The sequence below is a fragment of the Leucobacter edaphi genome, assembly GCF_016522535.1.
GTDB lineage: Bacteria > Actinomycetota > Actinomycetes > Actinomycetales > Microbacteriaceae > Leucobacter > Leucobacter edaphi.
This window is the reverse complement of the sequence record NZ_JAEHOI010000002.1, coordinates 626,204-682,781: the sequence shown is the minus strand read 5'-3', so window position 1 is coordinate 682,781 and position 56,578 is coordinate 626,204. Positions and strand designations below refer to the sequence as shown.

Sequence of the window (56,578 nt, the reverse complement as noted above, 5' to 3'; positions counted from 1 at the left end):
GCTACGGCTACTACTGCCTGCCGCTGCTCGTGGGCGGCCGCCTCGTCGGCCGCATCGACCTCAAGGCCGATCGAGCCGGGAAGCGACTCCTCGTGCCCGCCGCCTGGCAGGAGCCGGGCGCCAGCGCGCGCACGAGCGACGCCGCCCAGCGGCTCCTCGCCCGCGCGGCCGCCTGGCAGGGCCTTTCAGAGGTCACCGTCGAACCGACGGGGAATCTCCCGCTCCCGGCCCGATTCGACGCTTCGGAGTGAACGGATCGGGCCCGCCGAATCAACAATTCGACGGGCCCGTGAGCGTTCACGCGGACGGCGGAGAGCCGATCACTCCGCGGACTGCTGCGCGATCCAGGCCTCGCGGCCGCGGTCGATGCTTGCGCCCTTCACCATGCAGTACACCCACAGCGCGGAGAAGAGCGCGCCGACGATGATCGCCATCGGCAGCAGGATCCCGGTGAGCAGCATGAGCGCGTGCACCGCCCAGCCGATGATGATCCCGACCCGGCCGACCCGCATGAGCCCGAGCCCGGCGATGATGACCACCGCGAGCCCGCCCCCGATGTAGAGGCCGAGCTCGCGCGGTTCGAGCGTACCGAGCCCGAACAGGGTGAGACCGATCAGCACGACGATGATGAGCTCGAAACCGAGCACGATCGATGCGAGCGCCTTCTGGGTGGACTGGCCGCCCCGCCGCGCGCCCGAGATGCGCATCGCGGAGTTGTGCGCCATCGTCTCAGACGGCGAAAGGACGAGCTCCTCGTCTCCTCCGCTTCCGCCGGGCTGCGGCGTCGCGCCGCCAGGGTTCCGGTCTGCAGCTTCGCTCACTTCGTGCCCCATCCCTCAGCGCGCGCGAACTCGATGGCCTCGCCCGCGAGCACCACGGAACCTGCGACGAGCACGGCTCGCCCCTCGGCGCGCGCGGCCCACGCGCGGGCCTCGTCGAGGGCCTCCGGGAGCGAATCGGCGATCTCGATCGGGGTGTCGGGGATCGACTCTGCGGCAACGCTCAGGAGATCGGACGGATCCGCGCTCCTCGGCGAATCGACCCGCGTGAGCGTGACGCGATGCGCGATCGGCGCCAGCGCGGCGAGCACGCCCGCGGCGTCCTTCTCCCCCAGGATCCCGACGACGAGCGCGAGCTCCTCGAACTGGAACGACTCCTCGACGGCGCGCACGAGCGCCGCGGCTCCGTGCGGATTGTGTGCCGCGTCGACGTAGACGATCGGGTCCGTGCCGATGAGCTGCAGGCGGCCGGGCGAGGTGAGCTGCCCGAGCCCCTCGTCGAGGACCTCGCCGGGAAGCGGGCGGTCGGCGCCGAAGAACGCCTCGACCGCGGCGATCGCGAGCGCGGCGTTCTGCGCCTGATGGCTGCCGAACAGCGGCACATAGGCCGGCGGATACGCGCGGCCGCTGAGGCCGACGACGTCGATCTGCCGGCCGCCGACCGCGAGGCGGTCCTCGACGAGGCGGAAATCGCGCCCCTGCACGACGAGCGTCGCCCCGTGCTCGGCGGCGGCGGCCTCGATCTCGGCGAGGGCGTCGGGATCCTGATCGGCGGTCACGACGGTCGCGCCGTCCTTCACGATGCCCGCCTTCGTGCGGGCGATCGACGCGATGTCCGGCCCGAGGAACTCGGTGTGATCGAGCCCGATCGGGGTGAACACGGCGACCTGGGCGTCGACGATGTTCGTCGCGTCCCACTCGCCGCCCATGCCGACCTCGATGACACCGACCTCGACCGGCGCGTCGGCGAACGCGGAGAACGCGAGCACGGCGAGCGCCTCGAAGAAGGTGATGGGGCCCTGACCGGACTCGGCCAGCTCGGCGTCGGCGACCGCGAGCGGCGCCCGGAGCTCGTCCCAGGCTGAGGCGAGTGCCTCGCCCGAGATGGGTTCACCATCGATCTGGAATCGCTCGGAGAAGTCGACGAGGTGCGGGCTCGTGAACAGGCCCGTGCGCAGTCCATATGCCCGGAGCAGGGATTCGATCGCGCGGCTCGTCGAGGTCTTGCCGTTCGTTCCGGCGACCTGGATCACCGGGAACGAGAGCTGCGGGCTGCCGGCGAGTTCGGCGAGGCGGCGGACCGGCTCGATGCGCGGGCGGGGGTTCGCCTCGCCGACGCGCTCGAGGAGCTCCTGGTAGACGGACTCAGCGGCAGCGTCCGAGCGCTCGGCGCCCGCGCCGGCACCGGGGAGGGGCAGGGGGCTCATCGCGCACCCGCCCGTGTCGCGTCGATCGTGATGACGAGCGGGGCCTTGTCCGCGCCGAGCGCGGAGGGCGCCGCCGAGACGTGCACGCCCTCGCCCGGGTTCGGCAGATCGGCGAGGACCTCGTCGATGTTCTCGGTCGCCTGCACCGCGATCCCCTCGGCGAGCGTCTCGCCGGCGATCAGATCCCGGTGCGTCTCGAGGGCCTGAGCGAGCAGCGGATCGGCGTTGAGCGCGAGGACGATGCGGTCGCTCACATCGAGCCCGGCGTTCTTGCGCGCCTCCTGGACCGCGCGGATCGCGTCGCGCGCGACGCCCTCCGCCTCGAGCTCGGGCGTGGTGGCCGTCTCGAGGAGGACGAAGCCGCCGCCCGGGATCAGCGTGAGCGCGGGGCCGGAGTCCGCCGAGTCGCCCGAACCGGCGCTGAGCGTGAGCTCGTACTCGTGCGGCTCGAGAGCGATCCCGCCCGCGGTGACCACGCCATTCTCCTCCGACCAGTCCCCGGACTTCGCAGCGCGGATGGCCTGCTGCACCTGCTTGCCGAGGCGCGGGCCCGCGGCGCGCGCGTTCACGGAGAGGGTCTGGACGATCCCGTGATCTGAGGCGCTCGTCTCGGTCTGCTGGACGAGCTGCACCGACTTGACGTTGAGCTCCTCGCGCAGAATATCGACGAACGGGGCGATCGCCTCAGGGCGGGAAGTGACGACCGTGAGCTCGGCGAGCGGGAGACGGACCCGCAACCGGCGTGCCTTCCGCAGCGCGAGGGCCTGCGAGGTGATCTGGCGCACCTCGTCCATCGCGGCGACGAGCTCGGTCTCATCAGGGAAGAGTCCGGCGTCCGGCCACTCCTCGAGGTGCACGGAACGGCCCCCGGTGAGTCCGCGCCACAGCTCCTCGGTCACGAGGGGCGCCATCGGCGCGGCAACGCGTGCGACCGTCTCGAGCACCGTGTAGAGCGTGTCGAAGGCCTGACGGTTCTCGGCGCGGCCCTGCTCCCCGGTGGTTCCCTCCCAGAAGCGGTCGCGCGAGCGTCGCACGTACCAGTTCGTGAGCACCTCGGCGAAGGCGCGGAGCGACTCGGCCGCGGAGGTCGTGTCGAGTCCCTCGAGATGGGCGCCGACCTCGCGGACCAGCTGGCCCGTCTTCGTGAGAATGTAGCGATCGAGCGGGTCGCTCGAGTCGGTGCGCCACTCCCCCATGGTCCCGTCCGCGTTGGCGTACAGGCTGAAGAAGTACCAGCTGTTCCACAGCGGAAGGATGAACTGGCGGACGCCCTCGCGGATGCCCTCCTCCGTGACGATCAGGTTGCCGCCGCGAACCACGGGCGACGCCATCAAGAACCAGCGCATCGCATCGGATCCGTCGCGGTCGAAGACCTCGTTGACGTCCGGGTAGTTGCGCAGCGACTTCGACATCTTGTTGCCGTCGGAGCCGAGCACGATGCCGTGGCTGATCACGTTGGTGAACGCCGGGCGGTCGAAGAGCGCGGTCGCGAGCACGTGCTGCAGGTAGAACCAGCCGCGGGTCTGCCCGATGTACTCGACGATGAAGTCGGCTGGCTGGTGCGTGTCGAACCACTCACGGTTCTCGAACGGGTAGTGCGCCTGCGCGAACGGCATCGATCCGGAGTCGAACCAGACGTCGAACACGTCCTCGATGCGACGCATCGTCGAGCGGCCGGTGGGGTCGTCGGGGTTCGGGCGGGTGAGTTCGTCGATGAACGGGCGGTGCAGGTCGACCTCGCCGTCCGCGTTGCGCGGCAGCTCGCCGAAATCGGCCTCGAGCTCGGCGATCGACCCGTAGACGTCGACGCGCGGGTGCTCCGGATCGTCGCTCTTCCACACGGGGATCGGGCTGCCCCAGTAGCGATTGCGGCTGATGGACCAGTCGCGGGCGCCCTCGAGCCACTTGCCGAACTGACCGTGCTTGACGTTCGCCGGCACCCAGTTGATCTGCTCGTTGACCTCGAGCAGGCGATCCTTGAACTCGGTCACGCGGACGAACCAGCTCGACACGGCCTTGTAGATGAGCGGATTGCGGCAGCGCCAGCAGTGCGGGTAGGAGTGCTCGTAGCTCTGCTCGCGCAGGAGACGACCGCGCTCGCGGATCAGGCGGATCAGCGGACGGTTCGCGTCCATCCAGAGCTCGCCGGCGACGTCGGAGACGGCGTTGACGAAGCGGCCGCCCTCGTCGACGCTCACGATCGTCGGGATGCCGGCTGCCGTGGCCAGGCGGTGGTCGTCCTCGCCGTAGGCCGGCGACTGGTGGACGATGCCCGTGCCATCGGTCGTGGACACGTAGTCGTCGACGAGGATCTGCCAGGCGTTCTCCGTGCCCCACACCTCGGCGTCCGCGAAGTAGTCGAAGAGGCGCTCATAGCGCACGCCGGAGAGTGAGGAGCCGATCACGGTGCGCTCGACGGCGTCCCGCGCCGCCGCAGCGTTCTCGTAGCCGAGCTCCTTCGCGTGGTTGCCGACGAGTTCGAGGGCGAGGACATAGCGCGCCTCGCCCGCGGCGGCGCCGTCGGCGGCACCGGCGGGGCCTGCGGGAACGACCGCGTACTCGATCTCCGGGCCGACCGCGAGCGCGGCGTTCGTCGGAAGCGTCCACGGGGTCGTGGTCCAGGCGAGCGCGCGTGCGCCCTCGAGGTCCAGCTCGGCCGCGAGCGAACCCGTGAGGGGGAAGGTGACCGTGACCGAGGGATCCTGGCGCATCTGATACACGTCGTCGTCCATGCGGAGCTCGTGATTCGACAGCGGGGTCTCGTCACGCCAGCAGTACGGGAGGATCCGCGATCCCTCGTAGGCGAGGCCCTTTTCGTAGAGCTGCTTGAAGGCCCACAGCACGCTCTCCATGTACGACAGGTCGAGCGTCTTGTAGCCGTTCTCGAAGTCGACCCAGCGGGCCTGCCGGGTCACGTAGTCGCGCCACTCGCGCGTGTACTGCAGCACCGACTCGCGCGCCTTCTCGTTGAAGGCCGCGACGCCCATCTCCTCGATCTCGGACTTCTCCGTGATCCCGAGCTGCTTCATGGCCTCGAGCTCTGCGGGAAGGCCGTGCGTGTCCCAGCCGAAGCGGCGCTCCACCTTCTTGCCGCGCATGGTCTGGAAGCGCGGGAACACGTCCTTGGCGTAGCCCGTGAGGAGGTGCCCGTAGTGGGGAAGCCCGTTCGCGAAGGGAGGGCCGTCGTTGAAGACCCACTCGGGGGCGCCCTCGCGGCAGCGGATCGATTCCTGGAAGGTGTCGTCGCGCTGCCAGAAGGCGAGCACGCGCTCCTCGATCTCCGGGAACCGGGGCGACGGGCTGACGCCGTCGGTGAGCTCTTCGCCGGTGGGCTGCTGGGGGTAGGGCATGTGGGTCCTTCGGGTCCGATTGCTGACGACGGGCGACTCGTGCATCGCCACATTCTCGGAGCCGGGACGAGTTGCTGATCCGTGGGTTCCGGATCCGCTCCCCGCGGTACCACCCTGCTTGCCGCTCGCCCCTGCGGGCGCGTGACCTCTTGATTCGGCTGTGACGGGCCACCCGTTCGGATCTACTCGCCAGCACCTCTCGGTGCGGGCTTTCTGCCGAAGACTCCCCGGTGATTGCCGGATCGATGTCGCTCCGTTCAGTCTAACCCACACGCCCCCTTCTGTGCCGTGCGGAGGCCGCTCGAACGGGCCGCGACACTCCCGGGCGACGCGGAAACGGGCGCGAGCGAGAAAATTCAGGACACCTGTTGCGCAAATTTATCGGTGCGAACGTCTCGCGGGTGGGGTGAACGGTGGTTCTTCTTGCCCGCTCGCATTCGAGTCCGGCTCGACGCGGTTTCTCCTGGTGGCCGCCGAGGAACGCAATTGGGTCATCGGCCTTTCCTGTCTGGGAAGCGAAACGTAACGCAACTCATTCACTGGTTGAAAATGAGTCGAACACTCCAAACTCACAGTGCGGCTGCGGCGTTTGGCCTTGCAAGGCAAATCGGAATCCGTTCCAATTATCTCAATGGGGCGACCGAGCGGACCGCAATTCGTGCGGAACCCGGACCGCCCATTCGACTCGCCATTGGGACGTGCGAGGCGTATTCGAGGGGAATGGAGTAGCCATGATCAGATTGCTTATCGTCGACGCGGAGCGCTACGCGCGGAGCGGGCTCAGGGCGATGCTCGAAGGTCAGGCGGAGCTCGCGGTTGTGGGCGAAGCGGCATCGGGCAGCGAGGCGCTGTCTCTTGCGCGGACGGAGCGGCCAGATGTGGTGCTCCTGGAGATCGCGCTTCCCGGCAGGGACGCCTTCGCGGTCACCCGCGCGCTCGCTGCTGCCGAGCGGCCGATCCCCGTCGTTGTCATCACCGCGACGGACTCCGACGAGCGTCTCTTCGGCGCGATCGACGCCGGTGCCGTCGGCCTGCTCAGGAAGAACGCGGCGCCGGCAGAGATCGCGCGTGCGATCCGCGCGGCCGCGGCCGGGCACGCGGCCGTCGCGTCCGAGCTGACGCCCCGGCTCCTGCACGAGTTCGCGCGCCGCCGGCCGATCTCTCGCCCCGCCACCCCGCACACGCTGTCGGACCGCGAGGTCGACGTGGTGCGAGCGCTCGTCACGGGCGAGGGGACCAACACGGACATCGCGGAGCGGCTCGGCCTCACCTCCGGTTCCGTCAAGGGCCACCTGGGCCGGATCCTGCCGAAGCTCGGGTTGCGCACGCGCACCCAGCTCGGCGTGTGGGCGGTGCGCGGCGGAATCGAGGCGTGACGCCCCGGGGCGTGGCGCCTCAGACGTGAAATCGATGCGGGCGGTAAGCTGGAGGGGTTGACCATCAGGCACCAGCGCCCCCGGATACGGGGCGTGCCCACGCGGTGCCGCCCACATCGAACCCGACCCTGCGTCGAGACACGGAGCCCCGCATGACCGAGATCCCTGACAAGCCGGCACTCGAAGGCCTCGAAGCCAAGTGGGGCAGCGTCTGGGAGGAGCAGGGCACGTACGCCTTCGCTCGGGAGGGCGCAGAGCGCGGAGACGTCTACAGCATCGACACTCCCCCGCCCACCGCGTCCGGTTCGCTGCATGTCGGCCACGTGTTCTCCTACACGCACACCGACACGGTCGCGCGCTTCCAGCGGATGCGCGGCAAGCGCGTCTTCTACCCGATGGGGTGGGACGACAACGGCCTCCCGACCGAGCGCCGCGTGCAGAACTACTACGGCGTGCGCTGCGATCCGTCGCTTCCCTACGTCGAGGGCTTCGTGCCCCCGCACGAGGGCGGCGACGGCAAGAGCATCAAGGCCGCCGATCAGCAGCCGATCTCGCGCCGCAACTTCATCGAGCTCTGTGAGCGGCTGACGCTCGAGGACGAGAAGCAGTTCGAGGACCTGTGGCGCACGCTCGGCCTGTCCGTCGACTGGAAGCAGAGCTACCGCACCATCGGCGCCGACTCCCTGCGCGCCTCGCAGCTCGCCTTCCTCCGCAACGTCGAGCGCGGTGAGGCCTACCAGGCGCAGGCGCCAACCCTCTGGGACGTGACGTTCCGCACCGCCGTCGCGCAGGCCGAGCTCGAGGACCGCGAGCAGCCGAGCGCCTACCACACGCTGTCCTTCCACCGGACGGACGGCGAGGGCGACATCCTGATCGACACGACGCGGCCGGAGCTGCTCGCCGCGTGCGTCGCCCTCGTCGCGCACCCGGACGATGAGCGCTACCAGAACCTGTTCGGCACGACCGTGCGCACGCCGCTGTTCGACGTCGAGGTGCCGATCCTCTCCCACCACCTCGCGCAGCAGGACAAGGGCACCGGCATCGCCATGATCTGCACCTTCGGCGACGTCACGGACGTCGTGTGGTGGCGCGAGCTCGACCTGCCGAACCGCGCGATCCTCGGCTTCGACGGCCGCGTGATCTCCGAAGCGCCCGAGGCGATCACCTCGGAGCGTGGCCGGGAGCTGTTCGCGCAGCTCGCCGGCAAGACCGTGTTCAGTGCCAAGCAGCTCGTCGTGGAGGCGCTGCAGGCCTCGGGCGAGCTCACGGGCGAGATCCGCAAGATCACTCACCCCGTGAAGTTCTTCGAGAAGGGCGACAAGCCGCTCGAGATCGTGTCGACGCGCCAGTGGTACATCGTCAACGGTGCCAGGGACGAGGAACTCCGGGAGCGCCTCCTCGCGCACGGCCGCGAGCTCGACTGGCACCCGGACTTCATGCGCGTGCGCTACGAGAACTGGGTGGAGGGGCTCTCGGGCGACTGGCTCATCTCGCGCCAGCGCTTCTTCGGGGTGCCGATCCCGGTGTGGTACCCGCTCGACGACGATGGCAACCCCGTCTACGACGCGCCGATCCTGCCGAGCGAGGCGCAGCTCCCCGTCGACCCCTCCTCCGATCTTCCGGCCGGCTTCTCCGAGGAGCAGCGCGGCGTGCCCGGCGGCTTCGTCGGCGAGGTCGACGTGATGGACACCTGGGCGACCTCCTCGCTCACCCCGCAGCTCGCGGGTGGCTGGGAGCGCGATCCCGAGCTGTACGACCTGGTGTTCCCGTTCAGTATGCGCCCGCAGGGCCAGGACATCATCCGCACCTGGCTGTTCTCCACGCTCCTCCGCTCGGAGCTCGAGTCGGGCCAGCTGCCGTGGCAGAACGCTGGCATCTCGGGCTGGATCCTCGATCCGGATCGCAAGAAGATGTCGAAGTCGAAGGGCAACGTCGTCACGCCCGCCGGAATGCTCGAGCAGCACGGCTCCGACGCGGTGCGCTACTGGGCCGCCTCGGCGAAGCTCGGCACGGACGCCGCGTTCGATCCGCAGAACCCGACCCAGATCAAGATCGGCCGTCGCCTCGCGATCAAGCTGCTCAACGCCGCGAAGTTCACGCTCGGCTTTGACGCCTCGGGTGCCGGAACGGTCACGGAGCCGATCGACCGCTCGATGCTCGCCGGTCTCGCGAGGGTGATCGAGGACGCCACTCGCGCCTTCGAGAACTACGACCACGCGCGGGCGCTCGAGCTCACCGAGTCGTACTTCTGGACCTTCTGCGACGACTACCTCGAGCTCGTCAAGGAGCGCGCCCACAACGGAACGGGCCAGGATCAGGCCTCCGCCGTGACCGCGCTGCGCGCCGCGCTGTCGGTGTTCGTGCGTCTGCTCGCCCCGTTCATCCCGTTCGCGACCGAGGAGGTGTGGTCGTGGTTCGGCGAGGGCTCCGTGCACGTCGCAGCCTGGCCCGAGTCGTCCGAACTCACCGCGCTCGCGGGCGAGGACGCCGACCCCGGCCTCCTCGACCTCGTGGGCGGCGCGCTCATCGGGATCCGCGGCGCGAAGACCGCCGCGAAGGCGTCGCAGCGCACCCCCGTCACGCTCGCCGTCGTCCAGGCTCCCGAGCAGGATCGCGGTCGTCTCGCCTCCGCCGCCGCAGATCTCGCGGCCGTTGGCCGGATCGCCGAGCTGCGGATCGAGTCGGCCGACGTCGACGGCGTGACCGTCGCGACGATCGAGCTCGAACAGCCCGAGGCCTGAGCATGCAGCTCGGAGCACGCTGGGCGGCGGGGTCTCCCCCGCACCCCAGCGTGCCCTCGAGCCTCCACGAGGCGATCGCCGCGCAGGAGGCCGCGCACCCTGACGCCGATTCGTGGACGCTCACCTGGCTCGAGGGCCGGCCGAGGTGTCAGCTCTCCGTCGGCGTGATCGTGACGATCGACGCCGCGGGAGCGGTTCAGGTAATCGATGCGCCCGGCGGGGCCGGTGCCTTCGACCCGAATGGCGGCCCAGCGCACGATGACGATGATGACGATGACGACGCTTGGCTGAGCTGAGGAGCTGCAGTGACCCCGTACGATTCCCCCGACCATGAACCGCGGCGCTCGCGCCTTCCGGCCCGGCTCATCGCCGGTGCCGGAGCACTCGTGCTCGCCGCCGGACTGGCGGCCTGCGCCCCTGAGCCGGGCACGGGCGGCGGCGACAGCGGTAAAGGTAAAGGAGGCGCGGGACAGACCTCCGAGGAGCAGAAGGGCAACTCCGAGGGGACGGGAAGCTGGCCCGAGCAGAACAAGCCCGAGGTGACGGAAAAGCAGCTCGAGCTTCCCGCGAGCTTCCCGAAGGATCAGTTCGTGATCCCCGACGGGGCGAAAATCGACGACACCGGTGAGCGCTCCGAGGGTCAGTGGTACCTCGTCCTGCGCGCGGCGGACCGCTCCGCAGCGGACACGCTCTGGGATCAGGTGGTCGCCAAGGGCGGATTTACGGCGTCGAACGAGGCGAAAACTGCGGACGGCGGCCGGTCGGCGGCGCTTTCCTCCCCGGCGCTTTCGGTCGACGCGCTCACGCTGCCGCAGTCCGACGGCAGCGTGCTCCTCAGCTTCGATATCTCCCGCGCCGGGTAGCGCTGTGCGAGTTTCCCTGATCCGGCACGGTCTCACTGACTGGAATGTGGCGCGTCGCATGCAGGGCCGCACCGACATTCCGCTCAACGATTTCGGTCGTGAGCAGGCCCGCGACGCCGCCGAGCGGCTCGCCGACGGGCCGGCGTTCGATGCGATCGTGACGAGCCCGCTCCTGCGTGCACGGGAGACGGCGGAGATCATCGCTGATCGGCTCGGGATCGGCTCCGTCACTGAGGCTCCGGGCCTGATCGAGCGATCGTTTGGCGAAGCCGAGGGGATGGACGTCGAGGTTGCTCACGAGCGCTGGCCGGACTTCCTCGCGGCGGGCATGGAGCCGGATTCCGCGGTGGCGGAGCGTGGCTTGGGAGCGCTCGACGGGCTCGCCGACGCGCACGCGCGCGGCAACGTGCTGGCCGTGTCGCACGGGGCCTTCATCCGACACCTGCTCGCGGAGATTTCCGGGGTGCCGCGCGGGTTCATTCCGCGGATCGAGAATGTGGCGGTGTCACGGGTGCGGCTGGACCGAACCTCAGCGCTGGGTGCGTGGCGCGTCGACGATGTCGGCGGGATTCCCATCGAGCGCGTGCGGCGGGCGTACGAGCTGATCGAGGACGATTAGCGGCCCCGAGCGGAAGCTCACCTGGGTGTCAGGTCTTTCGCCCGCGGCGGAACGCTCCAGGGACACTCGTTCGAGCTGAGCGCCCGGCTGAACGGCAGGCCGTGTCCCCCTCGGGCGACGCACCCCCCTGCGGTCAAGGGCGACGCCCCTGGCTGCGACGGCGAACGGGCGCGCTACGCGCTCTCGCGCGCCGAGCGGGCCTCGAGCACGCGCGGTGGCGCCTCGCCGAGGACGGCCTCTCGGGTGACGACGACCTTCGCGACGTCGGTGCTCGACGGCACGTCGAACATCACGGGGCCGAGCACCGTTTCGAGGATCGCGCGGAGCCCGCGAGCGCCCGTTTTGCGTTCAACGGCCTGCTCCGCGATCGCCTCGAGCGCCGCGTCCTCGAACTCGAGGCCGACGCCGTCGAGCTCGAACATGCGCTGGTACTGCTTCACGAGCGCGTTGCGCGGCTCGGTGAGGATGCGGGTGAGGGCCTCGACGTCGAGCGGATCCACCGTGGCGACGACCGGGAGACGGCCGATGAACTCGGGGATGAGGCCGAACTTGTGCAGGTCTTCGGGCTGCACCTCGGAGAACAGCTCCTCGTCGTTGCGCTTGCTCGCGACGGGCGAGCCGAAGCCGATGCCGCCCTTGCCGAGGCGGGTGCCCACGATGTCTTCGAGGCCGGCGAATGCGCCCGCGACGATGAACAGCACGTTCGTGGTGTCGAGCTGGATGAATTCCTGATTGGGATGCTTGCGTCCGCCCTGCGGCGGAATCGAGGCGACCGTGCCCTCGAGGATCTTGAGCAGCGCCTGCTGCACGCCCTCCCCCGAAACGTCCCGGGTGATGGAGGGGTTCTCGGCCTTGCGCGAGATCTTGTCGATCTCGTCGATGTAGATGATGCCGGTCTCGGCCCGCTGGACATCGAAGTCCGCGGCCTGGAGGAGCTTGAGGAGGATGTTCTCGACGTCCTCGCCGACGTAACCGGCCTCGGTGAGCGCCGTCGCGTCCGCGACGGCGAACGGGACGCCCAGCTGGCGGGCGAGCGACTGCGCGAGATAGGTCTTGCCGCAGCCGGTCGGACCGATCAGGAGGATGTTCGACTTCGCGATCTCCACCTGCTCAGAGGCCGCTTCAGCGCTCGTGATCGCCTGCGCGGCGCGCACGCGCTTGTAGTGGTTGTAGACCGCGACCGCGAGCGACTGCTTCGCGCGATCCTGCCCGATCACGTACTGATCGAGGAAGTCCGCGATCTCGCGCGGCTTGTGCAGCGTGAAGTCGGAGGACTCGCTGGTCTGGTGCTCGGCGAGGCGCTCTTCGATGATCTCGTTGCACAGTGCGACGCACTCGTCGCAGATATAGATCTGCGGACCCGCGATGAGCTGCTGGACCTGCTTCTGCGATTTCCCGCAGAAGGAGCACTTCAGCAATTCACTGCTCTCGCCGATCTTGGCCATGCGGTGGCTCCTTCATCTCCGGACGGTTACCGTGTTCGAGACTACCTGGCACCGCTGACATTCATGAGCGGCACGCCGCGGGCCCCGGGTCGCCCCGGGGCCCGACACACTACTGCGGGAGAACCGCCTGCGGGTTCTTTCGGCTGGTCAGCACCTGATCGACGAGCCCGTAGTCGAGGGCCTCCGCCGCGCTCAGAATCTTGTCGCGGTCGATGTCGCGGTGCACCTCTTCGACGCTGCGCTTCGAGTGCTTCGAGAGCGTCTCCTCGAGCCACTCGCGCATGCGCATGATCTCGCGCGCCTGGATCTCGATATCCGAGGCCTGTCCCTGACCCGCCTGGCCGGTCGAGGGCTGATGGATCAGCACTCGCGCATTCGGCAGCGCGAGGCGCTTACCGGGCGTTCCACCGGCGAGGAGGACGGCGGCCGCGGATGCCGCCTGGCCGAGGCAGACGGTCTGCACGTGCGGACGGATGTACTGCATCGTGTCGTAGATCGCCGTCATCGCGGTGAACGAGCCACCGGGCGAGTTGATGTACATCGTGATGTCGCGCTCGGGATCCTGGCTCTCGAGCACGAGGAGCTGCGCCATCACGTCGTCGGCCGACGCGTCATCGACCTGCACGCCGAGGAAGATGATGCGATCCTCGAACAGCTTCGCGTAGGGATCCTGGCGCTTGAAGCCGTAGGCCGTGCGCTCCTCGAAGGACGGGAGCACGTAGCGCGAACTGGGCATCTGCAGGCTCTGCCCGCCTGCCATGGGCATCTGTGGGGTCGTCATCTCGTTCGTTTCCTGTCCCATCGCCTACTTGTTCGTTCCGCCGCCGCCGACGACCTCGCTCGCGGAGTCGCGGATGTAGTCCACGAAGCCGTACTCGAGGGCCTCCTCGGCCGAGAACCAGCGATCGCGGTCGCCGTCCTCGTTGATCTGCTCGACCGTCTTGCCGGTCTGCGCCGCCGTGATCTCGGCGAGGCGGTTCTTCATCGAGACGATGAGGGCCGCCTGCGTCTGGATGTCGCTCGCGGTGCCGCCGAAGCCGCCGTGCGGCTGGTGCAGGAGCACGCGGGCGTTCGGCGTGATGTAGCGCTTGCCCTTGGTGCCCGCCGTGAGCAGGAACTGGCCCATCGAGGCGGCCATACCGATGCCCACGGTGACGATGTCGTTCGGCACGAAGGACATGGTGTCGTAGATCGCCATGCCGGCCGTGATGGAGCCGCCGGGCGAGTTGATGTAGAGGTAGATGTCGGCCTTCGGATCCTCTGCGGCGAGCAGGAGGATCTTGGCGCAGATCTCGTTCGCGTTTTCATCTCGGACCTCGGATCCGAGCCAGATGATGCGATCCTTCAGCAGGCGCTCGAACACACTGTTCGGCTGCTGCATCTGTTCTGCCATGCGGCGCTCCATTCGTAGTAGCTTGCTTCGAGAGTATCGACTCGCGCGCATCGAGGCGTGCCTGTTCGCCCTGGGCGCATGCGCGCGAGCGGCGCACCGGCACTCGCGCGCGTACGCTCCCCGAAACGCGAGGATCCCCCGCCCGAGTGGGGCGAGGGATCCTCGTCGCGGTGCGCGGTGCGCGATGCGCGGTGCGTGACTACTCGCCGGCCTTCTCGGCCGCAGCCTTCTTCGCGGCGCGCGTTGCGGCGGCCTTCTTCGCAGCGGCCGAGCGAGCGGCCTTCTTGGCCTCCTCGTCGTCCTCGGCGGGCTTCTCCGCCTTGGCGGCAGCCTTCTTCGCGGGGGCCTTCTTCTCCGCTGCCGGCTTCTCCTCGGCCTTCTTCGCCGGGGCCTTCTTGGCGGCGGCCTTCTTTGCCGGAGCCTTCTTAGCCGGTGCCTTCTTGGCGGGAGCCTCAGCGGCCTCCTCGGTCTCCTCGGAGGCCTCGGTCGGCTCCTCGTCGACGGCGGTGAACTCGCTCAGGTCGACGGCGTTGCCGGCCTTGTCGACCACCTTCGCCTTGGCGAGGGCGATCGCGAGGGCCTTGTTGCGGGTGACCTCGCCGATGATGACGCCCATCTGGTTCCCCTGGCTGATCGCCTGGAGGAACTGGGTGGGCTCCATGCCGTACTGCTGCGCCGACTGGAAGATGTACTGCGACAGCTCGTTCTGGGTCGGGGTGACCTGCTCCTCGTCGACGATCGCGTCGAGCAGGAGCTGGAGCTGGATCTGCTCCTCGGCCTGCTTGCGCACCTCGGCGCGGTGCTCGTCGTCCTCGAGGCGACCCTCCGACTCGAGGTGGCGGTGCACCTCCTCCTCGACGAGCTCCTCCGAGACGGGGATCCCGGCCTTCTCGATGAGGGTCGAGGTGAACAGGTCGCGCGCCTGCTGGCCCTGCGCGAACACGGCGCCGCGGGAAACCTGGTCCTTCAGGCTGTCACGGAGCTCCGCGATCGTGTCGAACTCGCTCGCGAGCTGCGCGAACTCGTCGTCGGCCTCGGGGAGCTCGCGCTCCTTGACCGCGGTGAGCGTGAGCTCGACCTCGGCGTCGCGGCCCTCGTGCTCGCCGCCGAGCAGCTGCGAGGTGAAGTTGGTGGTCTCACCGGCGGTGAGGGTCTCAACGGCCTCGTCGGTGCCGGCGAGCAGGTTGCCAGCGCCGACCTCGTAGGAGACGCCGCTCGCCTGGTCGACCTCTTCGCCGTCGATCTTGGCAGTGAGGTCGAGCTCGACGAAGTCGCCCTTCTTCGCGGGGCGGTCGACGGTCACGAGGGTGCCGAAGCGCTCGCGGAGCTTGGTGAGCTCGGCCTCGACGGCTTCCTCGTCGATCTCCGCGTTGTCGACGGTGAGCTTGATGCCGTCGTACTTGGGGAGCTTGAACTCGGGGCGGACCTCCACCTCGAAGACGAGGGTGAGCTTGCTCTTCGGATCCTTCGCCTCGGGCCACTCGGCGACATCGGCGGTCGGGCGGCCCATGGGGCGCTCCTCGGACTCGGCGAGTGCTGCCTGGTAGAAGTCGTCGAGCGAGGCGTTCACGGCCTCCTGGATGACGGCTTCGCGGCCAACGCGCTGATCGATGATCGGCGCGGGCACCTTGCCCTTGCGGAAGCCGGGGATCGAAACCTGCTCGGAGATGGTCTGGTAGGCCTTCTTGAGGTAGGGCTCGAGTTCATCGAGGGTGACCTCAACGCTCAGCTTGGCGCGGGTCGGAGTGAGCTTCTCAGCGGTCGTCTTCGGCAATTTGGCCTCTCATCGTTGTCAATCGCGTGTGCCTGTGGGCCGAATGGCCCTGGTCGGGGCGACAGGATTCGAACCTGCGACCTCCCGCTCCCAAAGCGGGCGCTCTAGCCAAGCTGAGCTACGCCCCGAAACCCGCAGGTTCCACCTTCGATACGCGCGAAAGCGCGCAACCCGAGCAAGTCTAGCCGAAAACTGCGGCGAGGGCGCGCAGGCCTGGCTAGTCGTTTTCGCGGGTTTCCGTGCCCTCCCTCGGCCGATAGATCCGTGTCAGGATCAGGCGCTCCCCCAGGGTCCACGCGGTGGTGGTCGCGAGATAGAGCGCGGCAGCGAGCGGCACGAAGGCCGCGAAAACCGCCGTCATGAACGGGAGGAAACTCATGCCCTTGATGAGGCCGGGCGGAATCTGAACGTTCGGAACACCGTCACGGGACGAGCTCCGATTCTGCGCGGGAGGCGGTGTCGCCTGCTCGGGAGCAGGGGTCGCAAGCAGCTTGCGGGAGGCCTGGGCGACGAGCGCGATGAAGATCATGATCCCGAGGAACACGGCGATCGTGATGGGATCGGCGACGCCAGCGCCGATCATCCCGACGAAGCTCTTCCCCAGCGGAACTCCGAACCAGTCGTGCGTGAGCAGCGCGTTGGGCGCGCCGTCGATCGTCGGGCGGATGAACACCCCGTATACGGCCATGAGCACGGGTGTCTGCGCGAGCATCGGGAGGCAGCCGGCGAACGGCGAGGCGTTCTCCTCGCGATACAGCTCCATCGTCTTGCGCTGGAGCACCTCCGGGTTCTTGCCGTACCTGGCCTGCAGCTCCTGGAGCTTCGGCGCGAGCCGCATGCGCGCGAAGTTGGCTCGGACCTGAGATCTGCCCACCGGGATCAGCAGCATGCGGACCACGATGGTGAGCGCGATCACGGCGAGGGCGGCGCTCGCGCTCCCCGCGAGCGGATCGAGCAGCTCTGAGAGCCGGGTGACGAGCCAGTAGACGCCGCTGATCAGGGCGCGGATCGGGGGAAAGTCGTAGATGTTCACGGGTGTCGGTCTCCTCGGATGCGTGCGTGGGAGCGCGCGGGCAGCGCGCCGGCCGTGCGTGCGTGCCTGGGACCGGGGCCGCGAAGAAACCGGGGTCGCTCGGGGCTGGAGTCTCGTCTCGTGACGAGCCGGGGTCAGCTGATCAGGCGTGCACGCCGAGCACGCCCGAGGGAGCGCGGGGCTGAGGGCTACCCGCGCGACCGGGATCGGTGGGCAGCGAGATCCGGGGGCTTCGCCCGGTCTGCCCGCTGCGCCTGCGAGGCAGCGGGACGGGAATCCGCGCCGAACCGAGGATCCGGCCGAGCAGCCGGGGCGCCGCGGTGGCGAGGATCGCCGTGCCGACGAGCGCGCCGAGAACGGGCAGAATGCTCGATTCGGGAAGGAAGGGGATCGCACCGACCGCGAGCATGAGCGTCGCGAACTGCGCGAGGAAGACGGCCTGCGCGATCATGGCGGCTCCCTCCGGTCTCGGTTTCGCTCCTGAGGGAATCATAGCGCTGCGCGCGTCGGGAGCACAGCGCCACTCGGGAGCACAGCGCCGCTCGGGAGCACAGCGCCGCTCGGGAGCACAGCGCTGCTTGGGACCACAGCGCCGCATCGAAGGGCGCTCGACCTCACATCAGTGGAGGGGCTGACGGGAATCGAACCCGCGTAACCAGTTTGGAAGACTGGGGCTCTACCATTGAGCTACAGCCCCGAAGTCGGTGACGACTCTGGGAGTGCCGAAGCACCTCACCGATCATAGTGCATGTCGAGGGCCTCACGCAGAATCGGGCGCGCCGAGTCCGCGCGTCGCGTCGCGATGCCGTTCCGTGTACCCCGCGTAGAGCTCGGCATTCCGGCGCACGGCCGCGCGATCGTCCTCGCGCAATTCGCGGACGACGCGGCCGGGAATCCCCGCGACCAGCGAGCGGGGCGGGATCACGGCGCCCTGGGGAACGAGCGCGCCAGCGGCGACGAGGCTCCCCTCCCCGATGACGGCGCCGCTCAGGATCGTGGAGCCCATACCGATCAGGCAGCCGCGCTCGATCGTCGCCCCGTGCACGACGGCGTTGTGGCCCACGGAGACGTCGTCGCCGATCACGGCTGCGTCGCCGCGCTGCGTGTGCACGACGACGCCGTCCTGCAGATTGGTGCGCTCACCGATGCGAACCGAATCCGAGTCGCCGCGGACGACGGCGTTGTACCAGACGCTGCTGCCCGCCCCGATCGCGACGTCGCCGACGACGATCGCTCCGGGACCGATCCACGCGCTGGGATCGACGCGCGGCGTTCCGCGCAGGTCGAGCGCGATGACGAGGCCGCCGTGCGGGGTCCGTTCGGTCCAACTCTCCGACGTCATGCGCGCTCCTCCTTCGGATAGCGAAAAGCCCCCACCTTGCGGTGAGGGCTTGAGCGCTCCCCCGGCTGGGCTCGAACCAGCGACATCCTGATTAACAGTCAAGCGCTCTGCCAACTGAGCTACAGGGGATCATTGCCGAAGCAACCTCTCCAGCGTAACAAGTCGTGCGCACCGCATGCAAATTCGCTGGGTGGGGTTCGCGCGTGTCGCGATCAGGCGTCGGCGATCTCGTCGTAGGCGGTCGCGCGCAGCGCCTGCGCGAGCTTCTGCACGTAGCCGTGATCCGCCTGCCGGAAGATGTCGTTGATGTCGCCGTGGCCGACGAGGCGGCCGTGCTGCATCACGAGCACGTCCTCCACCAGCGCCTCGAGCATCCCGATGTCATGGCTGATCAGCAGCATCGATGCCGTCGTGCGCTCGCGGTACCACTTGAGGAGTTCGACGATCTTGGGCCGGTTGATCGCGTCGACGCCGAGCGTCGGCTCGTCGACGACGAGCAGGGCGGGATCGAGCATGAGCGTGCGCATCACGGCGACCCGCTGGCGCTGGCCCTTCGAGAGCTCGTAGGGGTACTCCTGGAGCTTCGCGAGGGGCAGCGCGACGATGTCCATCATCTCCGCGATTTTCTCGCCGAGAACGTCGCGATCGAAATTCTTGTTGCGTTCGGCGATCGGCTCGAAAAGGATGTCCCCGACGTTGAGCTCGGGGGTCAGCGTCGCCCCGGCATCCTGCGCGAGATGGCCCGCGTACGCGGTCAGGCGGCTGCGGGTGCGGCGCGACATGCGGTGCATCGGCACGTTCATGACGGTGGCTGCGCCGCCCGTCAGCTTGATCCTGGCGGCCTTCTCCCCCGCGTCGGGCCCGCGGCCGGCGAGGAATCGCGCGAGGGTGGACTTCCCGGAGCCGCTCTCGCCGAGGAGCGCGACGACCTCTCCGCGGCCGACACCGAACGTGACGCCCTCAACCGCCTGGAACTCGCGGCCGCCGGCGTGGGCCGGGTACGACAGCGACAGGTCGGAGACGTTGATCGTCGGGTCGGAATCGACGACGGGATGTGCCATGGGTGATACTCCTCGGATCTCGCGGATTGCGGCCCGCGACGTGTCGAGCCTAGAACACGGGGACGTTCAGATGCCTGGAATTTGCGGAGGTTCGCTCATTCCATGCTCATAGAGTGCGCAGAGAATTCCCGGCGGGAGGCTATTCTTCCCGGAGACCGCGGCGCGCAGATTCGAGCGCGACGAGCTGCTCCTGAATGCGGCGCGAGGCGGGATCCGTGGAATCACCGACGCGCTGCAGGCGCGCGAGGAGCTCGCGCTTCAGCGAGACGAGATCCCGGTCCAGGAGGGAAATGACCACGTCACGCGAGTAGGCGTCGAGCTGCTCGGCGCGACGCTCGGGCATCGGAGCGACGGCGAGCCCCCGCACCAGGTCGCTGTGTGTTTCCGGGGCGGCGTCCAGGATCGCCTGCAGCCAGGCGTCGGTCCCAAGCGCCGGCAGCGCCGCGCCAACCGCGTCCCGCACGACGATCAGATTCGGCTCGGACATCTGCGCCGTGACCGCCTGCTGCATGAGGAAGTCGCCGATCCTGGCCCCCTGCTGGATCATCGCCATGAGTGCGTCCCGCTCGAGAAGCGTCGTGGCGTTGAGCCTGATTGACGACATCGTGATCCGAGGGGCCTGCGGTGCGGCGTCGCCTTCGTGAAGGAAGTCCTGTTCGGCGCGCGGATCAGCGCCGGGGGCGCCAAAGGGGGCTGCCGTCCCGCCGGAGCCCGAGCGCCCGGGGACGCCGCCAGCGAAACGGGTGTTCCCCTGGGGACCGCCCCGGGAGGGAGCGCCGCGTCGCCCGCCACGCGGATCCCCCGACGGAGCCTGCTGGCGCGATCCGGCCGCCCGCACCGCCTGCTGGACCTCTCCGAGCTCCGAGCCGAGCATGCGCGCGAGCTCCCGCGTGTAGCCGGGACGCAGCGAGGGATCCTTAATCTCCGCGATGATCGGGGCCGCCTCCCGCAGCGCCGACACGCGGCCTGCGACGCTGTTGAGGTCGAAGCGGGAGATCGCCTGGCGGAGGGCGAATTCGAAGAGCGGAACCTTGCGCGTGAACAGCTCCCTCACGGCCTCGTCGCCGCGGTGCAGCCGGAGGTCGCTCGGGTCGAAGTCGTCGGGAGCGACGGCGACGTACGTCTGAGCGGTGAAGCGCTTCTCCTCGCTGAACGCGCGGAGGGCCGCCTTCTGGCCCGCCTCATCGGGGTCGAAGGTGAAGATGACCTCTGCGGCCGAGTCGTCGCCCATGATGCGACGCAGGATCGAGATGTGGTCCTTGCCGAATGCGGTGCCGCAGGTGGCGACCGCGGTGTCGATGCCCGCGAGGTGGCAGGCCATGACGTCCGTGTAGCCCTCGACGACGACGGCGCGGCGTCCGCGGGAGATCGCGCGCTTCGCGAGGTCGAGGCCGTAGAGCACCTGCGCCTTGTGATACACCGGTGACTCCGGGGTGTTCAGGTATTTCGGGCCCTGATCGTCGTCGTACAGCTTGCGCGCGCCGAAGCCGAGCGTCTGACCGCTCGTGTCGCGGATCGGCCACACGACTCGGCCGCGGAAGCGGTCGTAGACGCCGCGCTGCCCCTCGGAGACGAGCCCGGCCTGGGCGAGCTCGGCGGGGGCGTAGCCCTGCTGCCGGAGGTGGCCGGTGAGGCCGTCCCAGCCGCGCGGCGCGTAGCCGACGCCGAAGCGCTCGCAGGCGGCGGCGTCGAAGCCGCGCTGGGTGAGGAAGTCGCGCGCGAACGCGCCCTCCTCGCTCGCGAGCTGGGAGACGAAGTAGGCGGCGGCGGCCTGGTTCGCGGCGAGGAGCCTGGCGCGGTTCGGGCCCTCCTCGCGTTGGAAGCCGCCCTCCTCGTAGCTGAGGACGTAGTGGATGCGGGCCGCGAGACGCTCGACCGACTCCGCGAAGGTGAGGTGGTCCATGCGCTGCAGGAAGGTGAACGCATCACCGGATTCCCCGCAGCCGAAGCAGTGGTAGTAGCCGAGCGCTGGCCGCACGTGGAAGCTGGGGCTGCGCTCGTCGTGGAAGGGACAGAGGCCCTTCATCGAGTCGACACCGGCGCTCTTGAGGGTGACGTAGTCGCCGACGAGATCGGCGAGATTGGTACGGCGCTTGACCTCCTCGATATCACTCGCCTTGATCCGACCCGCCATAGCTCTCGATCCTACCCGGCTCGCCGCTCAGACGAGCGGGACGTCGCAGTGCTCCTTGTACCAGGCGATCGCGGACTGGTCGGTGAGCGAGGCGACCTGGTCGACGACGGCGCGCTTCGCCCCCGCCTCGGAGTCTGCCGCGCGGTAGTCGGCAGCGAACGCGGGCTCGAGTGCGGTGGGTCCAGCGGCCCAGAGCGCGTCGAGGAGCTCGATGAGCAGTTCTCGCTGCCGGCGATAGGTCGGCTGGCGGCGGCCGCTCGACATGACGAACGCGGCAACGATGCCCTTGAGGACGGCGATCTCCGCGCGGATCTCGGCGGGAACGACGATGTCGGCCCCGTAGCGTGCGAGCGGGGCGCCGTCGGCGGACTCGAGGGTCGCGGCGATCGACGCGCGCGCGAAGCGGCCGATCATGTCGCTCGTGAAGTTCTTGAGCTGGGCCTGGTGACCGCGGGATCCGTCCCAGCGGACGAGCCAGGTGGGGGTGAGCGCGATGCGGTCGTAGGCTGCGGCCAGCTCATCGCTCGAGACGTCGCCGTCCGCCCAGTCCGCGACAGCCCTGATCAGGGAGTCGTGACCGGTGCGCGAGGTGAGGATCTCCGGGTCGATGTACTCGCTCACGATCGCGTCCTCGAAGTCGTGCACGGAGTAGGCGATGTCGTCGGAGAGGTCCATGACCTGGGCTTCCGAGCACTTGCGCCGCTCGGGGGCGCCCTGCCGGAGCCACTCGAACACGGGCGCATCGTCGGCGAAGTAGCCGAACTTCGCGCTCCCGGCGGGGGCTTCCGCGCGGCTCCACGGGTACTTGCAGCTCGCGTCGAGCGTGGCGCGCGTGAGATTGAGGCCGACGCTCGCGCCGTCGGGTGCGAAGTGCTTGGGTTCGAGCCGGGCGAGGATGCGCAGGGTCTGCGCGTTGCCCTCGAAGCCGCCGGCGTCCGCCGCCCACTCGTTGAGCGCCTTCTCGCCGTTGTGGCCGAAGGGCGGGTGCCCGAGGTCGTGGGCGAGGCACGCGGTGTCGACGACGTCCTGGGCCAGGTCGAGGGACGAGGCGAGCTCGCGGCCGATCTGGGCGACCTCGAGCGAGTGCGTGAGGCGGTTGCGCGCGAAGTCGATGCCCGCGGTCGGGCTCAGGACCTGGGTTTTCGCGGCGAGTCGCCGCCAGCCGCTCGAGTGGATCACGCGCGCGCGGTCGCGCGCGAAGTCGCTCCGGGACCCGCGATGCTGTTCGGGGACGAAGCGTTCGGCGTCCGCGGGCCCGTAGCCAGGGGGCAGCGCGGGCTCAGCCACCGGAATCGTCTCGCTCGGCCTCCGCCAGTTCGGCGTAGTCGATGCTGGCGCTCTCGCGGCTCGTCAGCCAGCCGTCGGGGAGGTGTACGCGCTTGGGGCTGCCGGCGCGGCCGCGCTGGCCCTCTGCGCCCTCGCCGGGGTACGGCATCGTGCCGTCCATCGTGGCGAAGATCTCGTCCATCTGCTCGAGCGATTCGACGGCGGCGAGGGCACGCCGAGTGTCGCCGCCGACGCCGTACCCCTTGTAGTACCAGGCGACGTGCTTGCGAATGTCGCGGCAGGCGCGGTCCTCCTCGCCGTCGAAGAACTCGACGAGCAGCTCGGTGTGGCGCCGCATCGCCTGCATCACAAAGCCCAGATCGGGGCGCGCGATTGCGCGCTCGGCGTCCGCCCGGGAGAGCTCGCCGGCCTCGGCGCGGAACGCCGCAGCGAGATCGCCGAAGAGCCAGGGACGGCCGAGGCAGCCGCGGCCGACGACCACGCCGTCGCAGCCCGTCTCCCGCACCATCCGGATCGCGTCCTCCGCGGACCAGATATCTCCGTTGCCGAGGATGGGCACGCTCGTGATCGTCTCCTTGAGCGTGGCGATCGAACTCCAGTCGGCTTGCCCGGAATAGAACTCGTTGGCCGTTCGCCCGTGCAGCGCGATCGCGGCGACGCCCGCGCCCTCAGCGGCCTTCGCCGCGTCGATAAAGGTGAGGTGATCGGCGTCGATGCCCTTGCGCATCTTGATGGTGAGAGGAATCTCCCCCGCCGCCTGCACGGCGCCCTCCACGATTGCGCGGAACAGATCGCTCTTCCACGGCAGCGCCGATCCGCCGCCCTTGCGCGTGACCTTCGGAACCGGGCAGCCGAAGTTGAGGTCGATGTGGTCGGCGAGATCCTCGTCGACGAGGAAGCGCACGGCCTCCGAGACGGTCTTCGGGTCGACGCCGTAGAGCTGGATCGAGCGCGGGGTTTCGCTCTCGTGGTGCTTGATCAGGCGCAGCGACGCGGGGGTGCGCTCGACGAGCGCGCGGCTCGTGATCATCTCGCTCACGTAGAGGCCTGCGCCGTATTCGCGGCAGAGCCGCCGGAACGCGGTATTCGTGATGCCCGCCATGGGCGCGAGGACCACCGGCACGTCGAGTGTCAGTGGGCCGATGCGCAGGCGCGGATCGGTGAGAGTCTGGGAAGTCATCCCTGACATTCTCTCAGATCAGACCGAGGTCCCCGGCAGCGCGGCCGCACTGTGGAGAAGTGGGGCGCTACTTCGCCTTGGGGGCGTCGGTCGCCCCGCCGAAGCGCCGATCCCGATCCTCGTAGATCTGGATCGCCCGCCAGAGCTCCTGCCTGCTGAAATCCGGCCAGAGCGTGTCGAGGAAGACCATCTCGGCGTACGCGGACTGCCACAGCATGAAGTTGCTCGTGCGCTGCTCCCCCGAGCTGCGGAGAAAGAGGTCGACGTCGGGGAGCTCCGGAACGTAGAGGTAGCGGCCGATCGTGCGCTCGCTGATGCCGTTCGGCGAGAGCCTGCCGGCCTCGACCTCCCCGGCGATCGCCCGGACCGCGTCGGTCAGCTCGTTCCGGCCGCCGTAGTTGACGCACATCGTGAGCGTGAGGCCCGTGTTGCGCGCGGTCGCGTGCTCGGAGGCCTTGAGCTCGGAGATCACGCTCCCCCACAGCTTCGGGCGGCGGCCGGCCCAGCGCATGCGCACGTTCCACGCGTCGAGCTGGGCGCGGCGGCGACGGAGCACGTCGCGGTTGAAGCCCATGAGGAAGCGGACCTCGTCGGGCGAGCGCCGCCAGTTCTCGGTCGAGAACGCGTAGACGCTCAGGTGCTTCACGCCGGCCTGGATCGCACCCGCGACAACGTCGAGCAGCGCCTGCTCGCCCATCCGGTGGCCCTCGACGCGGGAGAGCCCGCGCTGATTGGCCCACCGTCCGTTGCCGTCCATCACGATCGCGACGTGCTGCGGTGCTGGGCCCCGAAAAGCCGGGGGGTGCTCGCCGGTCCAGTCGACGGGCACCAGGGCATCGGGGGCGAAACGCATGGGTTTCAGTGTATCGGGCCGGGGTGTGCCGAACGCCTTAGTCGCGGCGCGCACCGAAGGAGCGCAGGCCGCGCTCGAGGTGCCACTGGGCATAGGCCGCGGCGATCCCGGCCGCCTGGCCCCGTTCGCGCTCGGTCGAGGCGAGGGCCCCATCCCAGTCCCCGGCGAGCAAGCTCCTGAGCAGGGCGATGCTGCCCGGATCGAGCCGTGGCGAACCGGGGGTGCGGCAGTCCTCGCAGACCACGCCGCCGAGCTGGACGACGACCACGGTGTGCGGACCAGCCGCTCCGCACCGCACGCACTCGTCGAAGCCGGGGGTCCAGCCGGCGAGCGAGAACGCGCGGAGGAGATAGCCGTCGCGCACCAGATCCGGCGGGATCTTCCCCACCGCGAGCGTCCGCAGCGCACCGACGAGCAGGGCGTAGAGCTCGCTTGAGGGGTCGCCCTCTGCGAGGCGCTCCGCGGTCTCGACGATGACGTTGCCCGCGCGATACCGGTCGTAGTCGGAACTGATCGCCGGTCCGTATGCCCCAAGGGTTTCGGCCTGCGTGATGGTATCGAGCGTGCGGCCCTCGTAGCACTGCAGATCCGCGACCATGAACGGCTCGAGCCGCGCGCCGAACTTGGACGAGGTGCGGCGGACGCCCTTCGCGACGGCGCGCAGCAGCCCGCGGCCACGGGTCAGCAGGGTGACGATCCGATCGGCCTCGCCGAGCTTGTGCGTGCGAATCACCACGCCGACTTCGCGGTAGAGGGGCATGCTCGCATTATCCCGCAGACCGGGGACATTCCCTCGATCCGGATCACGCCGTCCGCGAACCCCGAGCGCGCGGTGCGGGACAATGGAGGGATGCTCGACGAGACCTTCCAGACCCCCCTCGCCATCGACCTCGTGGCCGTTGGCGTCGGCAGTCTGCAGGGCGCCCTGTTCGCGGCGGGGTTCAAGAGGATCGATCTGCTCGGCGTCGCGATCATCGGCGTCGCCTCCGGTATCGGCGGCGGCTTCCTCCGCGACATCCTGCTCGGGGTCACCCCGGCCGCCTTCTCGCACAACTGGTACCTGCTGGTCGCGACGGCCGCCGCGTTCATCGGCATGGCGATCCCGCGCGTCTTCGAGCGCGTGGACCCGGTGATGACCGTGCTCGACGCGCTCTCCATCGGCATGTTCGGCGCGATCGGCACGACCAAGGCGCTCGCGCACGGCCTCCCGGTGATTCCTGCGCTCTTCATCGGCACGGTCTCCGCCGTCGGCGGCGGCGTGCTCCGAGACGTGATGCTCAACATCCCGATCGCGCTCATGCACGTCGGCTCGCTCTACGCGGTCGCCGCACTCGTGGGAACCGGGGTGCTGGCGGCGCTGCTCGCCTTCGGAGTCCCGGTGATGATCGCCGGCGTGATCTGCGTCGTCGTCACCGCCGCGGTCCGGCTGCTCGCCGTTCGCTTCGGCTGGAGCCTCCCCGAACAGCGAGCCCTCAGCCGGATCCGGCTGCGCCGTCAGCGCCAGGTCGAGCTGGCCGTGGATGAGGCGCTCCAGACCGGGGCGATCACGCTGTCGCTCGATCTCGCTGACCTCGCCGACCTGGAGGACGACGACGCAGCGGACGAGGAACCCCGGACGCCGCCCGCGACGAAGGACCCTGGCCCGGACGCAGGGGATTCGGCTCGGGGTCGTGACCGCGACCGCGATCACGGGCCGTGGCGCTCCTGGGGCCCTGAAGGCCCGCCGAGCGCGCTCTGATCGGGGATTCTCGCGCTTCACTGCCCCACCCGTCACGGGGTTCGGCGGCGAAACGCGAGACGTCCCGCTCGCCTCAGCGGGTCGCGGCGACCTGGCCCCGCGAGGCCTGCTCGGCGCGCTCAGCCTCGAGTGCCGCGCGCCCCGAGAACGGTCCGCCGAAGAGCAGCGCCAGCGGGCACACGTTGAGCGCGCCGACCGTCGCGAACAGCAGGCCGATCGCTAGGGCGACGATGCCCCATGCGAGGTGCCCGGCTGGGAACAGGACGAACGCCGCGACGAGGATCAGCGCCGCACCGACGACGATCCTGATCCCGCGGCCGAACGGGTGAGCCATGAACTGTGCGAACTTCACGATGAACCTCCTACTCGGATCGCTCCGGCGGCTGCCGGAGCGAGGTCGCTGCGAGGGGCGCGTCGCCCTCTCGGCAGGCTGCGCAGCGGCCGCGGACCACGAGTCCGGCCTCGGCGAGATGGGCGCCGAGCTGCTGCTGGATCGCCGCGAGCGTTGCCGCGGGAAGCTCGATGTCGACGATGCCGCCGCAGCTCACGCACGCGAAGTGATCGTGCGGCTCCGGCCTGGCGTCGAGCACGATCGTGCGGCCGTCGCTGGGCACCGTGCCGATTTTCCCCGCCTCGCTGAGGCGGGCCGTGATCCGGTGCAGTGAGGTCAGCGAGAGCTCCGGAAGCTCGGTCGCGAGTTCCTCGTGGAGCGCCAGGTTGCTGGCGTGGCCGAGACGGTGGAGCGCTGAAATGACGGCCCGAGTCTGGATCGTGGACATGCCCTGATCTTAGGGTGAATTATTCACGAAAGTCAATAATTTACCGAACGGGTGGGTGCCTCCGGGAGCCGCGATCCCCGCTCTTCCCGTCGGGGCCCGTTCACGGCGCAGCGGCGGCCGGCCCGAGCAATTCGAGCCGGCCGCCGCACTCCCGCGCGCCGCAGCGCGCAGTCACCGCGAAACTACGGGTGGACGATGATCTTCACCGCGGTCTCGTTGCGGTTGATGAGCGTGTCGAATCCCTCATCGATGAGATTCTCGAGCGCGATCCGACCGGTGATGAACGGCTCCAGATCCACCTTGCCGTCCTGCACGAGCTTGATCGTCGCGGCGTGGTCGCGCACGTAGGCGATCGTGCCGCGCAGGTCGATCTCCTTGAGCACCAACTTCTGCATGTCGAGCTGAGCGGGCTTTCCCCAGATCGAGACGTTGACGATGACGCCGGTCGGCTTCACCGCGTCGAACAGCTGGTTGAGCACCACGTTGACGCTCGTGCACTCGAAGGCGACATCGGCTCCCACGCCCTGGGTGATCTCGAGCACCCGCGCGATCAGGTCTTCCCGCGAGGGATCCACGACGTAATCGGCGACGCCCGTGTCGAGCGCCCTCTGCTTCCTCGCCTCGCTGAGCTCGCTCATGATCACCGTGATGCCCTCGGCCTTCAGCACCGCGGCCACGAGCAGGCCGATCGGTCCGGCGCCACCGATGAGTGCGACGTCGCCCGCGACCGCATCCGAGCGGCGCACGGCGTGGTGCGCGACCGACAGCGGCTCGATGAGCGCCGCCTGGTCGAACGGGATATCGCCGACCGGGTGCACCCAGCGGCGATCCACGACGATCTTCTCGCTCAGGCCTCCACCGCCGCCGGCGAGGCCGATGAAGCCCATCTTCACGCACAGGTGGTAGTTGCCCGCCTTGCAGGGGCCGCATTCGTCGCACACAAAGTACGGTTCGACGACCACGCGATCGCCGACCGCGAGATCGTCCACGCCCTCGCCGAGCTCCGACACCGTGCCGGAGAACTCGTGCCCCAGTGTGACCGGGGACTCCTCGTGCGAGAGCGGGTGGGGATGCCCGGGCGCCGGGCAGAAGATCGGGCCGTCGAGGTACTCGTGCAGGTCCGTGCCGCAGATGCCGCACCAGGCCACGTCGATCTTCACCGCGCCGGGTCGGAGCTCGGGCTCCGGAATCTCTTCGATGCGGATGTCCTTCGGGCCGTGGAAGCGTGCCGCCTTCATCGTTCTCTCCTTCTCGAAAGTGCGCGGAGCCACGCAATGCTCCGGGATCGCCTTCGAGCGGGGCCCGCATGTCGGGGCGATCCGGTCGGAACGCCCTCCCTTGACTCTATCCCTCGGAACGAAATGGTGCGGCAAAAAAGCCCGGGTCAGGGGCATTTTCCGCGAATTCTGAGGGGCGAAAGGAAAGCGAGAGGCGGGACCGTCGGAATGTTCGGCTGGGCCGGAGCGGGCGCGGCCGCGGACGCGTAGCCGCGGTGCAGCGCAGGTGCCCTCGGACGGTCAGGAGCGAGGGCCGCGCCGGCGGCCGGCCTTGGCCTCGGCCTCGCGCCAGGCGCGCTGCGCTGGCGTCTCGCCCGAGGGGGCCGCGCTCGTGCTGCGATCGGCCGATCCGCCGCGGCCCAGGTGCCACGCGTGCGTGATGGCGAGCGCGAGCGCGTCGGCGGCGTCGGCCGGTTTGGGCGGCTGCGCGAGGCGAAGGAGGCGGGTCACCATCGTGGTGACCTGCGCTTTGTCTGCCGCGCCGTAGCCGGTGACCTGCGCTTTCACCTCATTGGGGGTGTAGAGGGCGACGGGGATGCCGCGCTGCTCCGCGAGATACATGATGACGCCGCTGATCTGGGCGACCCCCATGACGCTCGGGAGGTTCTGCTGCGCGAAGACGCGTTCGAGCGCGATCCCTGCGGGTTTCTCCCCGTCGAGGAGTCGCTGGATTCCCGATCCGAGCTGGAGCAGCCGTTCGGGGGTGCTCGCGGTGGCCGGGCTGCGCATGACCTCGACGTGTTCGAAGTCGATGCGCCGCCCGGCGCCCGCGGTGACGATCCCGATTCCGAGTCGGGTGAGCCCGGGGTCGATACCGATGATCCGGGTCACCTGGAGTCCTTCTTCGGAGGGTGGGGTCGCGTGTCGGTTTGGGTGTGCGGGATTACTCGTCGTTCGCGAGCTCGGCCTGCACGTCCGCGGTGAGGTCGAAGTTCGAGAACACGTTCTGCACGTCGTCGGAGTCCTCGAGGGCGTCGATCAGGCGGAACACCTTGCGGGCGGTGTCGGCGTCGATCTCGACCTTGAGGTTCGGGACGAATTCGGCATCGGCGGAGTCGTAGTCGATTCCCGCGTCGACGAGCGCGGTGCGCGCTGCGACGAGGTCGCTCGCCTCGGTGAGGACCTCGAAGGACTCGCCGTTCGGGGTCGGCGTGACCTCTTCCGCCCCCGCCTCGAGGACGGCCATCAGGACATCGTCCTCGGTGGTGCCCTCCGCGGGGACGGTGATGACGCCCTTGCGTGCGAAGTTGTAGGCGACGCTGCCGGGATCGGCGAGCGTGCCGCCGTTGCGGCTGAGGGCGGTGCGCACCTCGGCCGCTGCGCGGTTCTTGTTGTCGGTGAGGCACTCGATCATGAGGGCGACGCCGTTGGGGCCGTAGCCCTCGTACATGATCGTGGTGTACTCGACGGCGTCACCGGTGAGGCCGGCGCCCCGCTTGATGGCGCGATCGATGTTGTCACCGGGGACCGAGTTCTTCTTGGCCTTGTGGACGGCGTCGGCGAGTGCCGGGTTGCCGGCCAGGTCCGCGCCGCCGATGCGCGCGGCGACCTCGATCACCTTGATGTACTTGGCGAAGGCCTTCGCGCGGCGCGAGTCGATGATGGCCTTCTTGTGCTTGGTCGTGGCCCATTTGGAGTGTCCGGACACGGGAGCTCCTTCTTCTGTGTGTAGCGGCGGAAAGTGTGGGGTTCGGCGCGGTGGCGGCCGAGTGGTGGCGGGTGCGAGGCGATGCGGCGCGGTGACGCTGCGGTCAGTTCGTCGCTTCGGCTCCCCCGTCGTCGTCGGGTGGGTCGGCCCACGCGGTCGCGAGGAGTTCGCGGACCTCTCCGAGGAGCTGGGGCATCGCTTTGGTTTTCGCGATGATCGGGAAGAAATTCGCGTCGGACTGCCACCGCGGCACGATGTGCTGGTGGAGGTGCGCCGCGACGCCCGCTCCGGCGACGGCGCCCTGGTTCATGCCGATGTTGAAGCCATCGCATCCCATCGCGCCGCGCACGACGCGCATGGCGCGCTGGGTCAGTTCCCCTATCTCGGCCACTTCCTCCGGCGTCGCCTCGTCGTAGCCGCCGATGTGGCGGTAGGGGCAGACGAGGAGGTGCCCGTTGTTGTAGGGGAAGAGGTTGAGCAGCACGTAGGCGGTGCGGCCCCGGTGCACGATGAGCGCGTCCTCATCGCTGCGCCGCGGCGCCTCGCAGAACGGGCAGTCGTGGCGCTCCGGCTGGGTGTGGTCCGAGACGTAGACCATCCGGTGGGGCACCCAGAGTCGCTGCAGGCCGTCGGGGTCGCCGACGGCTCCGCTCTCCGCGATGCTTTCCACGCGTTCCATGGCTGTGCCCGCTACTCCCCTGCTGCCGCGTCGGCCCAGGCAGTGTTGACCTGCTCGTGCGACGCGATTGCGTCGACGATGCGCTCGATCGCTTCGTCGACGGGAACGCCGTTGAGCTGCGTGCCGTCGCGGAAGCGGAAGCTGACGGCGCCGGCCGCGCGATCGTCCTCACCGGCGATGAGCTGGAACGGGATCTTCGCCTTGGTGTGCGTGCGGATCTTCTTCGGCATGCGGTCATCGGCGTGATCGACCTCGGCGCGGACACCGCGCTCGCGGAGCTTGGCGATGACGCCGTCGAGGTAGGGGCCGTACTCGTCTGCGACGGGGATGCCCACGACCTGGACGGGCGACAGCCACACGGGGAACGCGCCGGCGTAGTGCTCGAGCAGGATCGCGAAGAAGCGTTCCACCGAGCCGAGGAGCGCGCGGTGGATCATGACGGGCTGCTTGCGCGTGCCGTCGGCCGCGGCGTACTCGAGCTCGAACAGCGCCGGCTGGTTGAAGTCGAGCTGCACGGTCGAGAGCTGCCAGGTGCGGCCGATCGCGTCGCGGGCCTGCACGGAGATCTTGGGGCCGTAGAAGGCGGCCCCGCCGGGATCGGCGACGAGTTCGAGACCGGATTCCTCGCCGACCTCGCGCAGGGTCTGCTCCGCGATGGCCCACTGCTCGTCCGTGCCGACCGACTTCTCCGGGTCCCTCGTGGAGAGCTCGAGGTAGAAGTCGTTGAGGCCGTAGGCGCGCAGCGTGGCGAAGACGAAGTCGAGCTGGCGCTTGATCTCGTCTTTCACCTGCTCGTCGGTGACGTAGATGTGCGCGTCGTCCTGGGTGAGGCCGCGCACGCGGGTGAGGCCGGAGAGCGTGCCGCTCTTCTCGTAGCGGTACACGGTGCCGAACTCGGCGAGGCGGAGCGGCAGCTCACGATAGGAGCGCGCGCGGGCGCGGAAGATGAGGTTGTGGAACGGGCAGTTCATGGGCTTCAGGTAGTAGTCCTGGCCCTGCTTGGTGACGTTGCCGTCTGCGTCGACCACCTCGTCGAGGTGCATGGCCGGGAACATGCCGTCCTTGTACCAGTTGAGGTGCTGGCTCGTCTCGAAGAGGGTGCCCTTCGTGATGTGCGGGCTGTTCACGACCTCGTAGCCGTTCTTCAGTAGTTCGGTGCGCATGAAGTTCTCGATCTCGTGCCGGATGATTCCGCCCTTGGGGTGGAACACGGCCAGGCCCGAACCGATCTCGTCGGGGAAGCTGAAGAGGTCGAGTTCGACGCCGAGCTTGCGGTGGTCGCGCTTCGCGGCCTCCTCGAGCCGGGTCTGGTAGGCGCGGAGCTCGTCCTTGGTGGGCCACGCGGTGCCGTAGATGCGCTGCAGCATCGGGTTGGCCTCGCTGCCGCGCCAGTAGGCGCCGGCGCTGCGCATGAGCGCCCAGCCATTGCCGAGCATGCGGGTGCTCGGCAGGTGCGGGCCGCGGCAGAGATCCTTCCAGCAGACCTCGCCGGTCTTCGGATCGACGTTGTCGTAGATGGTGAGCTCGGCGCCGCCGACCTCGACGTTCTCGTTATCGCTGCCGGTGCTGCCGCCCTTGAGGCCGATGAGCTCCAGCTTGTAGGGCTCGTTCGCGAGCTCCTCGCGCGCCTCCTCCTCAGAGACGACGCGGCGCACGAAACGCTGGCCCTGCTTCACGATCTTCTGCATCTCGGAGGAGATCTTCTTCAGATCCTCCGGGGTGAAGGGCTCGGCCGGATCGAAGTCGTAGTAGAAGCCGTCGGTGATGGGCGGGCCGATCCCGAGCTTCGTCTCGGGGTTGATGCGCTGCACGGCCTGCGCGAGCACGTGGGCCGCGGAATGGCGGAGGATGTTCAGCCCGTCTTCCGAGTCGATCGTGACGGGCTCGACCGTGTCGGTCTCGGCCACCTCTGCGGCGAGGTCGCGGAGCTCGCCGTTGACGCGCATGGCGACGATCGAGCGATCGGTGAACAGGGAGAAGCCATCGGCCACTGGGGCACACTCCTTCGGGACGGAAGCAACAACCCGTCGATTCTATCGCCAGCGGCTGACACGGACCGATCCCGCGCCGCTCGCCAGTCGAATCCGGGCGATGCGGGCCGCCGGATCACTGCCGGATCAGGGCCTCAAACCGCCTCCAGACCTCCAGCTGTGCCCCGCTCAGCGACGCGCCCTGAAGCTCGGCGGCGAGGTCGAGCACCTGCGCGCCGTCACTCGCCCCCGCGAAGTCGTGCCCGGCCGTCAGCTCGGCAGCGAATGCGGCGATCGCCCCGGCCAGGTGGTCCGCACGCTGCGCGTCGATGGTCGGCTCGCCCTCCAGGGCAGCGAACTCCTGCAGCCAGGACGGCGCGGCGCCAAGGTCCGCGAACTGCTGGGCGACCGCCGCCTCGAAGTGGGCGGCGGTCGCGCTGTCGATCGCGCCGGTACCGGTCGCGAGCAGCCACACGTCGCGGTCGAGCTGCGCGGTCTGCGACTCGCGACCGGCGCCTGATCCGCACTCCGATCTGGGGTTACCCAACGCCTGCGCCGGCCCGTGGAGCGTGCGCCGTAGCTCCCGCAGGAGTCCGCGCTGACGCTCGATCCGTTCCGCCTGCGCGTCGAGCACGCGTTCGAGGTCGTCGAGCTGGTGCGACAGACTCGAGGGATCCTGATCCAGGGCTCGAGCCACCTCGCGAAGCGGCATCCCGCTGGCGGCGAGTTCACGAATTCTGAGGACGCGCACCAGGTCGGCCGCGGAGTATCTGCGATATCCGTTCGCGTCGCGCGGCGCCTCCGGGAGCAGACCGATGCGGTGATAGTGCCGGAGGGCGCGGGGCGTCGTACCGGCGAGCGCTGCAACGTCGCGCGTGCGCAGGACGCTCGCGGGTCCGGTCGGTGCATCGCGGGCGCTCACCGCTGCGGCTCCTCCGGGAGCTGCGGCTCCTCCGAGCGCTGCGGCTGTCCCGGTCGCTGCGACTCCCCCGGTCGCTGCTGCTCTCGGGACCGCACCGCCGCGAGGAACGCCTCGGGGTCGTCGACGAACAGCTCGACCTCCGCTGCGCGGAACCCCTCCGGACGCTGCTTCCGTGCGACGGGCGCGGCCGCGGGGACCGGCTCAGTGAACCGGAGCCGCACATTCGTGCTCTGGAATTGCGTGAGGATCAGGCGATCCTCGGCGACCGCTGGCTGGGTGTGCGCGTGATTCGCGAGCGGTACGGCCGAGGCGATGTTGTCGAGCGGCGTCGCGAGCACGGTCTCGTGACCCCAGCGGAGGTGGAGGCGATCCTGAGCGATGAAGTGCGGGTGAACGCGACGGGACGCCAGGAGCCCCAAGACGAACAGCACGCCCCACACGGTCAGGAGTGCCAGCGCGAGACGCAACCAGGGCCACGGAACGAGCACGTGCACGATCACCAGCTCGCCAACACTCAGGCCGACGAGAACGAGCGGGAAGGTGCTGCTCCCCCGGCTATACCCGAACGGGACCGCGCCGGGGCCGAGCATCTTCCTGCGCCGCGCGGCGAGCCCGAGCGCGTGGAATGCGCGCAGCTCGGTGAGCGCCGGCCGGATCAGCGGTTCTTCGCGCCCCCAGCGATCGAGGATCTCGCCTCGCCCTGCGCCCAGCGTCGCGCGGCGAAACCGGATGACGGTGAGGACCACGAAGACCGCGAGGAGCGGCAACTCGATCGAGAGAAAGGCGATGACTGCCGTCCGCGTCGTGATCAGACCGCCCAAGCTGAGCGTGAGGAGCGTGAGTGCGACCAGCAGGGACAGGCCGCCGTGCAGGCGATGCACCAGCCGCAGTCGTTCCGTGTCGAGTCGCATGTGTCCAGTCTCAACTACGACCCAAGGGCGGAGTCAAGGGCCGCGCACCGCGGGAGACGGATGACGCAAGCGACGTGAACCGTGATCACGCGAGCCGCGCACCCCACTGCCGCCCGACTCAGCGACGGTTCTTCCATCGGAGCAGGATAAGTCCCGCAACCCAGACCACGAGGCTCCCGAGTGGGACTGGCGTCACGGGAAGCAGGGAGACGGTCAGCGCTCCGGCGATCGCGATCAACGGATCGCTGAGTGCCCAGCCCAGCTGCAAGAGGATGCTGGGGTCGCCAGCCGGGGAGCTGATGGGCGTGAGCAGGCTCGGAGGGAGCGGTCCCTTCAGGGCGCTCGCGAGCCGGAGCGCCAGCGCGAGAACACCGGCCACGACCGCCGCGAAGATCGCGGCCCCGAGGGGCGCGCCAATCGCGTGCGCGAGCAGAGCAGCGGACGTCGAGAGCAGGACGATCAGCGCCACGAGCGGAAAGAGCGCGTGCAGGAGCACGAGGCGCCGGTCGCTGATGCCGTACAACGGGGAATCACCCGCCACGCTCGCGGCGTGCAGGAGCCCCTTGGCGAGCGGGCCGGCCCCGCCGTAGACCACGATCCCCGCGATGCCCGCCAGAAACGTGCCCGGGGCGCCAGGCAGGAGTGAGAGCGTCATCGCGGATCCGGCAGTGATCATCGCCGCGACCGCCCCCAGAAGCCGGGTGGGTGTCCGAGCCTGTCCAACCGTGTCGCGGAGAAAAAACGTGATCCACAGGTGCCGGCTCGGCCAGACTGCACGAAGCTTCCGCCCGACCCGGGGCTCGTCCTCGTACACGGACGCCGCCGCGCGGACGTCGAGGGAGAACGAAAACACTGCGGCCCGCTCCCACTGCGCTGCCTGCCTCCCGAGCTGCGCCCCGGTGAGTCGATCGAGCAGCGCCGGAGCCACGCCGATCGAGGCCGCGGCCAGCACCGTCAATCCCGCCACTGAGCGCGGGTCCGAGCCGGGAAGCGGGTAACTCGCCCCAGCCCACCCCCACGGCGTGAACGCGAGCATCTGCGGCATCGACAGACATAGCGCCGCGAGCCCCCACACGGCCAGCGCCAAAGGGAGAGCAACGTGCGGGAAGACCTGCCCGAGCAGCCACAGCACCGTCGACACGACACCGGCAGCGACCCCCGCGGCCACGAAGGCCAATACCATCCCAATGCCCGCATGGCCACCGCTCAACACGGCTCCCCCGATGAGCGCTGCGCTGCCGGCACACGCTGCAACAACGCCCGTCGCTGAGAGGAGCAACGGCCGGCGGAGGGTGACAGCTCGGCGGAGGCCGCTGCTCGTCAGCGCGTGAAGCAGAAACGGCGGGAGGAGCGCCGGACCTCGTTTTCGTCCCACCACCAGCGCCGCTCCCCAGAGTGCGGCGACGAACGCAGACACCGCGGAGGGAGCGTTCCCGGCGGTCAGCACCGCGATCCCGCTCGGGCCGCTCGCCGCGATCCACAGCGCGCGACCCAGCGGCAAGACGACGATGAGCGCGATGAGCAGGCAAGCGTAGGACGCGTAGGCCCGGTCACCCCCGGAGCGCTCACGTCGTCTCCGCCAGATGCCTCGCGCAGTCGAGAGCCCCGACGCGCTCATGACCGTGCCTCGAGTGTGAGCGTGCGGTCGGCGGTGCGGTCCGCGAGGCGGTCGCTGTGCGTCGCCGCGACGATCGTCGCCCCGCTCGCCCGTCGATCCAGCATCGCACGCGCGAGCAACTCGGTCCGCTCCGGATCGAGACGCTGTTCGGGCTCGTCGAGGAGGAGCACGTCGAAGGGACGAACGAACGCGAGCGCAAGACCGAACAGCTGGGTTTGTCCGGAGGAAAGCTCGTGCGGATACCGCGTCGACAACGCGACGAGATCGAACTCGGTGAGCACGCTGCGAGCCGCCGATTCCACTGATCCGGGGTCCTGCTCCCAGGTCGAGGACACGAGCGCGACATGATCGAACACCGTCAGATCAGACGCCATCGGCGGCAAACCGATCATGGTCGCCACCCTGCGCCGGAACGCGGGATCGCGCTCGTTCACGGGACCGCCGCACACCTGGACCGTGCCGGCCGTTGGTCTCGCGCGACCGGTCAGGACGCGCAGGAGTGTCGTCTTCCCCGAGCCGTTCTCGCCGCGCAACGCCACGATCTGGCCCGGCCCCGCCTGGAACGTCGTCGCGGGGAGCAGGAGGGCGTCGTCGACCCCCACGCTCACCGCGTTCACGCTCATGAGCGGTGGTGATTCACGCGCAGGGACCGCGGTGCCCCGCGGGTCCCCGGTGCCGGAATGGAAAGAATGGTTCGTCGGGAAATTTCTGGAGTGCACAGGTCGCCTCTGGTTGCGTGCGGGCATGCTGAACTGGTCGATGCCATCCACGACGATGCGCCTCGCGCTCAGCGCACACCAGCGCGCGCGATCGAGCGTTCAGCCGTGGACAGCCAGCATCCCGGACGGGGCACGGGAGCGCACCGTCCCCCGCGTACCCGGGGCGACCGGGCGGAGCGGCGGCCAAGCGACTGGCGTCGCAGGCCCGGCCGTCGACGGCTGCACGCGAGTGACGTGCCGCTGTGACAGGCTGCGCGCGAAATCCGCAATGACCGGCGTTGCGGCGAGCAGGGCGAGCGCCAACAGCGCGAAGGCGAACGGAAGCGGAAGATCGGGAGTCAGCGGCAGCACGCCCAGATACAGCAGCACCGCAGTGAGCTTGATCGCCGCCCAGCGCTTCTCCATGACCGTCACCTCCAACCCGTAACAGGCTACCTGATCTGGGCTTTGTGAGGGTGTGGTCGGCAAACTCGGAGGGATCGCCTGCACCGGATGCCCAGTGCCGTGCTGGCGGCTTCCGGTACTCCTGGGAGGCCCCGTGCTCGGCGCGCCCGGCGCTTGACCCGGCTCAGCGGAGCATCACCTGGCCCCCGTCGACCATGAGCGTCTGGCCCGTCATATAACGCGAATCGTCTGAGGCGAGGAACACGGCAACCGGCGCGATATCCCGGTCGAGATCGCCAACGCGTCCGAGCGGCGTCTTGGCGGCGGCGGCCTGACCGGCTTCCGGGTTCGCGGCGAAGTACGCCTCGACTCCCTCGGACAGTGCAAACGGGGACATGACGTTGACCCTGATTCCGTCGGCCGCCCACTCGTTCGCAGTCACCCGGCTGAGTCCTCGAATGGCTTCCTTGTTCGCGCCGTAGGCCGCCTGCGTGACCTGACCGGTGATGCCCGCTCCCGAAGCGAAGTTGATGACGGATCCGTGCGCGGCCTTCAAGGCTGGATACGCCTCCTGCATGAGACGAACGGTAGCCCAGAGCCCAGTTCCGAACGCCAGATCCCAGTCCTCCTGCGCTGTCTCAATGAAGAGCTTCTGCGTGGACGCCTGCGCGCAATTGACGAGGACGTCGATTCCACCAAACGCGCCGAGTGCTTTCTCGACGACGACGACGGCGCTGCCCGGATCCATCAGATCAGCCTCGACGAGAATGCTCGAGTCGGTCGCTTCCTGCGAGAACTGACCGGGTCGGTCGACGTACACAACGTTGGCGCCCTCGCGCTGATAGGCGCGGGCAATCGCCCCGCCGATACCGCGCGCGCTCCCGGTAACGATTGCGGTCTTTCCTTCGAGCTTCACTGCTGATCCTTTCGTTGGAATGAACTGCACGTTGTGCAAACCATGCACGACAAGCAAACAGTAACATTGCGGAATGCCTTCTCCAAGCCTCACTGAGCAACGACAGATCGCTACCCGCCGCCATATTGCTCGGGTTGCGGCTCGCCTTTTCTCGGAACAGGGCGTGCAGCAGACAACGGTCGCCCAGATCGCCGAGGAAAGCGGCGTCGCGCTGAGAACCTTCTACTCCTACTTCGATTCCAAGCAGTCCGCCATCGCTCCCGCGCTGGACGATGGAAGCCAGATGCTCGCGAGTGCACTCTCTGCAATTGCGCCGGAGGTCGAACTGGGAACGGCAATCCGGCTCGCCGTGGCGGCCGCAATCAACGAGTCAGAAGTCTCTCGACGGAGCCCAGAAGCCGAATGGATCCGGAACCTCCTCCGGGTCATGGAAACTGATCCTCAGCTGAAGGCGATCTGGCTGGGAAGCCTCCACAGCGCCGAGAACGACCTCTGCGGCGCGCTGCGCAATCGAGCCGATGGCCCCGATGACAACGTAGAACTCCGGCTGTTGGCCGCGGCCGTAGTCTCCAGCGCCCGGATCGCGGTAGAAACCTGGGCCGCGAGAGAACCCGGTGAAATCGACGCCGCGGAGCTTGCGCTTCGATGCATCGCACTGGCGATGCCCCATCGGGCTGCAACGCGAAATGAGGCCGAACGCGCTGACGGGTGACGGGACGATCTGCTCCCGGGGCAGCCCCGCTCGCGCCTCATGCTGTCTCACACAAAACCCCCGGCATGACCGGGGGTTTTTCTCTGTGGGCGATACCAGACTCGAACTGATGACCTCTTCCGTGTGAAGGAAGCGCGCTACCAACTGCGCCAATCGCCCGCTGCGGATCTTGGATCCTGCCAACCTGAACGATCATACACGAAGCGAACGCGCCGGTGCGCCCCCGCCCCACTTCCCCGCGTCCGGCGGGAAATCGTCGCTAGGAGTCCGGGCGTGTCGAGATCGGGGCGAGTGTGCTGTCCAGCTGGTCCTCCAACTCGGCGCTCAGCTCGCTCAGCGCCACCAGGCGCTCGCGCATCGAGTTGTAGCGGTCGATGTCGACCTTCAGCGCCGCCATGCGGTCCTCGAGATCCGCCCGATCCTCCGCCAGCCCGTTCCTGATCTGATTGAACTTCTGAGGGTTCTTCGCGAACTCCTTGCGCTGATTTCTCGCGTTCAGATCAGCGGTCGCATCGTTGTACGACTTCACATCGGCGTCATACTGCGCCTTGCGGTTCTCGATGTCGTTCCGCAGGGACTCCATGTCCTTCCGCAACGACGCGGCCTCGCTCTGCAGGTCCGTGAACACGGAGTGGTACTTCTCGAAGCAGGCCACGATCTTCCCGCGGTCTTCGAACCACTCCGCGTAGTGCTTTTCAAGCCACTCCGGAAGCGCGCGAACCTCGGTCCCGAAAACCGAGTGCAGCTCGTTCGCAAAGGCCGCGTCGGAGAGGTGCTCGTACACCGACATGCGCTCCTTGAGCTCGGGGTCGCGCGCTGCCCGCTTCTGGTACTCGCGGCGCAGCTTCTCCGCGAGCGCGAGACGATCCCCCTCGCCCAGACGCGTGTACGCCGCGTGCAGCAGCTCGTGGGCCGCGGTCACCTCGACCACGCCGCTCACCCGCTCGTCCTTCACGTCGAACAGGTGAATGCGTCGGTCCGAAAAACACCCGAGGACGTGGCCCTGCTCGGAATGATCCACCTCGGCGCACTGCTCCGAAAAGTGCTGGCTCCCATCGACCGTGGGATGCGACGCCTTGAAGATGCGCTGCCCGGTGGGCGTCAGATCGAGATCCGTCATCAACTGCGATTCCCGCGCAGACGGGTTGTACCCGATCGACGCAAAGGAATCCTGAATCTCCTGCCGGTAAGTCAACCCGAGAACGACGCCGGCGACCAAGCCAATCATCACGCACGCCGCGAACACGCGCTTCGCGACCTTGCGTGCGGATACCGACATGTGATCAGCCTATTCGTACGGGCCCCTCGCGACCTCCTCGCGCGGCGAAATCCGCGAAAACTCAACCCATTCGTAACCGGCGCGCCCGGGCGACGCGGCCCGATTTGCACCGCACCCAAAACCTCCCCTATAGTCATTCAGGTACACGGCAACGTGAACATGCGGATGTAGCGCAGTTGGTAGCGCATCACCTTGCCAAGGTGAGGGTCGCGAGTTCGAGTCTCGTCATCCGCTCCAAGTGATTGGAGCAATCCAATCACTTTTGTGGTGGCAACCACTACGGTGGCGTGGCCGAGAGGCGAGGCAGCGGCCTGCAAAGCCGTATACACGGGTTCGAATCCCGTCGCCACCTCGCTGAAAATTGAATAAGCCTGAACACACAGGCGCGATTGGCGCAGCGGTAGCGCGCTTCCCTGACACGGAAGAGGTCACTGGTTCGATCCCAGTATCGCGCACGAAAAAGCCCCGGCTCTGCCGGGGCTTTCGTCGTTTCGAGGGTCGAACCGGTGACCCGCGGGGATCGGAGAATGCTTTGCGTTCTCCCTCATGATTCCCGCGCTGGTTCGATCCCAGTATCGCGCACGAAACAGCCCCGGCAACGCCAGGGCTTTTCTCGTTTCGAGGATCGAACCGGTGACCCGCGGGAATCGGAGAACGCGGTGCGTTCTCCCTGAGATTCCCGCGCTGGTTCGATCCCAGTATCGCGCACGAAGAAGCCCCGGCAACGCCGGGGCTTTCGTCGTTTTGTGGGTCGAACCGGTGACCCGCGGGAATCGGAGAACGCTTTGCGTTCTCCCTCATGATTCCCGCGCTGGTTCGATCCCAGTATTACGCACGAAAAGGCCCCGGCAACGCCGGGGCTTTCCTCGTTTTGTGGGTCGTACCGGTGACCCGCGGGGATCGGAGAACGCGGTGCGTTCTCTCCCCCCGGCTCACTATGCTGAGTCGAACCAAGATCGCCCCGTAACGGAGAGCACCCCCATGAGCACCAACCCGATCTACAGCCCCTCTCGGACCGCGAGCGGCGCCCTGATCTTCGTGTCCGGGCAGATCCCCGTGGACGCCCATGGACAGTTCGTCGGCGACGATTTCCGTGCCCAGGCCAACGCGGTCCTGGACCGGATCACCGACGTGCTCGCTGCCAACGGCGAGTCCCTCTCCGCCGTGGTGAAGCTCAGCTATTTCCTCACGGACCTGGCAGATCTCCCGGTACTGCGCGAGGTGATCGCGGAGCGGCTGCCCGATCCGAAGCCCGCGAGCACCCTCGTTCACGTGTCAGCGCTCATCGATCCGCGGTTCAGGCTCGAAGTGGAGGCCGTCGCAGGCTCGACGGGAAGCTGACCGACGGAGCCCGGAGCGGGCCCGGCGGCCTGTGCGGGCTCAGGCGCCCCCGACGTCCCCCGCGGGCCAACGCGCCCCCGACGTCCCCCGCGGGCCAACGCGCCCCGATGTCCTCCGCGGGCTCAATCCCTCGAGGCAAACGAAAACGGCGCCCTCCCGGAGGAAGACGCCGTTCGTGGACGAGTGACCTACTCGTTGCCGACCTGCTTGTCGAGGTTGGCGCGGGTCTCCTCGACGCGGTCAGCAAACTTGCCGCCCGTCACCTTGTTGGCGAGGTCGGCGGCGCCGTCGAGAATGCGGTCGCTGATGCCCTCGGCCTGCTCGCTGTGGAGCGCCTCGTTTGCCTTGTCCGCGTTCTCGCGCGCGAAATCGCCGGCCTTCTTGCCCAGATCTTCAATGCCCATGTGAGCTCCTTCCTCCGAGCGCCGACCCTTTCAGCGCATCGACCCCATTATGGCGCGCGGCATCCGCCCCGGTAAATGCCTGTGGCCGGGGAATCTGCGTGAATTTTTGGAATCGCCTGGCAGGAGGGCCTGGGCGCCGTAGGGGCGAGGCCGCAGGAGATCAACCTGTTGAAGTTATGGCGGTACGGGCGGGCACGTGCCAGACTCGGAACGCGGGTATCGGGAGTCAGGTGCGACGCCGCTCCCCCGGAATGCCCGGCGTACGAAGGAGTGCACAATGATCGGCAAACTCTCAGCGGTGGTGCTCGACTGCCGCGACCCCCAGCACCTCGCGGAGTTCTACCGGGTGATCCTTGGCGGAACGATCGACAAGGATCCGGACGGCGACTGGATCGACCTGAAAATCGATGGCGGCGGGCCGCTCGTGTCCTTCCAGCAGGTCCCCGGGCACGAACCTCCGGAGTGGCCGGGCGACTCTGGTGACCAGCAGTTGCACCTCGACATCGCCGTCGAGGATTTCGACCACGCGGAACAGGCGCTCCTCGAAGCGGGAGCGCGATTCGTGGAGTCCCACGACGGGTTCAGGGTGTTTCTCGACCCCGCCGGGCACCCGTTCTGCATCGTCCACTGACGCGCGCAGGGCGGGCACGGTGGCGCCGGCCCTGCCCCGCAGGGGCGCGGGGAGACGGAGTCCCTGGGATGCTGAGCCCCGGGGATGCCGAACCCCTGAACCCTACGAGACGGTGAACCCGTACTCGCGGCTGACGACGGCTACGGCGCGCTCGAACACCTCGCGGTCCAGGACGTGTCCCTCCCGCCGCATGCCCTCGGCGGTGACGCGGAGCAGGCGTTCCGGGGAGAGGAAGCTCTCGCGCCCCTCGGAGTCCCAGCCGCCCGTTCCCACGGACACGAACCCGCGATGGAACTTCGTGCTGAGGTAGCAGCCGGCTGTGGCGCCGTCATCGAGGCGCGCGATGATGAGCACGGGCCGATCCTTGCCGCGCCCGTCGTTCTCGACGTACGGAACCCAGGTCCAGACGACCTCGCCCGGATCGGGATCGCCGTCCGCGTTCGGGCTGTAGCTGGAGTGCAGGCCGCGCGCCTCCTGCGCGGTCAGGTCGCGCGTCGCTCCCGAGCCGAACTGGCCGGGGCTCGGCTCCCCCGCTGCCGGACGGGGCCCCGTTGCAGCGTTGGTGCCCGATCCGGGGCGCGGCGCGCGCGTCCCGCCCGAGGGCTCCGCTCCGCGCGGCTTCGGCCGCGACGAGGTCGTGCGCGAGGACGGCCGGGCCGGAGCCTGCGGGCGATCGGCTCCGGATCGCTTCGACGCCGAGCGCAAAAACGCCTGCAGGAACGAGCGGAAGAACTCGCCCCAGCCGCCGCCCGGGGAACTCATCGCTCGATCTCGCTCGACGTCAGCGCGTTCAGGCGGGAGATGCAGCGCAGATACTTCTTGCGGTAGCCGCCGTCGAGCATGCCGCCGCCGAAGATCGAGGTCAGCGGGATGCCCGTGGCCCGGATCGGGATCTGGGCGTCGTAGACGCGGTCGATGAACGCGACGAAGCGCAGCGCGGCGGACTGATCGGTGAGTTCGTGCACGTCGCGCAGGCCGATGCACTGCACGCCGTCGAGGAGTCCCTGGTAGCTCGACGGGTGCACGGAGGCGAGATGCGCGACGAGCTCGGAGAAGTCGTCGTCGGTCATCCGCTCCCCCGAGGCCGCGACGTCGGCGAGGGCGAAGCGGTAGGCATCGTCCGAGAGCGCGATCGCGTCGCCGGTGATGTCGCGCTGGCGGTAATCGACGCCGTCGATCCGGATCGTGAGGAAGCGATCCGACATCGCCTGGATCTCGCGCAGGAAGTCGGCCGCGGCGAAGCGGCCCTCGCCGAGCGCGTTCGGCGGGGTGTTCGACGTCGCGACGATCTTCGTGCCGGACGAGGTCAAATCCCCGATCAGGCGGGTCATGAGCATCGTGTCGCCCGGATCGTCGAGCTCGAACTCGTCGATGCAGATGAGCTTCGCCCCCTGCAGCACGCCGAGAGCTCCGGCGTAGCCGAGCGCCCCAACGAGCGCCGTGTACTCGATGAACGTGCCGAAGTACTTGCGGCCCTTCGTCGCGTGCCAGGTGGCCGCGAGGAGGTGGGTCTTGCCGACGCCGAAGCCGCCGTCGAGGTAGATGCCGGGCTTCGTGGTGCCCGCGGGCTTCGCCTCGGCCGGCTTCTTGCGGCCGAAGCCGAAGAACCCGTTGCGGACCGCGGGGGCCTCGGGCGCGGCAAAGAAGCGCAGCAGCTCTCGGGCCTCCTCCTGGGAGGGATAGTCGGGGTCCGGCCGATACGACTCGAAGGTCGCGTGATCGAACTGCGGCGGCGGGACGAGGGAGGAGACGAGCTCCGCCCCTGAGAACGCCGGAGACCGGTCAACGAGGCGGGCGGAACTGTGCTGCTGGTCTGTGGACATCGTTGCCAGTGTAGTCGGATCAGCCGCGCCAGCCGACCTTGGGAAGCGAGCGGGCAAACAGCTCCGTGCGGGACTCCCACGCCTCGGGATCCATGTTCCAGATCCGGACGTGCTCGCCCTCGTCGACGAGGTTGAGCTGCACCCGATCCGGCGCGAGCGCGGCGAGGCGCTCGGCGCCGGTGCTCGGGACGTAGGTGTCCCCCCGGCTCGCGTGCAGGAGCACGGGCACCCGGAGGTTCTCGGCGAACGCCTCGGGCGTCAACCGCTCGAACTTGATCCCGCCGGGTTCTCCTCCTCTGACGAGACCGCGCTCGAGGAGGCCGATCCCGATGTCCGTCAGTACCTTGGGCGCCCGGGCGACCCCGGCGTGATGCCGGAGCAGGGACTCCCAGTCGACGCCGGGTGAGTCGAGGATCACCCCGTCGATCCGGTCGCGATGCTCGCCGATCGTGGCCGCGAGCAGGCTCGCCGTGCCGCCCATCGACCAGCCAAACAGCGTGACTCGATCGGCGCCGCGACGCAGCGCCTCCGCGATCGCGGCGTCGACATCGCGCGATTCCGACAGCCCCATGCCGTAGCGGCCCTCGACGCCCCTGGGGGCGCCCCGATCGTTGCGGTAGCTGATCACGAGGCTCGTGATGCCGGCGTTCACGGCGGGCCGTACTCCGCGCAGCACCTCGGCTGGCTCGGCGCCACGGCCGTGCACATGGACGGCCCAGCGCCCGCGCTTCGCGCGCTTCGGGTGCACGATCCACGCGGTCGCGGGCCCGAGCTCGGTCTCGTATTCGATGCGCTCCGTGCGGAAGCCGAGGTCCTCGGGCGCCAGGTACCACCACCCGGTGAGCCGCCCGGTGCGTCCGGGGTGCAGCTCGGTGCCCGCTGCCGCGACGATCCGGCGTGCGACTCCCGGTCCGTCGTCGGGCAGAATCGCCTCGCTCAACTGGACATTGCCGCGCCCGCGATCGAAGAGGAACGAGGTCCGGCCGGGGACGTCGGCAGAGGGCCCGCGAAATCGGGCGATGAGACCGGACTCGTCCCGCTCGAGCGACACGAGCGACACGAGCTCCTCCGCCTCGTCCTCGGGAGTCACGCTGCGACGGGCGAGCGCCAGCCCGCCGAGAGCGGCTGCGCCCGCCCCGATCGCGAAGACGCCGGCACCGAGCCCCGCTCCGATGCCCAGAATGCGCCCGAGCTTCTTCATTTCCTCGCTCATGGGTGAGTCTCCTCTCGCGGGTTCCGCGTCTTTCCGGCGTGGCATGCGCTGATCCCTCACAGAAAACTCTAGTGTTCCCCGTGTGATGGCAAGGATCGCGGGGCGGCCCGCCGAGTTCTCCGCTGCGGCGGACCAGATTCGCGAAGCGCGTCTGCGCAGCGAGCTTGTCGTGCAGGAAATCCCCGCCCCTGAGCGAATCGCACCCGATTCGATCGCCCTCGCCGCCGGCGTGATGCGCGGCCCGCGGCGCGCCGAAGTCGTTGAGGGCAGCGTTGACTCCGCGGACGGTGCCGGCCGCTTCGTGCTCATGCACGATCCTGATTCGGCGCAGGAGTGGGGATCGCCGTTCCGCGTGGTGTGTTTCGCGCAGGCCCCGCTCGAGGTTGAGATCGGGGTCGACCCGTTCATTTCCGATGTGGCGTGGTCCTGGCTCGTCGATGCGCTCGAGGCGCGCGGTGCCGAGTACACCTACCTGTCCGGGACGGCGACGAAGACCCTGTCGAGCGGATTCGGAACGCTCGAGGCCCAGGGCGATGCCGCCCAGATCGAGCTTCGCGCTTCGTGGACGCCGCTCGGCTCCGATTTCGCGGCGCACGCCGAGGCCTGGTCGGAGCTGCTGTGCCTGCTCTCCGGCCTGCCGCACCAGGGGGCGCTGGGCGCCGCGGTCCACGCTCCCGGAGCGCTGGTGGATGAGCCGGCCGGAGCGGCCGCCCCCGCTGGGGACGCCGCCACCGAGGGGAGATAACGACGTGGTTGAGCAGTCGGATCTCGAGACGAACTGGACCATGGTGACGAGCGATGACCAGGTCCTCGTCGCCGCCGAAGCGCTCTCGGCGGGTCACGGCCCCGTCGGCGTCGATGCCGAGCGCGCGAGCGGTTTCCGCTACGGCAACGAGGCCTACCTCGTGCAGCTGTACCGGCGCAGCTCGGGAACCTTCCTCTTCGATCCGACCACGATCAGCGATTTCTCCCCCATCTCTGCTGCGATCGGCGAGGAAGAGTGGATTCTCCACGCCGCCACCCAGGACATCCCGTGCCTGGACGATCTTGGCCTCCATCCGATGCGGCTCTTCGACACCGAGCTCGCCTCCCGCCTGCTCGGGCTCGAGCGCGTTGGCCTCGGCTCCATCGTGGAGCAGCTGCTCGGCATTCATCTCGACAAGGCGCACTCCGCTGCCGACTGGTCGGAGCGGCCGCTTCCCGAGTCGTGGCTGGAGTACGCGGCGCTCGACGTTGCGCTCCTCCCCGACCTCCGCGACGCGGTCGCCCAGAACCTCGAGGAGCAGGGCAAAACCGAGTTCGCGCTCCAGGAGTTCGAATCGGTGCGCACGCGACCGATGCGGCAGAAGTCGGGTGAACCGTGGCGGCGGCTGTCCGGGGGGAACGTGCTGAAGTCCCCGCGAGCCCTCGCCCTCGCCCGCGAGCTGTGGATCGCCCGCGATGCGCTCGCCCGCGCCCGTGACGTCGCGCCTGGCCGTCTCGTCCCCGACGCCTCGCTCGTGGCGGCTGCTGCCGCGAATCCTCGCTCGAAGGGCGAGCTCGCTTCGCTGAAGACGTTCCGGGGGCGCGCGAGCCGCAGCGAGATCGACCTGTGGTGGGAGGCGATCATGCGGGGGAAGACGACCGACGATCTGCCCGGGCCGAAGCCCAGGGATCCGGACTCGATCCCCCACCACCGCGGATGGGCGCAGCGTCATCCCGAGGCGGCCGAGCGGTTGCAGGCGGCGCGCGCGGGAGTCGAGGCCGAGGCCGAGCGGCAGGGCATGCCGATCGAGAATCTGCTGACCCCTGAGTACCTGCGCCGGCTCGCCTGGCAGCCGCCCTCGCCGGCGACGGCCGAGGCGGTAGCACTGCGTCTCACGGAGCTCGGTGCGCGCGAGTGGCAGGTTGGCATTACCGCACCAATCATCGCGGCCGCATTTGTAGACCTCGCATAACTGAGACTCCGTCTCAGCGCGAAATTCCGGCGGACCGGCACTTCCTCTGTTCCCTTTGAGACTCCGTCTCTATGATGGGCACTGACGCAGTTCACATACCTGATGGAGGCGAAGTGGCCGCAATGAGAGACGTCGTGTTCGTAGATGGGGTGCGCACCCCGTTCGGACGCGCCGGTGAGAAGGGCATGTACGCGGGAACGCGCGCCGATGACCTGGCGGTCAAGGCGCTGCAGGGGCTGATCGAACGCAACCCCTCGCTCCCCCTCGACAAGATCGACGACGTGGGTGTCGCCGCGACGACGCAGCAGGGCGACCAGGGCCTGACACTCGGTCGCACCGTGTCGATGCTCGCGGGCATCCCCGTGACGGTCCCGGGCTTCGCCCTCGACCGCATGTGCGCCGGCGCGCTCACCGTCGCGTCGTTCATGGGCGCGGCGATCGGCTCCGGCCAGTACGACATCGCTGTCGCGGGCGGCGTGGAGCACATGGGACGCCACCCGATCGGCCTCGACGCCGATCCGAACCCGCGCTTCGTCGCGGAGAAGCTCGTCAGCCCCGACGCCCTCAACATGGGCATCACCGCCGAGCGCCTGCACGACCGTTTCCCCGCGCTCACGAAGGAGCGCGCCGACCGCTTCGGAATGCTGAGCCAGCACAAGGTGCAGGCCGCCTACGACCGCGGTGACATCCAGGCCGACCTGATCCCCGTCGCGACGCGCAGCGCTTCCGGCTGGGGCCTCGCCACCGAGGACGAGGGCCGCCGGCCCGGCACCACGATGGAGGCGCTGGCCGAGCTCAAGACCCCGTTCCGGCCCCACGGCCGCGTGACCGCTGGCAACGCATCGCCGCTCACCGACGGCGCGACCATGTCGTTCATGGCCGGGGCGGACACGGCGAAGCAGCTCGGCCTCACCGCCAAGATGCGCCTCGTCGGCTTCGGCTTCGCTGGCGTCGAGCCCGAGGTCATGGGCCTCGGCCCGGTCCCCTCGACCGAGAAGGCGCTCAAGCGCGCCGGGCTCTCGATCTCCGACATCGGACTGTTCGAGCTCAACGAGGCGTTCGCCGTGCAGGTGCTCTCGTTCACGGATCACTTCGGGATCGCCGACGACGACCCCAGGGTCAACCCGTGGGGCGGCGCGATCGCGCTCGGTCACCCGCTCGCCGCGTCCGGCGTGCGCCTCATGATCCAGCTCGCTCGCCAGTTCGAGCAGCGTCCCGACGTGCGCTACGGCGTCACCGCCATGTGCGTCGGCCTCGGCCAGGGCGGTACCGCCATCTGGGAGAACCCCCACTTCGACGGCAAGAAGGGCAAGTAAGCCATGACCGACTACAGCACCATCGACTTCACGCCGATCCTCGAGGCGTCCGCGGACGAGGTCATCACCGAGAGCTTCGTCCGCGACGTCGCCCTCCCATCGGGCGGTACGCTCGCCCTGATCACGCTCGACAACGGTCGCGACCACACGCGCCCCAACACGCTCGGCCCGCGCACGCTCGACGCGTTCGGCAAGGTGCTCGACGAGCAGAAGGAGCGCGCGGCGCGCGGGGAGATCCAGGGCGTCGCCGTCACGGGCAAGCCGTTCATCTTCGCCGCTGGCGCTGACCTCTCGAAGGTCTCGACGCTCGCCACGAAGGAGAACGCCAGGCTCATGGCGCAGCTCGGGCACTTCGTGCTCGGCAAGCTCGGGAAGCTCGGCGTCCCGTCGTTCGCGTTCGTCAACGGCCTCGCCCTGGGCGGCGCCATGGAGATCGCGCTCAACAGCGACTACCGCACGCTCGATTCCTCGGCCGCCGCGCTCGCCTTCCCCGAGGTCTTCCTCGGCATCATCCCCGGCTGGGGCGGCGCGACGATCGTGCCGAACCTGATCGGGATCGAGAAGGCCATCGAGGTCGTCGTCTCGAACCCGCTCAAGAACAACCGCTTGCTCAAGCCCGCGCAGGCGTTCGAGCTCGGCCTGTTCGACCAGATGTTCGGCCCCGCCTCGTTCCTCGAGCAGTCGATCCTCTGGGCCGACGGCGTGATCGCAGGCAAGACCAAGGTGGATCGACCGAACGTGCCGGGCAAGCTCGAGCGCCTCACCAAGTGGCCGGCAGCGATCAAGATCGCCCGCGACACCCTCCGCGCACGGATCGGCACCGCGGCGAAGTCGCCGTACGTGGCGCTCGACCTGCTCAGCGCGGCAAAGGACAATGATCGCGAGCGCGGCTTCGAGCGCGAGGACGACGCCCTCGCCGAGCTCATCTCCGGCGACCAGTTCGCGGCCTCGATCTACGCCTTCGACCTCGTGCAGAAGCGCGCCAAGCGCCCGGCCGGCGCGCCCGACAAGGCGCTCGCGAAGCCCGTCAACAAGGTCGGCGTCATCGGCGCCGGCCTGATGGCGAGCCAGTTCGCGCTGCTCTTCGCGCGCAAGCTGCGCGTGCCGGTGCTCATCACGGACCTCGACCAGGCCAGAGTCGACAAGGGCCTCGAGTACATTCGCGGCGAGATCGACAAGATGCAGGAGAAGGGCCGCCTGTCCGCGGACGACGCGAACCAGGTGAAGGCCCTCGTGAGCGGTACCACGGACAAGAGCCTGTACGCCGACTGCGACTGGGTGATCGAGGCCGTCTTCGAGGAACTCTCCGTCAAGCAGGCCGTGTTCGCCGAGATCGAGCCGATCATCTCCGAGACCGCGGTGCTCGCGACGAACACCTCGTCGCTCTCCGTCGAGGAGATCGGCGCGAACCTCGCGCACCCCGAGCGCCTCGTGGGCTTCCACTTCTTCAACCCGGTCGCGGTCATGCCGCTGATCGAGGTCGTGAAGACGCCGTCGACCGACGACGAGACGCTCTCGACCGCCATGGTCACGGCGCGCCGCCTCGGCAAGAGCGCCGTCATCACGGCCGATCGTCCGGGCTTCGTCGTGAACCGGCTGCTCGCCAAGGTCATGGGCGAGGCCGCCCGCGCACTCGATGAGGGCACCCCGCTCCCCGTCGTGGAGCGCGCGCTGGCCCCGATCGGCCTCCCGATGGGTCCGTTCGAGCTCATCGATCTCGTCGGCTGGAAGGTCGCGGCGCACGTGCAGGACACGATGGTCGCCGCGTTCCCCGAGCGCTTCTACGCCTCGGAGAACCTGCACAAGCTGGCGGAGATCGAGTCGCCGCTCGTGAAGTCGAAGATCGGTAAGGTCGAGGACCTCTCGAAGGCCGCGAAGAAGGCGCTGAAGCTGGGCTCCACGGCCGTGACGGAGGAGGAGATCCTCCGCCGCGTCGAGGACGAGCTCGCCGGCGAGATCAAGATCATGCTCGACGAGGACGTGGTGCACGCTGCCGAGGACATCGACCTGTGCCTCATCCTGGGCGCCGGCTGGCCGTTCCAGGCCGGCGGGGCGACCCCGTACCTCGATCGGGTGGGTGCGAGCGAGCGCGTGTTCGGCGCGACGTTCCACGATCCCCTGATCGGCGGCGTCCGCTAGCTCGCGGATCCGCGAACTTCGGCCCCGGTAGCGCTCGCTATCGGGGCCGAATTCGTGGGCTCAGGGGCCCTGCTGGACGCTCAGGCCGCGGGGTGATCCGCGGAGCGCTCGTCGCTCTCCCGCGGCTCCGCTGCAGCGGCGAGCTGCGGGCCGGTCTGTGGGCCAGACTCCCCCGCGGGACGCGCGATCGGGATCCTCGTGCCCTGCACCTGCTCGGCCACGTCGGCGGCGATCTGCTCGGCGGTCAGGCCGGCATCGGCGAGCAACTGGGAGCGCGAGGCGTGCTCGGGGAACTCGTCCGGCGTGCCGAGCTCGCTCACGGCAGTGTCCACGCCCGCGTCGCGCAGCGCCTGCCGGATGCGCGTTCCGACGCCGCCAACGCGGATCCCGTCCTCGATGCTGATGAGGAGCCTGTGGCCGCGGGCCAGATCGATCACGGACTCGGCGACGGGCACCACCCACCGGGGGTCGACGACGGTCGAGGTGATGCCCCGCTCCTCGAGGAGAGCCGCGGCGTCGAGCGCGATCCGGCTCATCGGGCCAACCGTGACGAAGAGCACGTCGGCCTCCCGGGTACCGTCGGTCGCGGCGTCCTCGCGGAGGACATCGACGCCGTCCGCCGTGCGGCGGAGCGCGGGAAGCGCCTCCCCCGCGGGACCCTTCGGGTAGCGGATCACGGTCGGACCGTCCTCGACCGCGGTCGCCTCGGCCAGAAGCTCGCGCAGCGTGGCCTCGTCACGCGGGGCGGCGATCCTGATCCCGGGCACAATCTGCAGCGTCGCGAGGTCCCACACGCCGTTGTGGCTCGGGCCGTCAGGGCCGGTGATCCCCGCGCGATCGAGCACGAAGGTGACGCCGGCGCGGTGCAGGGCGACGTCGAGGAGGAGCTGATCGAAGGCGCGGTTCATGAACGTCGCGTAAATCGCGACGACGGGGTGCAGGCCGCCGTAGGCGAGCCCGGCTGCGGTCGTGACCGCGTGCTGCTCGGCGATGCCAACGTCGTAGACGCGACGCGGGTGGCGCTCGGCGAGGAGATCGAGACCCGTGGGCGCGAGCATCGCCGCGGTGATCGCGACCAGCCGATCGTTCTCATCGGCGAGCTCGACAATGCGCTCGCGGAAGATCGACGTCCAGCTCTTGCCGACGCCGTTCGAAATCGGCTCGCCGCTCTCGGGGTCGATCTGGCCGACCGAGTGGAACTGATCGGCGATGTCGTTCTCGGCGGGCGCGTAGCCGCGGCCCTTCTCCGTGATGACGTGGACGAGCGTGGGACGGCCGTAGTCCTTCGCCTGCTGCAGCACCTCCTGCAGCGCGGGGAGATCATGACCGTCGACGGGGCCGAGGTACTTGATGTCGAGGTTCGAGTACAGGTGGTCGTTGTTGCTTGCGCGGCTCAGGAAGCCGTGGAGCGCGCCGCGCGCGCCCCGATAAATGGTGCGACCGGGGTGTCCGAGCCGGGAGAAGAGCTTCTCGCTCCCCTCCTGCAGGTCGCGGTACGTGCCCTTCGAGCGCACGCCGTTGAGGAAGCGGGCCATGCCGCCGATCGTGGGAGCGTAGGACCGGCCGTTGTCGTTCACCACGATCACGAGGTTGCGATCGTTGTCGTCGGTGATGTTGTTGAGCGCTTCCCACGTCATGCCGCCCGTGAGCGCGCCGTCGCCGACGACCGCGACGACGTGGCGATCGGGCTGCCCGGTGCGGTTGAAGGCGCGCGAGATGCCGTCCGCCCAGCTCAGGCTGCTCGAGGCGTGCGAGCTCTCGACGATGTCGTGCTCGGACTCGGCTCGCTGCGGGTAGCCGGCGAGGCCGCCGCGCTGCCGCAGCATCGAAAAGTCTTTTCTCCCGGTCAGGAGCTTGTGGACGTAGCTCTGGTGGCCCGTATCGAACACGATCGGGTCGCGGGGCGAATCGAACACGCGGTGCAGCGCGATCGTGAGCTCGACCACGCCAAGGTTCGGCCCGAGATGCCCGCCCGTCTTGGCAACCTCGGAGATCAGGAACTCCCGGATCTCCGCCGCGAGCATCGCGCACTCATCGGCGCTCAGGGCATCGAGGTCCCTGGGACCTTCGATTCGATCCAGGATCGTCACCCGTCAACCTCCGATTTCGGCTCCGGTATCGTGCCGCCGAAGCATCCCCACAGTCTACTGCGCTCCCCCGGCGGACCGCGAAAGCGGGCCGGGCCGGTCCCCGCGAGTCCGGTCGCGACACTCGGGGCCGGGGCGGGGCGATCAGCGCTGCGCGCCGAACCAGATATCGGCCCCGAGCTTCGCGATGAGCGCCGCGACCACGATCAGGAAGATGACGCGCACGAACCTCGCGCCCTTCGCGACCGCCATGCGCGAGCCGATGAAGCTGCCGAGCACGTTCGCGAGCCCCATGAGCACTCCGAGGGGCCAGATCACGGCCCCGAGCGGGATGAACAGGATGAGCGAGCCGACGTTCGTCGCGAAGTTCACGATCTTCGCGTTCGCACTCGCCATCAGGAAGTCGTATCCGAGCACGGTGACGAGCGCGAGCACGAGGAAGGTGCCCGTCCCCGGGCCGAGCAGCCCGTCGTAGAAGCCGATCCCCGCGCCGGCGACGAACGCCCACGCGGCGCGCTTCGTGCCGGCGGGATGGTGCTTCGTCACGGTGCCCAGCGAGGGCTTGAACACCGTGAGCGCCGCGACGCCCACGAGGGCGACGAGGATCACGGGCTTGAACACCTCGGCCGGGATGAAGGCGGCGAGCGATGCCCCGCCGACCGCCGAGAGGAGCGCCACACCGGCCATCGGAAGAGCGGACCTCAGGTTCGGCCGGACGCTCCGGTAGTAGCTGATGCTGCTCGTCGCGCTCCCGAACGAGGAGGCGAGCTTGTTGGTCGCGAGCGCCTGCAACGGGGTCATCCCCGGAACGAGCAGCAGGGCGGGGAGCTGGAGCAACCCGCCGCCGCCAACGACGGCGTCGACCCAGCCCGCGGCGAACGCCGCGAGCAGCAGCGCGAGCAGGCCACCCCCGTCGAGGCCCTCGGGCAGGAATGCGAGAGGGGCGGTGAAGGACATCATCCGACACCACCCCTCTCGGTTACCGCGTACACCTGGGACTGCAACTCAGCGAAACGGTGCTCGCCTATCTCTCGGGCTTGTCCTGCTGCACCGAGATCACCTCGGTGACCGTCCCCTCCGTGTGGAGGCGCGGATCATCGGCCTGCACGAGCAGGGTGCCCGTCTCGGTGTGGCCGCGATCGACGACCTTCGGGGAGCGGCTCGTGCGCTGATCGAGCACCTTCGCCAGCCACGAGAGCAGCATGCACAGGACCACGTAGATGCCGCCGATCACGAACGCCGACTGGAGCAGCGGGCGATCGAACTCGACGTTGCTCGACAGCTGCTTCGCGAGGTACAGGAGCTCGGGATAGGTGATGATGAAGCCGAGCGCGGTGTCCTTCATCGTGACGACGAGCTGCGACACGATCACCGGCAACATGGCTCGGATCGCCTGCGGCAGCAGGATGAGTCGCATCACGCCGCTCTTGCGCAGCCCGATCGCGTAGCCGGCCTCCTTCTGGCCCCGCGGCAGGGATTCGATGCCAGCCCGAAGCGCCTCGGCGAGCACCGAGCCGTTGTAGGCGACGAGCGCGATGACCACGGCCCAGTAGGGCTCCATCCGGATCCCGATCGAGGGCAGGCCGTAGTACAGCAGCATCATCATGACGAGCACGGGAACCGCGCGGAGCAGCTCGGTGATCGCGAACACGGGTCCGCGCACCCAGGCGTGGTCGGAGACGCGGCCGATCGCGAGGATGAAGCCGAGCGCGAGACTGAGCACCGCGGCGAGACCGAAGGCCGCGAGGGTCTTCAGCAGCGCCTCCAGGATCTGCTCCCAGATCGCGGTGTAGGTGAAGATGCCCCACTTGGTGCCCGAGAACTGGCCGGACAGCGCCAGCCGGTACCCGATGAAACCGAGGACCAGGACCACGGCCACGATCGTGACCACGGCGAGGACCCGGTTCCGGGCAATGGCCTTCGGGCCGGGAACGTCGTACAGAACTGAGGTAGTCATCGCACGATCCTCCACTTGTTTTCGAGGGTGCGCTGGATCGCGCTGAGAATGAACACGAGGACGACGAAGACGAGGGCCACCCAGAGCAGCACTTCCATGGGGCTGCCGGGGCGATCGCCTGAGTCGTTCACCGCGGCGCGCAGCGCGCCGAGCTCGGCGATCGAGAAGCCCGCGGCGACGGTCGTGTTCTTGAGGAGCGCGATGAACACGCTCATCATCGGCGGGACGACGGAGCGGAACGCCTGCGGCAGCACCACCTGGCTCATGACCTGGGTGAAGGGCAGCCCGATCGCGCGAGCGGCTTCAGCCTGCCCCACCGGGACCGTGTTGATGCCGGCCCGCAGGACCTCAGCGACGTAGGTCGCCGTGTAGATGCCGATGGCGAGCACGCCGAGCACGACCGGCGACAGCCGGGGCAGTCCCAGCGCCGGATATCCGAGCACGAAGAAGAAGAACACCAGCGTGAGTGGCGTGTTCCGGATGATGTTCACGTACGCGGTGCCGACGGCGCGGGCAATGGGCACGGGCGACACGCGCATCGCGCCGACCACCACGCCGAGGACGAGGGCGATGAGGCCCCCGAGCACGAAGACGAGCAGCGTGTTCCCGATCGCTGTTTTCCAGAGATCGAGGTTGCCGAAAATGACGTCCATGCTTCACTCTCCTGTTGGACGGGTGCGTGCGGGGCGAATCGCTTCGCCCCGCACGTCACCGCTTAGTAGGCGTCGACCGCCGGCTGATCGACCGTGATGCCCGACTCGCCGAGGTTGTTCTTGAAGATCGCCTTCCAGGTGTCTCCGCCATTGGTGAACATGTCGTTGATGTGCTTGCGGAGCACGTCGTCGCCCTTCGGCAGGCCGACCCCGTACTTCTCCTCGGAGAACAGCGGGCCGGTCGTCACCTTGAGCTTGTCCGGCTGCTGCGCCGCGTAGCCGATGAGAATCGCCTGGTCGGTGGTCACGGCGTCGACCTGACCGTTGACGAGGTTCTCGACGCAGGCCGAGTACAGGTCGAACTCCTGCGTCTTCACCTTCGGGTAGTTCGCCTTGATGTTCTGGATCGGCGTCGATCCCGTCGCCGAGCAGACCGTCTTGCCCTCGAGCTCGTCGATGCTCTGGAAGTCCTTCTCGTCCGTGCGCACGAGGAGCCCCTGGCCGGTGATGAAGTACGGGCCGGCGAAATCGATCTCCTGCTTGCGCTTGTCGTTGATCGAGTAGGTGCCGACGTAGTAGTCGATGTCGCCGTTGACGATGGCCTGTTCGCGGTTCGCTGAGGCGATCGGACGGAAGTCGATCTTGTCCTCGTCGAAGCCGAGATCGGCGGCGATCCAGCGGGCGATATCGATATCGAAGCCGCTCCGCTTCTTCGTCGTGTTGTCCAGGTAACCGAGGTTCGGCTGGTCTTCCTTGACGCCGACGACGACCTTGCCGCGCTCCTTCATCTTGTCGAAGGTGGGGCTGCCGTCGAGCGAAACGTTCTCAGCGACCTTCCACGCTTTCTCCGCAGCGGGTGCATCGGTCT

Annotated in this window: 52 protein-coding genes, 7 tRNA genes and 1 pseudogene (2 of these 60 cut by a window edge); 17 read left to right on the top strand and 43 right to left on the bottom strand. The window is 68.8% G+C overall.

Translation table 11 applies throughout. From position 1 onward, the window contains the following. Positions 1-251, top strand: the 3' portion of a protein-coding gene (locus JD292_RS04505; protein WP_200131579.1) for a winged helix-turn-helix domain-containing protein. 958 nt of this gene lie to the left of the window's left edge; only the last 251 of its 1,209 coding nucleotides appear in the window; the start codon falls outside the window, past its left edge; its stop codon occupies positions 249-251. Between the two features lie 69 nt (positions 252-320). On the opposite strand, the gene JD292_RS04500 is transcribed toward JD292_RS04505, so the two are convergent. From JD292_RS04500 to ileS, 3 genes are read right to left on the bottom strand one after another with little or no spacing between them, the layout of a single operon-like run. Next, entirely contained in the window at positions 321-821 is a 501-nt protein-coding gene (locus tag JD292_RS04500) for a DUF4233 domain-containing protein (protein ID WP_369411144.1), read from the bottom strand. Then, positions 818-2,206, bottom strand: coding sequence for a bifunctional folylpolyglutamate synthase/dihydrofolate synthase (locus tag JD292_RS04495; protein ID WP_200131493.1), 1,389 nt, complete (start codon positions 2,204-2,206; stop codon positions 818-820). Before JD292_RS04495 ends, JD292_RS04500 begins: the two co-directional genes overlap by 4 nt. Beyond that, positions 2,203-5,556, bottom strand: coding sequence for an isoleucine--tRNA ligase (ileS, locus tag JD292_RS04490; protein ID WP_200131492.1), 3,354 nt, complete (start codon positions 5,554-5,556; stop codon positions 2,203-2,205). Before ileS ends, JD292_RS04495 begins: the two co-directional genes overlap by 4 nt. A gap of 731 nt (positions 5,557-6,287) precedes the next feature. On the opposite strand from ileS, the gene JD292_RS04485 reads away from it, so the two are divergent. The 5 genes from JD292_RS04485 to JD292_RS04465 all read left to right on the top strand — a co-directional run bounded on the left by JD292_RS04485 (position 6,288) and on the right by JD292_RS04465 (position 11,155). Beyond that, entirely contained in the window at positions 6,288-6,932 is a 645-nt protein-coding gene (locus JD292_RS04485) for a response regulator (RefSeq protein WP_200131491.1), read from the top strand. Positions 6,933-7,084: 152 nt separating this feature from the next. Then, a complete protein-coding gene (gene valS / locus JD292_RS04480; protein ID WP_200131490.1) occupies positions 7,085-9,673 on the top strand; it encodes a valine--tRNA ligase in 2,589 nt (862 codons plus the stop codon). Positions 9,674-9,675: 2 nt separating this feature from the next. Further along, on the top strand, positions 9,676-9,969 hold the full coding sequence (locus tag JD292_RS12115) for a Fe-S oxidoreductase (RefSeq protein WP_233613282.1): 294 nt from the start codon (positions 9,676-9,678) through the stop codon (positions 9,967-9,969). A 9-nt stretch (positions 9,970-9,978) separates the two neighbouring features. Continuing rightward, positions 9,979-10,536, top strand: coding sequence for a hypothetical protein (locus tag JD292_RS04470; RefSeq protein ID WP_200131489.1), 558 nt, complete (start codon positions 9,979-9,981; stop codon positions 10,534-10,536). Positions 10,537-10,540: 4 nt separating this feature from the next. After that, on the top strand, positions 10,541-11,155 hold the full coding sequence (locus tag JD292_RS04465; RefSeq protein ID WP_200131488.1) for a histidine phosphatase family protein: 615 nt from the start codon (positions 10,541-10,543) through the stop codon (positions 11,153-11,155). Between the two features lie 173 nt (positions 11,156-11,328). Here the strand turns inward: JD292_RS04465 and clpX are convergent, their stop codons facing one another. The 16 genes from clpX to recO form a co-directional block, all read right to left on the bottom strand. Next, entirely contained in the window at positions 11,329-12,600 is a 1,272-nt protein-coding gene (gene clpX / locus JD292_RS04460; protein ID WP_200131487.1) for an ATP-dependent Clp protease ATP-binding subunit ClpX, read from the bottom strand. A 109-nt stretch (positions 12,601-12,709) separates the two neighbouring features. Further along, positions 12,710-13,381: an ATP-dependent Clp protease proteolytic subunit gene (locus JD292_RS04455; RefSeq protein WP_304599282.1), complete on the bottom strand. Its 672-nt coding sequence runs from the start codon at positions 13,379-13,381 to the stop codon at positions 12,710-12,712. Positions 13,382-13,405: 24 nt separating this feature from the next. Beyond that, on the bottom strand, positions 13,406-14,044 hold the full coding sequence (locus JD292_RS04450; protein ID WP_255529480.1) for an ATP-dependent Clp protease proteolytic subunit: 639 nt from the start codon (positions 14,042-14,044) through the stop codon (positions 13,406-13,408). Between the two features lie 148 nt (positions 14,045-14,192). Beyond that, positions 14,193-15,767 (bottom strand): trigger factor, encoded by a 1,575-nt coding sequence (tig, locus tag JD292_RS04445; RefSeq protein ID WP_200131485.1) that lies wholly within the window; start codon positions 15,765-15,767, stop codon positions 14,193-14,195. 50 nt (positions 15,768-15,817) lie between these two features. Then, positions 15,818-15,895 (bottom strand) — tRNA-Pro (locus tag JD292_RS04440). An 89-nt stretch (positions 15,896-15,984) separates the two neighbouring features. Next, on the bottom strand, positions 15,985-16,800 hold the full coding sequence (locus tag JD292_RS04435) for a YidC/Oxa1 family membrane protein insertase (protein ID WP_200131484.1): 816 nt from the start codon (positions 16,798-16,800) through the stop codon (positions 15,985-15,987). A gap of 142 nt (positions 16,801-16,942) precedes the next feature. Beyond that, positions 16,943-17,251: a hypothetical protein gene (locus tag JD292_RS04430; RefSeq protein ID WP_200131483.1), complete on the bottom strand. Its 309-nt coding sequence runs from the start codon at positions 17,249-17,251 to the stop codon at positions 16,943-16,945. A 172-nt stretch (positions 17,252-17,423) separates the two neighbouring features. After that, a tRNA-Gly gene (locus tag JD292_RS04425) sits at positions 17,424-17,497 on the bottom strand. Positions 17,498-17,560: 63 nt separating this feature from the next. Then, on the bottom strand, positions 17,561-18,142 hold the full coding sequence (locus JD292_RS04420) for a gamma carbonic anhydrase family protein (protein ID WP_200131482.1): 582 nt from the start codon (positions 18,140-18,142) through the stop codon (positions 17,561-17,563). A 56-nt stretch (positions 18,143-18,198) separates the two neighbouring features. Beyond that, positions 18,199-18,271, bottom strand: a tRNA-Asn gene (locus tag JD292_RS04415). An 83-nt stretch (positions 18,272-18,354) separates the two neighbouring features. Further along, positions 18,355-19,203 carry an ABC transporter ATP-binding protein gene (locus JD292_RS04410; protein WP_200131481.1) on the bottom strand — a complete coding sequence of 283 codons (849 nt, stop codon included), beginning with the start codon at positions 19,201-19,203 and terminating at the stop codon, positions 18,355-18,357. Positions 19,204-19,342: 139 nt separating this feature from the next. Then, positions 19,343-21,337 (bottom strand): DNA primase, encoded by a 1,995-nt coding sequence (dnaG, locus tag JD292_RS04405; protein WP_200131480.1) that lies wholly within the window; start codon positions 21,335-21,337, stop codon positions 19,343-19,345. A 27-nt stretch (positions 21,338-21,364) separates the two neighbouring features. After that, positions 21,365-22,624: a deoxyguanosinetriphosphate triphosphohydrolase gene (locus JD292_RS04400; protein ID WP_200131479.1), complete on the bottom strand. Its 1,260-nt coding sequence runs from the start codon at positions 22,622-22,624 to the stop codon at positions 21,365-21,367. After that, positions 22,617-23,804: a tRNA dihydrouridine synthase DusB gene (gene dusB, locus JD292_RS04395; RefSeq protein WP_233613278.1), complete on the bottom strand. Its 1,188-nt coding sequence runs from the start codon at positions 23,802-23,804 to the stop codon at positions 22,617-22,619. The genes JD292_RS04400 and dusB overlap by 8 nt, the downstream gene beginning before the upstream one ends. A gap of 67 nt (positions 23,805-23,871) precedes the next feature. Beyond that, positions 23,872-24,657: an isoprenyl transferase gene (locus JD292_RS04390; protein ID WP_200131477.1), complete on the bottom strand. Its 786-nt coding sequence runs from the start codon at positions 24,655-24,657 to the stop codon at positions 23,872-23,874. A 37-nt stretch (positions 24,658-24,694) separates the two neighbouring features. Beyond that, positions 24,695-25,417, bottom strand: coding sequence for a DNA repair protein RecO (gene recO, locus JD292_RS04385; RefSeq protein ID WP_200131476.1), 723 nt, complete (start codon positions 25,415-25,417; stop codon positions 24,695-24,697). Positions 25,418-25,507: 90 nt separating this feature from the next. On the opposite strand from recO, the pseudogene JD292_RS04380 reads away from it, so the two are divergent. Next, positions 25,508-26,140: pseudogene (locus tag JD292_RS04380) on the top strand (trimeric intracellular cation channel family protein); the annotation flags it as partial. A 328-nt stretch (positions 26,141-26,468) separates the two neighbouring features. Here the strand turns inward: JD292_RS04380 and JD292_RS04375 are convergent. The 13 genes from JD292_RS04375 to JD292_RS04315 all read right to left on the bottom strand — a co-directional run bounded on the left by JD292_RS04375 (position 26,469) and on the right by JD292_RS04315 (position 38,218). Continuing rightward, positions 26,469-26,747: a YgaP family membrane protein gene (locus JD292_RS04375; protein WP_200131475.1), complete on the bottom strand. Its 279-nt coding sequence runs from the start codon at positions 26,745-26,747 to the stop codon at positions 26,469-26,471. 10 nt (positions 26,748-26,757) lie between these two features. Next, complete coding sequence (locus JD292_RS04370; protein ID WP_200131474.1) at positions 26,758-27,174, bottom strand: Fur family transcriptional regulator; 417 nt, start codon at positions 27,172-27,174, stop codon at positions 26,758-26,760. Between the two features lie 182 nt (positions 27,175-27,356). Beyond that, positions 27,357-28,412, bottom strand: coding sequence for a 2,3-butanediol dehydrogenase (locus JD292_RS04365; protein ID WP_200131473.1), 1,056 nt, complete (start codon positions 28,410-28,412; stop codon positions 27,357-27,359). 279 nt (positions 28,413-28,691) lie between these two features. Then, positions 28,692-29,282, bottom strand: coding sequence for a crossover junction endodeoxyribonuclease RuvC (gene ruvC, locus JD292_RS04360; RefSeq protein ID WP_200131472.1), 591 nt, complete (start codon positions 29,280-29,282; stop codon positions 28,692-28,694). 52 nt (positions 29,283-29,334) lie between these two features. Then, positions 29,335-30,099 (bottom strand): YebC/PmpR family DNA-binding transcriptional regulator, encoded by a 765-nt coding sequence (locus JD292_RS04355; RefSeq protein WP_200131471.1) that lies wholly within the window; start codon positions 30,097-30,099, stop codon positions 29,335-29,337. 103 nt (positions 30,100-30,202) lie between these two features. Next, a complete protein-coding gene (locus tag JD292_RS04350) occupies positions 30,203-30,778 on the bottom strand; it encodes an HIT family protein (protein ID WP_200131470.1) in 576 nt (191 codons plus the stop codon). Positions 30,779-30,789: 11 nt separating this feature from the next. Beyond that, positions 30,790-32,769, bottom strand: a complete 1,980-nt coding sequence (gene thrS / locus JD292_RS04345; protein ID WP_200131469.1) for a threonine--tRNA ligase — start codon at positions 32,767-32,769, stop codon at positions 30,790-30,792. 115 nt (positions 32,770-32,884) lie between these two features. Then, the gene (locus JD292_RS04340) at positions 32,885-33,670 is read right to left on the bottom strand and encodes a MerR family transcriptional regulator (RefSeq protein WP_369411142.1); all 786 of its coding nucleotides are present in this window, start codon (positions 33,668-33,670) and stop codon (positions 32,885-32,887) included. Further along, the gene (locus tag JD292_RS04335) at positions 33,667-34,581 is read right to left on the bottom strand and encodes a hypothetical protein (protein ID WP_200131468.1); all 915 of its coding nucleotides are present in this window, start codon (positions 34,579-34,581) and stop codon (positions 33,667-33,669) included. The genes JD292_RS04340 and JD292_RS04335 overlap by 4 nt, the downstream gene beginning before the upstream one ends. A 118-nt stretch (positions 34,582-34,699) precedes the next feature. Next, positions 34,700-36,199, bottom strand: a complete 1,500-nt coding sequence (locus JD292_RS04330; RefSeq protein ID WP_200131467.1) for a hypothetical protein — start codon at positions 36,197-36,199, stop codon at positions 34,700-34,702. Next, positions 36,196-36,822: an ABC transporter ATP-binding protein gene (locus JD292_RS04325; protein WP_200131466.1), complete on the bottom strand. Its 627-nt coding sequence runs from the start codon at positions 36,820-36,822 to the stop codon at positions 36,196-36,198. Before JD292_RS04325 ends, JD292_RS04330 begins: the two co-directional genes overlap by 4 nt. A 195-nt stretch (positions 36,823-37,017) precedes the next feature. Then, on the bottom strand, positions 37,018-37,323 hold the full coding sequence (locus JD292_RS04320) for a hypothetical protein (protein ID WP_200131465.1): 306 nt from the start codon (positions 37,321-37,323) through the stop codon (positions 37,018-37,020). Between the two features lie 163 nt (positions 37,324-37,486). Continuing rightward, positions 37,487-38,218 carry an SDR family NAD(P)-dependent oxidoreductase gene (locus tag JD292_RS04315; RefSeq protein WP_200131464.1) on the bottom strand — a complete coding sequence of 244 codons (732 nt, stop codon included), beginning with the start codon at positions 38,216-38,218 and terminating at the stop codon, positions 37,487-37,489. A 73-nt stretch (positions 38,219-38,291) separates the two neighbouring features. On the opposite strand from JD292_RS04315, the gene JD292_RS04310 reads away from it, so the two are divergent. Beyond that, a complete protein-coding gene (locus tag JD292_RS04310; RefSeq protein WP_200131463.1) occupies positions 38,292-38,930 on the top strand; it encodes a TetR/AcrR family transcriptional regulator in 639 nt (212 codons plus the stop codon). Between the two features lie 86 nt (positions 38,931-39,016). Here the strand turns inward: JD292_RS04310 and JD292_RS04305 are convergent. Beyond that, positions 39,017-39,089 (bottom strand) — tRNA-Val (locus tag JD292_RS04305). Positions 39,090-39,189: 100 nt separating this feature from the next. Then, on the bottom strand, positions 39,190-40,209 hold the full coding sequence (locus JD292_RS04300) for a hypothetical protein (protein ID WP_200131462.1): 1,020 nt from the start codon (positions 40,207-40,209) through the stop codon (positions 39,190-39,192). Between the two features lie 161 nt (positions 40,210-40,370). Here JD292_RS04300 and JD292_RS04295 point away from each other — a divergent pair. The 4 genes from JD292_RS04295 (at position 40,371) to JD292_RS04280 (ending at position 41,550) form a co-directional block, all read left to right on the top strand. Then, positions 40,371-40,446, top strand: a tRNA-Gly gene (locus JD292_RS04295). A gap of 44 nt (positions 40,447-40,490) precedes the next feature. Then, positions 40,491-40,561, top strand: a tRNA-Cys gene (locus tag JD292_RS04290). A 31-nt stretch (positions 40,562-40,592) separates the two neighbouring features. Next, positions 40,593-40,664 (top strand) — tRNA-Val (locus JD292_RS04285). Positions 40,665-41,190: 526 nt separating this feature from the next. Further along, positions 41,191-41,550 carry a RidA family protein gene (locus JD292_RS04280; protein ID WP_200131461.1) on the top strand — a complete coding sequence of 120 codons (360 nt, stop codon included), beginning with the start codon at positions 41,191-41,193 and terminating at the stop codon, positions 41,548-41,550. Between the two features lie 188 nt (positions 41,551-41,738). Here the strand turns inward: JD292_RS04280 and JD292_RS04275 are convergent, their stop codons facing one another. Then, positions 41,739-41,954 (bottom strand): Rv0909 family putative TA system antitoxin, encoded by a 216-nt coding sequence (locus JD292_RS04275; RefSeq protein ID WP_200131460.1) that lies wholly within the window; start codon positions 41,952-41,954, stop codon positions 41,739-41,741. Positions 41,955-42,231: 277 nt separating this feature from the next. Between JD292_RS04275 and JD292_RS04270 the strand changes: the two genes are divergently transcribed. After that, on the top strand, positions 42,232-42,585 hold the full coding sequence (locus tag JD292_RS04270; RefSeq protein ID WP_200131459.1) for a VOC family protein: 354 nt from the start codon (positions 42,232-42,234) through the stop codon (positions 42,583-42,585). A 102-nt stretch (positions 42,586-42,687) separates the two neighbouring features. Here the strand turns inward: JD292_RS04270 and JD292_RS04265 are convergent, their stop codons facing one another. Genes JD292_RS04265 through JD292_RS04255 form a run of 3 tightly spaced genes read right to left on the bottom strand, consistent with a single transcriptional unit; the run spans position 42,688 to position 45,621 of the window. Then, positions 42,688-43,347: a hypothetical protein gene (locus JD292_RS04265; protein ID WP_200131458.1), complete on the bottom strand. Its 660-nt coding sequence runs from the start codon at positions 43,345-43,347 to the stop codon at positions 42,688-42,690. Further along, complete coding sequence (zapE, locus tag JD292_RS04260; RefSeq protein ID WP_200131457.1) at positions 43,344-44,408, bottom strand: cell division protein ZapE; 1,065 nt, start codon at positions 44,406-44,408, stop codon at positions 43,344-43,346. The genes JD292_RS04265 and zapE overlap by 4 nt, the downstream gene beginning before the upstream one ends. A gap of 19 nt (positions 44,409-44,427) precedes the next feature. Next, positions 44,428-45,621 (bottom strand): alpha/beta hydrolase family protein, encoded by a 1,194-nt coding sequence (locus tag JD292_RS04255; RefSeq protein WP_233613277.1) that lies wholly within the window; start codon positions 45,619-45,621, stop codon positions 44,428-44,430. Between the two features lie 85 nt (positions 45,622-45,706). On the opposite strand from JD292_RS04255, the gene JD292_RS04250 reads away from it, so the two are divergent. From JD292_RS04250 to JD292_RS04235, 4 genes are all read left to right on the top strand, one after another. Further along, positions 45,707-46,366, top strand: coding sequence for a DUF3000 domain-containing protein (locus JD292_RS04250; RefSeq protein WP_200131575.1), 660 nt, complete (start codon positions 45,707-45,709; stop codon positions 46,364-46,366). Between the two features lie 40 nt (positions 46,367-46,406). Continuing rightward, a complete protein-coding gene (locus JD292_RS04245) occupies positions 46,407-47,558 on the top strand; it encodes an HRDC domain-containing protein (protein WP_200131574.1) in 1,152 nt (383 codons plus the stop codon). Positions 47,559-47,671: 113 nt separating this feature from the next. Beyond that, positions 47,672-48,874, top strand: coding sequence for a thiolase family protein (locus tag JD292_RS04240; protein WP_200131456.1), 1,203 nt, complete (start codon positions 47,672-47,674; stop codon positions 48,872-48,874). A gap of 3 nt (positions 48,875-48,877) precedes the next feature. Then, positions 48,878-51,013 (top strand): 3-hydroxyacyl-CoA dehydrogenase NAD-binding domain-containing protein, encoded by a 2,136-nt coding sequence (locus tag JD292_RS04235; RefSeq protein ID WP_200131455.1) that lies wholly within the window; start codon positions 48,878-48,880, stop codon positions 51,011-51,013. Positions 51,014-51,093: 80 nt separating this feature from the next. Here JD292_RS04235 and dxs read toward each other — a convergent pair whose 3' ends face one another. From dxs to JD292_RS04210, 5 genes are all read right to left on the bottom strand, one after another. Continuing rightward, complete coding sequence (dxs, locus tag JD292_RS04230) at positions 51,094-53,103, bottom strand: 1-deoxy-D-xylulose-5-phosphate synthase (protein ID WP_200131454.1); 2,010 nt, start codon at positions 53,101-53,103, stop codon at positions 51,094-51,096. A 141-nt stretch (positions 53,104-53,244) separates the two neighbouring features. After that, positions 53,245-54,060: a TSUP family transporter gene (locus JD292_RS04225; protein WP_200131453.1), complete on the bottom strand. Its 816-nt coding sequence runs from the start codon at positions 54,058-54,060 to the stop codon at positions 53,245-53,247. 64 nt (positions 54,061-54,124) lie between these two features. Next, entirely contained in the window at positions 54,125-55,057 is a 933-nt protein-coding gene (locus JD292_RS04220) for an amino acid ABC transporter permease (RefSeq protein WP_200131452.1), read from the bottom strand. Further along, complete coding sequence (locus tag JD292_RS04215) at positions 55,054-55,710, bottom strand: amino acid ABC transporter permease (RefSeq protein WP_200131451.1); 657 nt, start codon at positions 55,708-55,710, stop codon at positions 55,054-55,056. The genes JD292_RS04220 and JD292_RS04215 overlap by 4 nt, the downstream gene beginning before the upstream one ends. A 62-nt stretch (positions 55,711-55,772) precedes the next feature. Then, a protein-coding gene (locus JD292_RS04210) for a glutamate ABC transporter substrate-binding protein (protein ID WP_200131450.1) crosses the window boundary here: on the bottom strand, positions 55,773-56,578 show its 3' portion. Its footprint extends 88 nt past the window's final position; only the last 806 of its 894 coding nucleotides appear in the window; its start codon lies beyond the right edge, outside the window; its stop codon occupies positions 55,773-55,775.

Bases quoted from the DNA above. Each gene is read 5' to 3' on its own strand.
- JD292_RS04450 (WP_255529480.1), bottom strand. From the start codon at position 14,044: ATGCGCGCGAGTCGATACTCTCGAAGCAAGCTACTACGAATGGAGCGC.
- JD292_RS04455 (WP_304599282.1), bottom strand. From the start codon at position 13,381: ATGACGACCCCACAGATGCCCATGGCAGGCGGGCAGAGCCTGCAGATG.
- JD292_RS04485 (WP_200131491.1), top strand. From the start codon at position 6,288: ATGATCAGATTGCTTATCGTCGACGCGGAGCGCTACGCGCGGAGCGGG.
- JD292_RS04245 (WP_200131574.1), top strand. From the start codon at position 46,407: ATGGTGACGAGCGATGACCAGGTCCTCGTCGCCGCCGAAGCGCTCTCG.
- JD292_RS04250 (WP_200131575.1), top strand. From the start codon at position 45,707: ATGGCAAGGATCGCGGGGCGGCCCGCCGAGTTCTCCGCTGCGGCGGAC.
- JD292_RS04420 (WP_200131482.1), bottom strand. From the start codon at position 18,142: ATGACGTCGGAGAGTTGGACCGAACGGACCCCGCACGGCGGCCTCGTC.
- JD292_RS04310 (WP_200131463.1), top strand. From the start codon at position 38,292: ATGCCTTCTCCAAGCCTCACTGAGCAACGACAGATCGCTACCCGCCGC.
- JD292_RS04275 (WP_200131460.1), bottom strand. From the start codon at position 41,954: ATGGGCATTGAAGATCTGGGCAAGAAGGCCGGCGATTTCGCGCGCGAG.
- dnaG (WP_200131480.1), bottom strand. From the start codon at position 21,337: ATGGCGGGTCGGATCAAGGCGAGTGATATCGAGGAGGTCAAGCGCCGT.
- JD292_RS04255 (WP_233613277.1), bottom strand. From the start codon at position 45,621: ATGAGCGAGGAAATGAAGAAGCTCGGGCGCATTCTGGGCATCGGAGCG.
- JD292_RS04280 (WP_200131461.1), top strand. From the start codon at position 41,191: ATGAGCACCAACCCGATCTACAGCCCCTCTCGGACCGCGAGCGGCGCC.
- JD292_RS04265 (WP_200131458.1), bottom strand. From the start codon at position 43,347: ATGAGTTCCCCGGGCGGCGGCTGGGGCGAGTTCTTCCGCTCGTTCCTG.
- JD292_RS04390 (WP_200131477.1), bottom strand. From the start codon at position 24,657: ATGCGTTTCGCCCCCGATGCCCTGGTGCCCGTCGACTGGACCGGCGAG.
- zapE (WP_200131457.1), bottom strand. From the start codon at position 44,408: ATGTCCACAGACCAGCAGCACAGTTCCGCCCGCCTCGTTGACCGGTCT.
- JD292_RS04215 (WP_200131451.1), bottom strand. From the start codon at position 55,710: ATGGACGTCATTTTCGGCAACCTCGATCTCTGGAAAACAGCGATCGGG.
- JD292_RS04320 (WP_200131465.1), bottom strand. From the start codon at position 37,323: ATGGAGAAGCGCTGGGCGGCGATCAAGCTCACTGCGGTGCTGCTGTAT.
- JD292_RS04335 (WP_200131468.1), bottom strand. From the start codon at position 34,581: ATGCGACTCGACACGGAACGACTGCGGCTGGTGCATCGCCTGCACGGC.
- clpX (WP_200131487.1), bottom strand. From the start codon at position 12,600: ATGGCCAAGATCGGCGAGAGCAGTGAATTGCTGAAGTGCTCCTTCTGC.
- JD292_RS04495 (WP_200131493.1), bottom strand. From the start codon at position 2,206: ATGAGCCCCCTGCCCCTCCCCGGTGCCGGCGCGGGCGCCGAGCGCTCG.
- ileS (WP_200131492.1), bottom strand. From the start codon at position 5,556: ATGCCCTACCCCCAGCAGCCCACCGGCGAAGAGCTCACCGACGGCGTC.
- recO (WP_200131476.1), bottom strand. From the start codon at position 25,417: ATGCCCCTCTACCGCGAAGTCGGCGTGGTGATTCGCACGCACAAGCTC.
- JD292_RS04330 (WP_200131467.1), bottom strand. From the start codon at position 36,199: ATGAGCGCGTCGGGGCTCTCGACTGCGCGAGGCATCTGGCGGAGACGA.
- JD292_RS04430 (WP_200131483.1), bottom strand. From the start codon at position 17,251: ATGATCGCGCAGGCCGTCTTCCTCGCGCAGTTCGCGACGCTCATGCTC.
- JD292_RS04350 (WP_200131470.1), bottom strand. From the start codon at position 30,778: ATGGAACGCGTGGAAAGCATCGCGGAGAGCGGAGCCGTCGGCGACCCC.
- JD292_RS04300 (WP_200131462.1), bottom strand. From the start codon at position 40,209: ATGTCGGTATCCGCACGCAAGGTCGCGAAGCGCGTGTTCGCGGCGTGC.
- JD292_RS12115 (WP_233613282.1), top strand. From the start codon at position 9,676: ATGCAGCTCGGAGCACGCTGGGCGGCGGGGTCTCCCCCGCACCCCAGC.
- dusB (WP_233613278.1), bottom strand. From the start codon at position 23,804: ATGACTTCCCAGACTCTCACCGATCCGCGCCTGCGCATCGGCCCACTG.
- JD292_RS04220 (WP_200131452.1), bottom strand. From the start codon at position 55,057: ATGACTACCTCAGTTCTGTACGACGTTCCCGGCCCGAAGGCCATTGCC.
- JD292_RS04270 (WP_200131459.1), top strand. From the start codon at position 42,232: ATGATCGGCAAACTCTCAGCGGTGGTGCTCGACTGCCGCGACCCCCAG.
- JD292_RS04225 (WP_200131453.1), bottom strand. From the start codon at position 54,060: ATGATGTCCTTCACCGCCCCTCTCGCATTCCTGCCCGAGGGCCTCGAC.
- JD292_RS04235 (WP_200131455.1), top strand. From the start codon at position 48,878: ATGACCGACTACAGCACCATCGACTTCACGCCGATCCTCGAGGCGTCC.
- JD292_RS04370 (WP_200131474.1), bottom strand. From the start codon at position 27,174: ATGTCCACGATCCAGACTCGGGCCGTCATTTCAGCGCTCCACCGTCTC.
- JD292_RS04365 (WP_200131473.1), bottom strand. From the start codon at position 28,412: ATGAAGGCGGCACGCTTCCACGGCCCGAAGGACATCCGCATCGAAGAG.
- JD292_RS04325 (WP_200131466.1), bottom strand. From the start codon at position 36,822: ATGAGCGTGAACGCGGTGAGCGTGGGGGTCGACGACGCCCTCCTGCTC.
- JD292_RS04410 (WP_200131481.1), bottom strand. From the start codon at position 19,203: ATGGCACATCCCGTCGTCGATTCCGACCCGACGATCAACGTCTCCGAC.
- valS (WP_200131490.1), top strand. From the start codon at position 7,085: ATGACCGAGATCCCTGACAAGCCGGCACTCGAAGGCCTCGAAGCCAAG.